Genomic DNA, 55,427 nt, shown 5'->3' with positions numbered 1-55,427 from the left:
GGGTCTGCACAATAGCTGCTTTGTTGGCCAAACACAACATCGGTAGCTGCTTAAGAAGCTGGGGACGGGCATCCCTCGAAATTTATGTAGCGCATACGCTGTTTTCGGCCTGCTGGCGCATTGTTTTAAGCCGCGGCTTAAACATTGAAGCAGCGAGTCTGCATCTCTTGGGCGGCATTGCTATTGGGCTATATGGGCCGTTGACCGTGTGTTACCTGGCTCAGCGTTGGCAAATACCTTACTTATTTACCCTTTCGGCTTTTGGCCAGCGTCAGACCTCTACCTAACGCTCAACTTGGGTATGGGGGGTGTAGCGCAGACTTGCCATTTTGCGGTATTAAAAGCCTATAGACTCCAAAGGCTTTTTCCCATCCATGCAAAAACAGGCCCATGTAATTGGCTTAGGCAAATCAGGCATGGCGGCGGCGCGGCTGCTTCAGCAAGACGGTTGGCAGGTAATCCTTAGCGATCGCAACCAATCTGCCTACCTGCAACAGCAGCAGCAGGCACTTGAGCAGGCAGGCATCACAGTCAAACTAGGGCACGAATTTGTCCCTAGCCGTGAGATCAACTTGCTGGTAGTCAGTCCTGGTGTGCCGTGGGATGCGCCAGTGCTGGCACAGGCCAGAGAACTCGATATTGAAACCATTGGCGAAACAGAACTGGCATGGCGATTTTTGGCCGATCGCCCTTGGCTAGGCATTACTGGAACCAATGGCAAAACCACCACTACCGCTTTAACCGCCGCAATTTTTCAAGCGGCTGGCTTTCACGCCCCGGCCTGCGGCAATATTGGCTACGCGGCTTGTGAATTAGCCCTAGACGAAACGGTGCCCGACTGGGTAATTGCCGAACTCAGTAGCTATCAAATTGAAGCTTCCCCTACTCTGGCTCCTCAAATAGGTATCTGGACGACGTTTACCCCCGATCATCTCAGTCGCCACAAAACGCTAGAAAATTATTACGCCATCAAAGCCACTCTGCTCAGACGCTCAGCTTTGCAAATTCTTAACGGGGATGATCCGTATCTACGCACCCAGTCAGCCGAGGCTTGGCCAGAAGCACACTGGACTAGTACCCAAGGCAGACAGGCGATCGCCCCCTTGCAGCCCACCACCTGGATAGAAGACGGCTGGGTCAAGTTTAAGGGGCAGGCAATGGTTAAACCCGAGGCTCTTCGGATGGTGGGTCAGCACAATTTGCAAAACCTGCTGCTGGCGGTGACGGCGGCTGGCTTGGCTGAGATTGATCCGGCGCAAGTTGCCCAAGCGATCGCTAATTTTGCAGGGGTGCCCCATCGCTTAGAGCAGGTATTGACCTGGCAAGGAGTTGACTTTATCAATGACAGCAAAGCCACTAACTACGACGCTGCTGAAGTGGGGCTACAAGCTGTGACGGCTCCGGTGGTGTTGATTGCTGGCGGAGAGCCGAAAGCAGGCAATGATGAGGCTTGGCTACAGGCAATTCATGCGAAGGCAGTCAAAGTCTTGCTAATTGGGGAGGCGGCTGCAGCGTTTGCCCAACGGTTAGAACAGGTCGATTATAGCCAGTATGAGATTGTTGAAACGCTCGATCGGGCTGTGCAGCGAGGGGCAGAACTGGCTACTAGCCACAGCGCCAAAGCGGTTTTGCTGTCTCCTGCTTGTGCCAGTTTTGATCAATATCAAAGTTTTGAACATCGAGGCGATCATTTTCGTCAACTCTGTCAAGAGCATTTCCAATCTTCTTAAGCGATCGCGTTATCATGAGGCTGGTTAAGTGGGTTGGCTTTCCTCTGGCTGCTAATCTAGACGAGCAGAATTCATGAGCTACGACAGTTCTTCAAAACCTCAGGGCGTTTCTCGGGGCGTTTCGTTTAAGTTTCTCAACAGCTTGCTGTTGACGGTGTCCGGCAGTGTGATGTTGCTGGCGCTGCTAGCGGCAATCGGTATTTGGCGATCGGGTGGGCGTTTTTTTGAAGGGCTAATGATGATGGTGCAGCCGCCACCGCCGACGCAAGAAGTCGATATTCGATCGGTGGTGGTGCGTCAGATTCAAGGGGCTAGTGAGCTGACCACAGCCATTTTTACGATGGAAGCGGTAGTACCTGCCAAAAGCGATCGCACGGTTGCTGGTTATGTGGTGGGCAGCACTAACTTGCTTTACATTGCCTACGGAGAAGTGCGGGCGGGGGTTGACCTTAGCGAACTCACCGCTGAAGACGTGCAGATGATGGCTGATGGCGTCCGCGTCACCTTGCCGCCGCCGCGCCTGTTAGACAGCAAAATTGACGTCGATCGCTCAACCGTCTACGACTACGATCGCGGCTTTTTGGGGTTAGGGCCAGACAATGCCCCCGTTTTGCAAGATTTTGCCCAAGAAGAAGCGCTCGACAAAATTATAAAATCGGCCTGTGCTGAAGGCATTTTGCATGAAGCCAACGCCCGCGCAGAACAAGTGGTTGGCCAGCTACTGGCAACGGCAGGCTATGCCAACTACCGGGTGCTAACCCAGCCCCCGGCGGCGGAAGTTTGCTCAGCGCTTAAAAATGCTGAAACCCCTGCTCTAGAGTAAGCGTAGCGGTTGGTTCGGCTGCAGCCGTTTCTCTCAGTGTTACGGTTGGCTCAGCCACAATCGTTCCGACGATCGCGGCAGATTTCCCTAGTTGCTCTACCAGGTGATGGGCTGACGCTGGCGGCAGGGCGATCACCAGTTCAAAGTCTTCGCCCCCATAGAGGCACCAGTCTAGGGCCTGCGCGGCATTAAGCCAGGGGGTAAAGACGGCAGGAAGGGGCAACTGCGATCGCACCAGATGCGCCCCGGTTTGGCTTTCTTGGCAGATTTGTAAGACGGCATTAGCTAAGCCATCGCTGCTGTCCATCGCTGCAATCGGACGGTTGAGGGTTGCACAAACCTGCCAGAGGGTAGGCAGAACGTCAAAGCGCGGTCGCGGTCGCTGGTGGGCTTTGATTAAGTGTTGGCGATCGCCTGCGGCTAGGGTTTTTCCAGATTCAGGCTTTAGCAGCAGTTCTAACCCTGCCCGCGATGCCCCATGCTCACCTGTAACCACAATGGCATCGCCCGCCTGCGCTGCCGATCGCCGCAGAACTCGCTGAGGCCGTACCTGACCCAAAGCGGTTATCGCCACCGTAATCACCGGGGCGCGGCAGAGGTCGCCGCCCAAAATTACGCCGCCGTAATGGCTGAGGCAAGCGCCCATGCCTTGATAAAACGGTTCAATCCAGTCTAGCGATGTGGTGGGCGGTAGACCCAAGCCCAGCGTAATGCCTAGCGGTTCTGCCCCCATAGCCGCCAGGTCAGATAAGTTGGCGGCAGTGGCTCGCCAGCCGATATCTTGAGCAGAAGTGGTGCGATCGCTAAAGTGTACCTTTTCGACTAAAACGTCGGTGGTGACGACTAGCTGATGGTCGGGGGCAACCGATAACAGGGCAGCATCGTCGGCGATCGCCTCAGTGGGGCAAAACTGGCGCAGGTGTTGCAAAAGGCCAATTTCGCCAAGCTGTTGCACCGTGGGAGAGGTCATGTATGCGACTGGGTGGCGACAAGGGTTGAGAGCCGATTGCCAGCAAATGTGACAGGCCAACTCCAATGCCAAGATAACCTGGATGCGCCTCAAAGCAGCGATCTGATGAGAGCCGACCAATCCAGGTTTTTATATCGCTCAAATCGGGACGACCAGGGCTACCATAGGCAACAGGTCTCCGAACTGCCTCTTTCAGTCGGGGATTAAGGCGTCTGTTGGGTGCGCTTACACCAGCAGATGCGCCAAGGTTTTCGAATTCTGCGAAAGCCAGCCATCGCGCACGATAGCTTAATGAAAGAGCAGAGAGGCTAAAAGCCCTACGGTCAACCGTAGTTTGCGAGGCTGCATGGCTCGTTCCCCAGCGTTACGATGAGCGGCGCTTCGATCGCTGGCGGCGACCCCAATGAATCAGCCGCAACCCGCCAAAATAACCTGCGATCGCACAAAGCATCCCCATTACCGCACAGCCGACAAACAGCGTTAGCGTAATATCAGCTCCCATCTCCATCCAAACCTGCAAAGACTGCTCTTGGGGAATGGCAACTGCTCCACTGCGATCGCCCAATAACCAGCGCCCTACTTGAAAGTTCAGCGCGTAGATGGGCACATAGGTCAGCGGATTGCTCACCCAGGTTCCCGCCGCTGCCATAATTTTGTTGCCGCGAATCAAAGCTGCGATCGCAACGCCTAAAATAGTTTGAAAGCCAAAAAGCGGAAACAGTCCGGCAAAAATACCTGCCGCTAACCCCCGCGCTAGCGCTTTAGGGCTACCTTGCAAGCGCACAAAGCGATAGTAAAAATACTTGAGTCGTCTGGGCCAAACCTTTTTTTTCTTCACAGCCGCTAATAAGTGAGAGCCATCAGCCGTTGTCTTTTTGCCTAGAGCTTTTGGGGTCGATAAATTGGAGGGCTTTGCTGATGGCTGAGAGGAGGTTGCCGAGGGATCTTGGAGAGGCTTAGGTAATCTAGATGACATAGGTGTGCGCTTTTTTATCCCGGCAACTAGTTTTATTATGCTGACCCTGAGGCGGAATCCGCAGCAGTCGTTTGGCAGGAGTTTAGTTTTTGGCAGCAAGCCACTGACCTGTGACGATGTCTCAACCGATGATTCAAGCCGAAACGATTGCCGCGATCGCTACCGCTATTGTTCCCCAGCAGGGCAGCGTCGGCATCGTGCGGCTTTCAGGGGCTAGCGCTCAAGCGATCGCCCAGCAGCTTTTTCATGCCCCCGGCCAGCAACCCTGGGAAAGTCACCGCATTCTTTATGGGTATGTGCGCCACCCCCAGACCCAGCAGGTGATCGACGAAGCTTTGCTGATGCTGATGTTGGCTCCTCGCTCTTATACCCGTGAAGATGTTGTCGAGTTTCACTGTCATGGCGGCATTATGGCCGTCCAGCAGGTCTTGCAGCTTTGCTTAGCGACCGGGGCGCGGCTGGCTCAGCCCGGTGAATTTACCTTACGAGCGTTTCTCAACGGACGGCTGGATCTAACCCAAGCCGAAGGCATTGCCGATTTAGTTGGAGCGCGATCGCCCCAAGCGGCTCAAACGGCGCTGGCTGGCATTCAGGGTAAGCTAGCAAGTGCCATTGGCAGCTTGCGACAAAGCTGCTTGGCGCTTTTGGCTGAGGTAGAAGCCCGGATCGATTTTGCCGATGACCTGCCACCGTTAGCGGAAGCTGCGGTCGCCCAACAGCTTGATCAAGTTTTGGCGCAGGTGCGGCAAATTCTAGCCACGGCAGATCGAGGGGAACTGCTGCGATCGGGGTTGCGGGTTGCCATTGTGGGTCGCCCAAATGTGGGTAAATCTAGCCTGCTCAATGCCTGGAGCCGGAGCGATCGCGCCATTGTGACTAACCTACCTGGCACCACTCGCGATGTGGTTGAGTCACAGCTAGTAGTCGGTGGCATTCCGATTCAAGTGCTTGATACGGCTGGTATTCGCGATGCCCTCGATCAGGTAGAAAAAATCGGCGTCGAGCGATCGCGCCAAGCCGCTCAATCAGCCGATCTGGTCTTGCTGACGCTCGACGCCGAAGCAGGCTGGACGCCGGAAGATGCCCAGCTTTATGAACTCGTCCGCGATCGCCCGCTGATTTGGGTGATCAACAAAATAGATCTCGTCGCTCCTGAAGCGTTGAGTCTGCCTCCCCTAGCCGAACAAAGGGTCTACACGGCTGCCGCCCAGAATCAAGGCATTGAAGCCCTAGAAAATGCCATCCTAGCTGCCGTACAAGCTGGAAAACTGGCTGCTGCCGACTGGGATATCGCAATTAATCAACGCCAAGCCGCAGCGCTGACTCAAGCACAAACGGCCTTGACCCAAGTGCAAGCAACCATTCAAGCTCACCTGCCCCTAGACTTTTGGACAATCGATTTGCGCAGCGCCATCCGCGCCCTAGGCGAAATCACAGGCGATGACCTGACCGAATCTATGCTCGATCAAATTTTTAGCCGTTTTTGTATTGGCAAATAATACCGATGCTTCAACGTAAGGTAAAGATGAGAATGCCGAAACGTCTGCAGAGCAAAGACTGTTCAATTCAAAATCAAAAATCTAGAATCGAGAATTGATATAAAACGTTAGCCAACGGTTTGCTGACAGGGCGGCCTGCCCAACCAACTCAGCCTATCCCGCTTTTGTCAGTCTAGGAAAAATCGACGAATTTACGTCGTTTTGGCCGACGAGAAATAGGTCTGCCCCGATTGGGGAGCAGAGGGCTATAACTGTAGCCATAAGGGTCAAAATATTTCACTGCTGAAAGCCGCTGACAGAAAAGCTTTCCTTCTGCTCTTTTCCTTTTACTCTCTGCCTTTTAAACCGCTACTGCTGCGGCTGTTTGCTGCCGAATTTGGGCAACCAGCGGCTGCAACCCATCTGAATTCAGCCGATAGCTGAGGGGATGGGCAATCAGCCGAGCGGTGCTTTGATACAGCACTTCTAGTTCGATCAAATTGTTTTCTCGCAGCGTTGTTCCGGTTGAAACCAGATCCACAATTGCCTCAGACATGCCCGTAATTGGCCCTAACTCGACTGAGCCATACAGCGGCACAATCTCTACGGGCAAATCAATACTTTGAAAGTACTCTTTAGCACAATTTACAAACTTAGACGCCACCCGGCTGTGAGCGGGTAAATCTAGAGCTGAGCGGTAAGGACTGCTGGCTTTTACCGCGACCGACAAGCGACAGCGACCAAAGCCCAAGTCGGCCAAATGAGCCACGTTGGGGTGCTTTTCTCTCAGCACGTCGTAACCCACAATACCCACTTGAGCCTGACCATATTCCACATAGACAGGCACATCTTGCGCCCTAACTAACAGCGCCTGAGCAGTCCCCGTCGGATCGCTAATCTGTAATTGCCGATTGGCTTTGTCTAAAAAGCCGCTGAAATCTAAGCCAAGCGAACGAAAGAGGGCAATGCTGTCTCCTAGCAAAGCGCCTTTGGGCAGGGCAACGGTAATCATGGGTAGCCGCTAATTACAGAATTTTCCTGCTAATTGTATCAACTAAGCGGCTTGCCGATTTTCGGCTGGTTTGGCGGGTGCTAATTTTTGGGTGCTGAGCAGCAAACTTTCAGCAAAGCGATCGAAGCGCTCAGAAAGTTTGTCATCCACAAGCTGCCCGTTTTCGTCAAACGCCTGCCAAGCTTGCCCAATGCCGATTTGCTCTGGAATCACCCAGCCATGCACCCAGCGCATGATGATTCTGAGGTCGTTGAGGGCATTGCTGTTGGGCTGACCCCCCAAAACACTAATTAAGCCAGTAACCTTGCCCGCTAGCTCATCAAAACTCATTAGATCCAAAGCATTTTTAATCACGCCGCTAACGCTGCCGTGATACTCTGGCGTGGCTAAAATCAAGCCATCTGCTTGACGCACTGTTTCCTGCAGCCGCTTTACGTCTGGGTAGTCAGGATACGCCTTAGAACCATCACAAAAAGGCAATGTCATTTCTCGCAAGTCGAGAATTTCAACGCTGCCCCCCAGTTTTTCAAGCCGCTGCGCTGCAATTCTTAGCGCCTGCTGGCTGTAAGAATTCGGTCGCAAGCTACCGCCAATGCCAACGATTTTGACCATGATTTTAATAACTCCGTTTAGTAGCTTCAGTTAAAGGGTTTGTTTAGGTGTACCAAGTTGTACTCGATATGAGTTTATTTTAGGAGATTTTAGCGAAACCTACAAATCGGGAAAATCAGTTCAGGGATAGTGGCGGCTGTGATTCTCAAGCACTTGCCCACTATGTCTGTATTTGAGAGCTAGGATAGACAAGAAGATTGTGTTTTATAAACTTCATTTGGATTGATAAAAGGCAACTGTAATCATGACGCAACGCTCTGGTAAGTTTTTGTCTCAACCCACCAAAGCCAAGCTGGGTTCAGTCGCAACCGGTTTGATGACGGCAAGCTGGTTACTGCTACAAAGCCTTGGGGGTTTACCCCCTGCTTTGGCTCAGGAAGCTGATCCTCAAGCAGATGAGCTAACGTATAGCGGCTTGCTAGAAAAAATTGACCAGGGCGAAGTCGAGCGCGTTGAAATTGATCCGACCCGCCGAGTGGCGCTAGTGGAGTTGGCCGATCAGCCAGAAGATGCCCCGCCAGAAAAAGTCATGTTGTTTTCAGGCGATCGCAATCCTGAGCTAATTGAGCGCCTACGTGATAATCGTATTGACTTTGAGGTTGTTGAAGCTTCAGACAATGGGGCGTTGGCCTGGTTGGCGACCAATTCTTTATTAGCGCTAATTTTGATTATTGGTTTGCTGATGATTTTGCGGCGATCGGCCAATGCTTCTGGCAACGCCATGAATTTTGGCCGCTCTAAAGCTCGTTTTCAAATGGAAGCTAAAACGGGTGTTTTGTTTGATGACGTTGCTGGCATTGAAGAGGCCAAAGAAGAACTTCAAGAAGTGGTTACTTTTTTGAAGCAGCCGGAACGCTTCACGGCTGTAGGCGCGCGGATTCCTAAAGGTGTTTTGCTGATAGGACAACCGGGTACGGGTAAAACTTTGCTAGCAAAGGCGATCGCTGGTGAAGCAGGTGTACCGTTTTTTAGCATTTCGGGGTCTGAGTTTGTCGAAATGTTTGTTGGGGTTGGCGCTTCTCGCGTTCGCGACTTGTTCAAAAAAGCCAAAGAAAACGCGCCCTGTATTGTTTTTATCGATGAAATTGACGCCGTTGGTCGGCAGCGGGGAGCGGGGATTGGCGGCGGCAACGACGAGCGAGAGCAAACCCTCAATCAGTTGCTCACCGAAATGGATGGGTTTGAAGGCAACAGCGGTGTGATTGTAATTGCTGCCACCAACCGTCCTGATGTTTTAGATTCAGCTTTGCTGCGTCCTGGCCGCTTCGATCGCCAAATCATTGTCGATTTACCTACCTACAAAGGTCGTCTCGGCATTTTAGAAGTTCATGCCCGTAACAAAAAGATTGATCCAGAAGTCTCGCTAGAAGCGATCGCCCGCCGTACCCCTGGCTTTTCGGGTGCGCAACTGGCAAACCTGCTGAACGAGGCTGCTATTCTAACGGCTAGACGTCGCAAAGAAGCCATCACTTCCCTCGAAATTACGGACGCTATCGATCGGGTAACGATTGGTCTGAGCCTCACCCCCCTGCTCGACAGCAAGAAAAAGCGCCTCATTGCCTATCACGAGCTAGGGCATGCCTTGCTAATTACGTTGCTCAAGCATTCTAGCCCCCTCGATAAAGTCACGATTATTCCCCGCTCTGGTGGTGTCGGTGGCTTTGCCAGTTACTTACCCAAAGAAGATCGCGGCGATGATGGCCTCATGTCTTACGCCGAACTGGTTGATATGATTACCGTCACGCTAGGTGGTCGGGCTGCCGAAACGATTGTTTTTGGCGAAGATGAGGTCACCCAAGGAGCTAGCAACGATATTCAGCAGGTCACTAATATTGCCCGTCAAATGGTGACCCGCTTTGGCATGTCTGAGCTAGGTTCCTTCGCTTTAGAAAACTCTAATAGTGAGGTCTTTTTGGGACGGGACTTGATGCCCCGTTCGGAGTTTTCCGAAGAGATGGCTGCCCAAATTGACCGCCAGGTACGCAACCTGGTTAAAGATTGTTATCTCAAAGCCTGTGACTTGCTAGGGCAAAACCGACCGCTCATCGATCGCCTAGTTGATCTGCTACTCGAAAAAGAAACGCTAACCGGAGACGAATTTCGCCAGATCGTCAGCGAGTATACGGGGCTTTCTGAAAAAGAACTGGCGAAGTCAATGGCGGTTGGTTAGAAAGTCTAGGGGGCTAACGCTGCGATCGCACTGCGATATAAGGCCATCATCTCAGTTTCATCGATCCCAGCACTGTGGTTCCAGGTGGCTGCTACGCAGCAACGCTCACCGTCCTGACTCTGGAGCTGAGTTGTCAAGTTGAGTACCCCTGGTTCAGACCCGCCCTTAAAAGCAACGGTGGCCCAGTCTTGCGGATCGGCAATGCCTGGATTGACCTGCATCAGCGGCAAATCGGCAACCGTCGCGATCGCCGCACACAATTCTTCTGCAGATAAAAACCATTCGACATCAAGCGCTAACGGCTCCCCTTCAAACAGGTCAGCCGCAGGCAAGGGCAATATGGCTAAGTGGTCTAACACTTGTTGCTGTATCGCTAAGTTGCCTTGGCGATAGCGCTCTAGCAGTGCCCTGTTTTGCGGGTCTTTCAATATAAAGAACTGGCGCGTGGTCAGAAAAGGCTGGTTGCGTGGCGACAACGTCGTTAAAGCCGCTTGCCCCACTAGGTGGATCAAGGCGTCGGTTGCGGTATTGTCGCTGAGAGAAATCATCAACGTAGCCAGGGTTTGCAACGTTATCGGTGAGTCCGTTGGCCAAGTTTGCAAAATACCGCTCGGCAAACTACGCCATGCAGGTTGTAGGCGCACAACCGTATGCCAACGCTGCTGGCCTGACTCAATCTGCTGTCGGAGCGCTTGCAGCACAATGAGTTTAAAGGCTGAACCAACGGCTAAGGGCTGCTCGGCCTGATAGCTGGTGATGGGTGCGCCATCAGCCAACACTAAAAAACTAACCTCACCCGGCAACTCGGCAAAGCGCTGCTGAATATCCGCTAGCGACAAACCATTTAGCAGCGGTGGCTGAAACAGCAAACCCGTAATTTGGCCACGATTGTTAAGCGTAAGGCGGGCTTCAACCGTACCCCGCTCGAAGGTTATCAAGTAGCCATTGGCCTGGGGTGTCGTATGCTGGTACGCGCCTAAGCGAGCTTGAATACTCTGAACAATCTGCGACACCTGAGCCAGCGACACCTGAGCTAAAAAGCTGGCAGCAAACCAGTCTGCCTGTAGTTCAGAGTGGGTTAAAATGCGCTCTAAAGCCGCTACTGGATCTAGATGGGCCACTTGAGTTAGACGAGGAGTGGCTGGCATAACTTTATCGGGCGATCTGGCTACAGCTAGGGGGAGATTGCCTAAACATAGAATTAGCCAACAGCTAATTACTTTGAGGCAAGTCGCAGTCAGGTTGCTCATGGCTCAGGCGTCCTCAAGATGCACATTGGGCTGGGAGCAAATTACCCCGTCCACATTCTCAAGCAGCCACTGACTAAAATCAACCTTTGCCCCGTCAACTGACGATCGCTTAAAAGCGGGCTGATTGTTTTATCTTAACCGCGCTTAACCGAGCTAGGCGTTCCATCGCCTAGCTAATTGACTAGCAGGTCTAGCTTAAATCCCTCGACCCAAGCGGCTGGGTTCAGCCGTTTCAGAAAGTGTCGGCTGGCTTTGCTGCCGATTGACTAAAATTGTTTCTGATAAAACCGCGATCGCTCTGGCATACTGCGGATCCGAAGGGGTCGCCAATAGATTGGGATTAGCCCGCAGTTGCCGCAGTTGGCCCGCTGTCAAGTCTATTTCAATATCAGGCGTAATCCCTTTACGGCTAATATCTGTACCGTTAGGCGTGTAGTAATGGGCGACTGTGACGGCAATGCCTGAACCGTCTGATAGGCCGTGCAAAGACTGCACCAGGGCTTTACCAAAGGTTGTACTGCCAACGACTGTGGCTCGTCCATTGTCTCGCAGTGCTCCGGTCAAAATTTCGCTAGAGCTAGCTGAACGTCCATCTACTAGCACGGCTAAAGGCAGCGTTGTTAACGCAGTGCGGTTAGCGTTGATTTCGTCATCATTGCCAAAGCGATCAACCGTTCGGACAATAGATCCTCGTTGCAGCCACATGCGGCTAATCTCAATGCTGGAATTGAGCAAGCCACCCGGATTGCCGCGTAAATCTAAAACGAAGGCTTCTACGTCGTCATCCAGCAGTTTGGTGATCGCAGCCTGCATTTGTTCAGTGGCATGGGCGTTAAACTCAGTCAAACGAATGTAGCCGATCCGCGTATCGTTTTCGGCTTTGACTTCGTAATGAACAGTTTCAACTTCGATTAAAGCTCGCGTTAAGATAACTGTCTGGCGTCTGTTTTGACTGTTGCGATCGCCAATGGTTAAGGTTACTTGGCTACCGGCTTCTCCCCGAATTAACTGTGAGACTGCCTCTACCGTCATCAAATCCGTAGAGCGCCCGTCCACCATCAAAAGGTAGTCTCCGGCCTGAATGCCAGCGCTAGCAGCGGGTGAACCTTCTAGCGCTTCCACCACTACGATCTTTCTGGCAGCCTCATCGCGCTGTAGCTTGAGACCCACACCAGACACTTCGCCAGAAGTTTGGTCAGTTAATTCTGAGTACTGCTGAGGATCTAAAAATCGGGTATAGGGATCGTTTAGCTGCCGTAGCGCTTGCCGTAGTGCGGCGTAAGCTTGCTCTGAAGATGAATATTCTTGGCCTAACAGCGTTTGGCGGACGGCTTGCCAGTCTACGTAGTTAAAGTTGCCGTCCACATATTCTCGATTCACAATTTGCCAAGCTTCGTCTAAAACCGCCTTGGGACTATCGTGAAAGCTAGCGTTTGCTGCGTTACTGAGGACAGGTAGAACAGGGGAGAAAACAGCGGTCGTGGCGATCGCGCCACTAATCAGGCAGAGTTGCGACAGGTGGCGAAAATTGAGGGCTGAGTTCATGGACGACTTCGGAGATGACTAGCGGGTTAACGAGGCAACGTAACGTGGCGCAGACTAATCATGACAAGGCGGCTAACTATAAGCTAGCTGCTATGTGCCAGTCTAGCGATCGCACAGCCCCTGAGAAACAGTGATCTACCGGAATTTTACTGAGGCCGCTGACTTGCACTCCTAAGATAGCGATTCTAGGGAACAGATGGCCACAACCGTTAGAAAAATTGCCCTTTAATATAGGAAAAACCTGATAGTCTTAATTTTTGGCGCTGGCTTCTGTGTTCTATCGCTTTTTTGCCTCTACTTGCCTCAGACACCCTATTCAACGAGGGGGGGTGTTGCTTTTAACCCTACTCCTGTGGGGGCTAATCAGTCTAGGGGGCAAACTGCATCATGCCGCCCAAGGTTCGGTAGATGCCTTTTTGGTTTTGGGGGGTAGCGTTCGTCGCGAAATGCATGTCGCTGATCTCCTGCCCCAGTTTCCAGCCGCTCAGGTTTTGATTTCTTCTGGCTCTCAAGACCCCTGCATTCGTCTGCTGTTTGAACAAGCCCAAACCCCCTTAAACCAGGTTTGGCTAGAAAATTGCGCCCGCTCAACTTTTGGCAATTTTTACTTTAGCCTCCCTATTCTCAAACGCTGGCATGTGCAGAAAGTTCGTCTAGTCACTTCATCCACGCATCTGCCAAGGGCAAAGTGGATGGCTCAAATTCTTTTAGGCGCACATGGTATTTGGGTTGAACCTGACATTGTGGATGAAACGGGTGTGCCTGGTAATCAAGAGCAGCCCCTGAAAACGGCTTTAGATTTGTCTCGTACACTGATTTGGGCGATCGCCAGTCAGGTCTATACCCCCTCCTGCTCAGCGGTTTTACCCTTAACCGCTGTAGATTTAGAGGCTTGGCGACAGCGTGGCTTCAAATGCGAACATCAAGCTGATATTGAAGGCTCATAAAAGGTATTCCGCAGAAATAGAGATGCAGATTGAATGGCAAATTTTTACCGTACACAAACGCGTCCCCCTGACCATTAGCCGGGGTACGCACACTGCTTCTAGCAACCTTTGGCTACGCTTAAGCGCAGACAATATTGAAGGCTGGGGAGAAGCAACGCCGTTTTCAATCGGTCATGAAACTCAGACGGCTGAGGCGATTGCAGCCGAACTCAGCCAAATCCAGACCGAACTGGAAAAGCTGCATCCTTTGCAGCATCAAGCCATTGCCGATCTTATGCAAGCCGCTCAGCTTCATTCGGCCACTCGCGCAGCTGTAGATGTTGCTTTGTATGACTGGTTAGGCAAGCGTGTTCATTTACCGCTGTGGCAGCTTTGGGGACTCGAGCGCGATCGCATTGGGCCAACGGCTGTCACCATCGGCATTAGCTCCCCCGCCGCCGCAGTCGAACGTTTGCAAAGCTGGCTAGCGCTATTTTCAGCGCGTTCTGTCAAGGTCAAATTGGGTAATCCGGCGGGCATCGAAGCCGATCAGGCTATGATGATGGCTTTGTTAGACGTCATTCCCCCTCAGGCAAAAGTGAGTGTCGATGCCAACGGTGGCTGGACTTTACCTGTAGCTATTAAAATGGCGGACTGGCTGGCCGAACGAGGGGTGACGTATCTAGAGCAGCCGTTGCCCGTTGATCACTTGAGTGAATTTACTGCCCTCTATCAGCGATCGCCACTACCCATTTTTGCCGATGAAAGCTGCTTTACCAGCCAGGATATTCCTTCACTGGCGGACTGTGTTCATGGCATTAACATCAAACTAATGAAAGCTGGCGGCTTAAGCGAAGCCAAGCGAATGATTAACGTCGCTCGTGCCTGTAAACTGCAAGTCATGTTTGGCTGCTACTCAGATAGTGCTTTGTCTAACACGGCACTTGCCCAGCTTTCACCTTTAGCCGATCATCTCGATCTTGATAGCCACCTCAACCTTAAAAATGATCCGTTTGTAGGGGCTAGCTTAGATAATTCATGCCTTTACCCCAACCATCAACCAGGACTAGGAGTTGCCCATGCAATTAACCGCTGAACACCGCATTGCCATTTTGCTTCATGGCGGCACTCAGGGTACAAAAGGTAAAACTGGCTTAGCAATGCTGCGCTACAGTCCGTTACCTATTGTGGCGGTTATTGATCAAGATTGTGCCGGAGAGTCTTTAGCAGCGCTAACCGGAATTCAACGACAGGTGCCTATTGTGGCCTCAGTAACTGCCGCGCTGGCCTATCAACCTACCGTCTTGGCTATTGGAATTGCGCCATCGGGAGGGGCGCTACCAACCGCTTGGTACCAGGAAGTCAAACAAGCAGCAGCAGCAGGCTTGTCTATCGTGAACGGTCTGCACACCCCTATGGCAGCCGATCCTGACCTTACGGCTATGATGCAACCTAACCAGTGGATTTGGGATGTCAGGCAAGAACCCGCTGGCCTGAGCGTAGGTTCAGGCAAAGCTAAAGACCTCAATTGCCTGAGAGTTCTAACGGTAGGTACTGACATGGCTGTTGGTAAGATGTCTACCAATCTTGAACTCTACAAAGCCTGTAAACAGCGCGGTATCCGAGCCAAAATCATCGCAACGGGGCAAACTAATCTCATGCTAGGAGATGACGGGGTAGCCCTAGATGCTGTTCGCGTTGACTTTGCTGCTGGTGCCATTGAGCAGCTAGTGCTTAAGTATGGATCTGATTATGAGATTTTATTTGTCGAAGGCCAGGGTTCTTTAATGAATCCAGCTTCGACGGCTACTTTGCCGCTGTTAAGGGGCGCTCAACCCACCCATTTGCTACTGGTTCATCGAGCTGGACAGACTCACATCCAAAACTTTGCTGAGTTTCAGATACCGCCTTTGCCTGAAGTTGTTCGGGTTTACGAGACAGTGGCTAGCGCTGGAGGTACTTTTTTAGCTCCACCTGTGGTTGGTATTGCTCTCAACACCTCACATTTGCCAGAAGCAGCCGCCAAAACTGCGATCGCTCAAACTCACCTAGACACCGGGTTACCCTGCACTGACGTAGTGAGATTTGGTGCTGAACCGCTGCTAGATGCGATTTTGAACTGTTCTTAGCTTTATTTTTTCCGCAATCGATAAGTGATTCGGCCTTTGCTCAAGTCGTAAGGCGTCAACTCTACCTTGACGCGATCGCCCGGCAAAATTTTAATATAGTTGCGTCGAATCTTGCCCGAAATATGAGCAAGCACGTTAAACCCGTTATCCAAATCCACCCGAAACATTGCGTTTGGCAATGACTCGGTAACGGTTCCTTCCATTTCGATCAAATCTTGCTTAGACAACTAGCATTCCCTCAATTCAACAAAGCCTGCAGCTAGCAGTAAAAGGCTCAACGGCCAAAAATACTGTCAGCTAGCCACAGAAAGCCACCTACTTTATAAAGCTCTTTGATTGCTCAACTAACTTTCCATTCAAAAGTAGCAAATATTAGACCCAACTCGTACCAGACTTGAGAAAGACTTCGCTCAAGCCACAAAACCCATCAAACGCTAACGATCTTTCGCAGTTCCTCAGTGACGACTTCCATCGGTTGGTTGCCATCTACTGAAACAAGCTGCTGACGATTGCGGTAAAAATCAATGAGTGGCGCTGTCTGCTGGCGATAAACCTGAAGCCGATTGCGAATGACTTCTTCGGTATCGTCTTGGCGACCTCGCTTCAAAAGTCGAGCAATAATCACCTCGTCTGGTACATCCAAGTTCACCACAAAGTCGCAGGGCTGCTGAATAGCTTCAAGCAGTTCGTCTAAAAAGGTGGCCTGCGGTACATTTCGGGGAAAGCCATCTAGAACCCAGCCACTGGTGACATCAGTCTGAGACAACCGTTCGCGGATGAGATCAAGAATCAAGTTATCTGGAACCAGTTCCCCCGCCGTCATGTAGAATTCTGCTTTCTTACCCAGGTCGGTTTGCTGAGTAACGGCTGAACGCAAAATGTCGCCAGTAGAGATATGAGGAACCGTGCAAATTTCCGAAAGAGCGATCGCTTGCGTTCCCTTTCCAGCACCGGGTGGCCCTAAAAAAATTAATCGAGTCACTACTGCTTTACCATCCCTTCGTATCGCTGCGAAATAACGTACGTTTGAATTTGCTTGGCTGTGTCAATCGCAACCCCTACCAGGATAAGCAAAGAAGTTGCACCCAATCCTCTAAATGTTTGAACTCGCGTTGCGCTCTCAACAGCACTGGGAATGACTGCAACCAACCCTAGAAAAATGGCACCCAAAAACGTTAGTCGGTTCAGCACTTTGCCAATATATTCAGTCGTCGCCTTGCCGGGGCGAATACCAGGAATACTCGCTCCCATCTTTTTCAAGTTGCGAGACATATCTTCAGGATTGACAATCAACGAAGCGTAAAAGTAGCTGAAGAAAAGAATTAGCAGCAAGTAAAGACCTACATACAGCCATGATGTGGGACTGAAGTAAGTGTTAACAAACTGAGCAAACCCCGGACTGGAAATATATTGAGTCAGTGAAATTGGAATAACCAGTACAGCCGAAGCAAAGATAATCGGCATAACCCCGCCCTGATTCAACCGTAGGGGCAAGTAGTTGCTCTTCTCTAAATACAGCTTTCTGCCTACCTGACGTCGGGCGGAAATGATTGGAATTCGTCGGGTTCCTTCTTGAACAAAAATAATACCCACAATCATGGCTAGAAACACCAGCATGAGGATAATAATGCCGCCCACAATGCTGCGATCGCCACTTTGGGCTAGGTCAATTGTTTGCCCTAAAGAACGCGGTAGCGAAGAAACGATGTTGACAAAAATAAGCAACGAAGCACCATTGCCAACACCCCTTTCGGTAATAAGTTCGCCAACCCACATGACAAACATAGAGCCTGCTGTCAGCGCTAAAACTGTCTCTATAACGAAGGGAATACCTGGGGTTCGAGCAAACTGCATCAACAAAAAGGACGACAGCAGCGTACTCTGCAAAATTGCCCAACCCAGCGCTACATAGCGAGTAATTTGAGACAGCTTGCGTCTGCCCGCTTCTCCTTCGTTTTTTTGCAGGTCTTCTAAAGCAGGAATAGCAGCAGTCAAAAGCTGCAAAATAATGGAGGCATTAATGTAAGGCAAAATACCTAGTGCAAAAATGCCGAGTGCCGATAAGCCACCCCCTACGAAGATGTCAACAAACCCCAAAACACCGCCCACACTGTTGCTTTGGAGGTATTGGTTAAAAGCGACACGGTCAATGCCAGGGACAGGGATAAAAACCCCTAGACGAACCAGAACCAGAAGCCCTAGCGTCACCAGCAGACGGCTTCTCAAGCCAGCAGCCTGAGCCATCTGCATAAATGTTTCCTGTGCGTTGGGCGATTTGCCGCGACTAACGACCATGTTGGAATACCTCTACCTGTGCTTGCGATCACCTTCAACGTCTTTATACTAACGATAATTGGCTACTGAATAAATCAGCGATCGCTCTATCGTTGGCCTGACATCAGAGAAATAGGGGTAGTTTCTAAATTACTTCAGCACTACCGCCTGCTGCCTCAATTTTTTCTCGGGCAGACTGGGTAAAGGCAGCTGCTTTTACAGTTAAAGACTGGGTAAGTTCACCATCTCCCAAAATCTTCAGCGGCCCCTTTTCGGCTGTTAAAATACCAGCTTCTAGTAGCGATTCTAGAGTGACTTCAGTTCCTGCCGCCAACGTTTCCAGAGCGCCTACATTGAGAATGGTATAGCGTTTCTGATTGACGATGGGAAAGTGCTTGAGTTTGGGCAAGCGTCGATAGAGCGGTAGTTGGCCCCCCTCAAACCCAGGACGAGTGCTGCGTCCAGAGCGCGACTTTTGTCCCCGCATCCCAAAACCACCACTAGCGCCTTGGCCAGCAGAAATACCTCGACCTATTCGCCGCCGCCGCCGTTTAGAGCCTTGCTTAGGCTGAGCGTCTTGCAGTCTCATGAATCAACCCCCTATGAAGCAAACAATTCTTTAGCTATAAAGCTTTTCAATAGAAACGCCGCGCTCTTCGGCCACATCCGCAAGCGTACGCAAAGCCGACAACGCGCTCACAGCAGCTCTAGCATTGCTCAAAGGATTATCCGAACCTAACTGCTTCGCTAGAATGTTGCGAACACCTGCTAGCTCTAACACAGTTCGAACGGCTCCTCCCGCAATTACACCTGTTCCAGGTGCTGCAGGACGCATCATCACTTTAGCACCCGTACCAACCCCATACGTGGGATGAGGAATAGAGTTGGCCTTAGTCAAAGGAACCTCAACGATGTGTTTTTTCCCATCAGCGACGCCCTTGCGAACGGCACCAATGACATCGCTGGCTTTACCCACACCGACGCCAACTTGACCACGCTCGTTTCCGACAACAACAATGGCTCTGAAGCTGAGCTTCTTGCCCCCCTTAACAACCTTGGTAACTCGGCGAATCTGAACGACTCGCTCTTGCCAATCTGTCTCTTTCTCTTTGCTACGATTGCTTTTGCGACGATTCGCCATAGTCCCTAAACCTAAAATCTATATCTTTGCTTGGAGTGTAATCTCAAAAGATTTGCCTAAAAGTCTAGGCCCGCTTCTCGAGCCGCATCGGCTAAAGCAGCAACTCGACCATGATAGAGATTGCCACCGCGATCGAAGACAACCTGCTTAATACCTTTTTGAATAGCCCGTTCAGCAATCAGCTTACCAACCTGAGCAGATGCATCCTTGGTAGCACTTTTTTCTAAAGCAGCTTTTAAGTCTGTATCTACGGTCGAGGCGGCCACTAACGTGTGGTGTTGAGTATCGTCAACAATCTGAGCGTAGATGTGAAGATTAGAGCGAAACACAGAAAGGCGAGGCCGCTCAGGTGTCCCTTCGAGCTTTCGCCGAATCCGCGAATGACGTCTTCGTGTTTGTTCTTTCCGAGAGATCTTCATAGTCTATTTCTTCCCTGCCTTGCCAGCCTTGCGTCTAACTACTTCACCCGCATAGCGAACACCTTTGCCCTTGTACGGCTCAGGTGGGCGAGTAGCTCGAATCTTGGCAGCTATATTGCCAACGATTTCCTTGTCGATACCGCTAACCATGACGTTCGTGTTGCCATCAACTGCAAACTGAATGCCTTCAGGCGGATCAAATTGAACAGGATGACTGTAGCCTAAGCTTAAGGTCAGTGTTCGGCCTTGAACCTGAGCACGATAGCCAACGCCCTGAATTTCCAAACGTTTTTGAAATCCTTGAGAAACCCCTTCTACCATATTGGCTAACAAGGTTCGACAAAGACCATGGCGCTGACGGCAGGTGCGAGAGTCATTGTTGCGGACGACGACCAGCGTATCGCCCTCTTGAGTGACGCTAACACCCGTTGGCAATGTTCTACTGAGTTCCCCTTTGGGCCCCTTGACAACAACATGCTGACCGTCGATAGCAGCAGTGACCTTATTAGGCAAAGGAATGGGGCGTTTACCAATCCGAGACATAATGAATAAATACTCCTCCTAAACGGCGATCGCCTGCAGCGATAAAGTGCTGACATTGAGGAATGGCAATACCCTACCAGACATAGCAAAGAACCTCTCCACCAATACCCTGACGACGAGCATCTCGATCCGTCATGATGCCACTAGAAGTCGAAATGATAGCAATGCCGATACCTCCTAAAACCCTAGGAAGTTCTTTGCGGTTGGAATAGACCCGCAAACCAGGTTTGCTCACCCGAGTCAGATTTTTAATAATAGGCTCACGGGTTTTGCCCCTATACTTTAAGGACACAACTAGAGAACGCTTCACCCCTTCTCCCGCTTCATCAAAGTCAGCAATGAAGCCTTCTTCCTTTAGTACATGAGCAATACTGCGAGTCATCTTGGTGGATGGAATTTCTACTCGCTGATGCCGCGCTAGGGTCGCGTTTCGAATGCGCGTTAGCATGTCCGCAATGGTATCGTTAGCCGCCATAATCCTCTCTATCTGTAAAGTTTGCCTAGTTCTCCCGGAATGGCATTCCCATTTCCTTCAGCAAGGCGCGTCCCTCTTCGTCGGTGTGAGCGGTTGTCACAATAGAGATGTCCATGCCTCGCACCTGATCGATGCTGTCGTAATCAATTTCAGGAAAAATGAGTTGTTCCCGCAGACCTAACGTGTAGTTACCGCGACCATCAAAACTTTTAGAGCTTACACCACGAAAATCTCGAATTCGGGGAAGCGTTAGATTGATCAGGCGATTGAGAAACGCGTACATCCGCTCAGAACGAAGGGTTACCATCACGCCTACGGGCATACCTTGACGTAACTTGAAGCCTGCAATTGCCTTTTTAGCCCGAGTTACTACAGGCCGCTGACCTGTAATCTTTGCCAATTCGTTGACAGAAGACTCTAGCGCTTTGGCATTTTGAGAAGCTTCGCCCAGTCCCCGATTGACCGTCACCTTGATCAGCTTAGGAACTTGGTGAATGTTGCTGTATTGGAATTCTTCCATCAGCTTGGGAACTATCTTTTCGTAATATAGGGTTTTGAGCTGATCAGTCATGCTGGTTTCTACCTTTCCCTGGGCTTGGTCAGGGGTTTTCTATCAGTTACTTTGCTATTTCTGAGGCTAGTCAATAATTTCGCCTGTCTTTTTGAGCATGCGTACCTTACGCCCTTCTGCCGTAAAGGTATAGCAAACCCGGCTAACTATTTTTTCCTTTTCGGAATACAGCATTACATTGGAGCTGTGAATCGGAAATTCAGAGGTGACTATTTGCCCCGACTCACCTTCTTGGCGAGGTTTGACATGCTTAGTCCGTATATTGACGCCTTCTACAATAATCTGGCTTTGTTTGGGCAAGACAGATATAATTTCGCCTACCTTGCCTTTGTCACGACCTGAGATAACCTGTACGGTATCTCCTTTTTTGACATGCATTTTTTGCCGAGTAGACGGTTTTTGCTTAGGTTTCATAACGATTACAGTACCTCCGGAGCCAAGGACACGATTTTCGTAAAGCTCTTATCGCGCAGCTCCCGCGCTACTGGCCCAAACACACGCGTACCTCGAGGATTACCTTCGGGATTAATAATCACTGCGGCATTGTCATCAAAGCGGATACTCATGCCACTGCTCCGGCGTAACCCTTTGCGGGTTCGCACCACGACAGCTCGAACAATATCTGACTTTTTGACGGCCATATTGGGAATGGCATCTTTGACAACAGCAATGATGACGTCTCCTACATTGGCGTAACGACGATTGCCACCAAGAACCCGAATGCACATCAGCTTTCGTGCCCCGCTGTTGTCAGCTACATTGAGAATAGACTCTTGTTGAATCACGGTTTGCCTCCTTCCTTAGCTATACCTCAGAGAGCTATGCCTCAGAGGCCCGATCAAGAATATCTGCCACAATCCAGCGCTTAGTCCGGCTGAGCGGACGAGTTTCGCGAATACGAACGCGATCGCCCGAACGACATTCGTTTTCTTGGTCATGTACCTTGTAGCGCTTAGTGCGAACCATAACCTTTTTGTACTTAGGGTGAGGAACACGGTTCTCAACTATCACCACAACGGTTTTGTCCATTTTGTCGCTGACTACGAGGCCAACTCTTTCCTTAACTGCCATCTGCTTGACTCCTATTCCTCACTTGTGGCAGACCCAGGTTCTTGGTCTGAAACGCTTGTCGCTGTCAGCTGTCGCTGTCGCTGTATGGTCATCATCTGAGACAACCGATGATTCGCATGTTTGAAACGATGAACCTCAGTTTCTAACTGGCGAGTTGCTTTTTGAAAGCGTAGTTGAAAAAGCTCTCGCTTTACGGCAACAATTTCATCGGCTAATTCTTGGTCACTGAGCTTTCTCGCATCTTCAATCTTGGGAAGTGGCATCCGCTTAAGTCTCCTTTACATCTCGCGTGACAAACTTAGTTTTAAAAGGAAGCTTGAAAGAGGCAAGACGCATAGCTTCTCTTGCTGTCTCTTCAGGTACGCCAGCAATTTCAAAAATAATGCGTCCGGGTTTAACCACCGCTACCCAAAACTCAGGATTTCCCTTACCAGAACCCATACGGGTTTCAGCTGGTCGCATAGTGACAGGCTTATCTGGAAAAACTCGAATCCAGATTTTGCCGCCCCGGCGAATATAGCGAGTCATGGCTCGACGACCGGCTTCGATTTGACGAGAAGTTAACCAGGAAGGCTCAATAGCTTGAAGGGCGAAATCACCAAAATTTAGTTCACTACCCCGCTGAGCCATACCTCGCATACGGCCGCGGTGTTGCTTACGAAACTTTGTTCTCCTTGGACTTAACATGATTTACCACTACATAGATTTCAATGCTGGACAGCCAAAGCTAGCTGCAGACTTGAGGTTGTTTCTAACTCAACCTTCGTTGGAGCGATCCTCAAACTGCTGGCGTCGCCGTTGCTGACGTCGCCGCGGTTGAGCATTATTGTTGGTAGGTTGTTCTTCCTGGCCTGGAATAACTTCGCCTTTGAAGATCCAGACTTTAATTCCCAGAACACCGTAAATTGTCTGAGCAGTACAGTAGGAATAATCTACGTTTGCCCGTAGGGTATGTAGCGGCACCCGACCTTCACGCGTCCATTCAGTTCGGGCAATTTCAGCGCCGTTAAGACGACCACTTACCTGAATCTTAATGCCTTCAACCCCGGCTCTTTGAGCACGCTGAATCGCCTGACGGACTACGCGACGAAAGGAAACTCGTCGCTCTAACTGCTGGACGATATACTCTCCCACCAAAGCCGCGTCTGCATCAACTCGAGCGACTTCGACGACATTGATGCGAATTTGACGGTTGTTGTCGCGCAGAACTTTTTGCAAACCTGCTCTCAAAGATTCAATGCCTGTTCCCCCTCGACCGACTACAACACCTGGTCGAGCAGTCTTGATCTCTAAATCAATCTGGTCGGCTTTCCGCTCAACTCGAACTTCGGAGATACCAGCGTTGTTTAGATTTTTTTCAATATATTGACGAATTTTATGGTCTTCTTGGAGTAGATCTGGATAGCGCGTACTGTCGGCATACCAACGAGAACGATGGTCTTGAACGACTCCTAAACGGAACCCAGTTGGATGGATCTTCTGTCCCACAGGTATATCCTCTAATCAGCTGAAAGCATAAACACAAATACAAAGCTTTTTAATCTGGATCAGCTGTAGGTGCTACAGCGATCGTAATGTGACAAGTTGGCTTACGGATTTGATAAGCCCGCCCTTGGGCACGGGGGCGAAACCGACGCAAAGTCGGCCCTTGGTCAGCATAGGCCTCACTAATCACTAGGCTTGCAGGGCTGAACCCCTGATTGTGCTCAGCATTAGCAACCGCAGAGCGCAACACTTTAAGAATTGGCTGACAAGACCGATAAGGCATGAACTCTAAAATAATTAGAGCCTCCCGATAAGAAAGACCTCGAATCTGATCTAGTACCCGCCGCACTTTATGCGGCGACATTCGAATGTATCGGGCAACGGCCTTTACCTGTGCAGACGTATCAACAGCCATTTCTTTTTCTACTCCACTCAATGCTTCTATCGACGAGCTTTCTTATCGCTTTTGGCATGGCCCCGAAAGGTTCGAGTTGGGGCGAATTCGCCTAGCTTATGGCCAACCATCTGCTCACTCACATAAACGGGCACATGCTGCCGACCGTTGTGAACCGCAATCGTATGGCCAATCATTTGAGGCAGAATTGTTGACGCTCTAGACCAAGTCTTGATAACTTGCTTTTCGCCTTTAGCGTTCAAGGTTTCAACTTTTTCCAAAAGATGATCGGCAACGAAAGGACCTTTTTTTAGAGAGCGAGACATAAATTCACCAATTCAGCAGGGTTGCGTTTAGTAAGGTTTGATGGGCGAGACAGCCAGATAGTGAACCAACGCTTATGCGTTGCGCCCACCTCGGCCTCGCTTAGAGGCTCGACGACGGCGACGAACGATCAGCGCATTACTTGCTTTCTTCTTCTTGCGAGTTTTAAGACCTAATGCTGGCTTACCCCAAGGCGTGACTGGCCCGCTGCGACCAATTGGGGCACGACCTTCACCACCGCCGTGGGGGTGGTCAACGGGGTTCATCACGCTACCCCGAACCTCTGGCCGTCGCCCACTCCAGCGCTTGCGTCCAGCTTTACCCAGTGTGACGTTGCGGATATCGGCGTTGCCGACTTGTCCGATTGTGGCATAGCACTCTCGTCTAATCATGCGCACTTCGCTAGAAGGTAGCTTGAGAGTAACGTAGTTCCCTTCTTTCGCCACAAGCTGCGCAGAAGTCCCTGCTGCTCTTACAATCTGGCCGCCTCGCCCCGGAATTAACTCAACGTTATGAACTTGAGTTCCTAACGGGATGTTGGATAGTGGCAAAGCATTGCCGATCTCTAAGTCTGCATCCGGCCCTGAGATTACGGTTGAACCTACTGCTAGGTTGGCAGGGTGAAGAATATATCTTTTTTCACCATCTTGGTAATGCAGCAACGCAATCCGAGCATTCCGATTGGGATCGTACTCAATCGAAGCCACTTTGGCTGGAATGTTGTGCTTGTTCCGTTGAAAATCGATAACCCGATAGAGCCGCTTGTGCCCTCCACCCCGATGACGACAGGTGATGACGCCGCGATTGTTACGGCCTTTAGCACGATGGACAGAACGGGTTAAAGATTTTTCCGGCTCATTGCGAGTAATTTCCGTGAAATCCGAAACAGTCCGCTCTCGGGTTCCGGGCGTGTATGGCCGATATGAACGGATTCCCATGACTCAAACCCTCGTTTGCACTACCTAACTTCAGCTAACTAAAATCGTAAAAATATTATTGATAGCAACACCGCTATACGTCAGGGAATAGCGTGATTGTGTCACCACTCGCCAACGTCACGACGGCTCGTTTGTAGGTAGGCTTGTACCCGGTAAAACGACCAAAGCGACGTTGCTTGCGAGGAGGATTAATCGTACTAACGCCTGTTACTTTGACATCAAACAGCATTTCAATTGCTGCTTTGATTTCTGGCTTAGTCGCTTTGGGAGCAACTTCAAACGTATATTGATTATCTTCTAGAAGCAGAGTCGCTTTTTCAGTCACAATTGGCCGACGGACGATATCTGCTAGAGTTCCAGGATCGAAAGACTTAGTCACTGTAAACCTCCTGAATTTTCTCAAGGGCGGATGCCGTTACCACCAAGCTATCTGCTAACAGCAGATCATAAACGTTGAGACTTGTCGCCGAGATCAGCTTTAAGTTGGGTACGTTGCGAGCAGATAGATAGACGCTCTCTTGCAGATCGGAGACAATTAGCAAAATCTTGCTATTTGGATCAATATCCCAACGGGCGATCGCTTGCATCAGTTCCTTTGTCTTGGGCCGAGATAGCTGATCGACAAACTCTTCGACAACCACGATATCTTCAGCTCGACTTTGAAAAGCTGTCCGTAAAGCTAAGCGCCGCTCTTTGCGATTCATCTTAACTTCGTAGCTACGGGGTTTGGGGCCAAAGATAACGCCACCCCCTCTCCATAGGGGAGAGCGACTAGATCCGGCTCGCGCCCGCCCTGTCCCTTTTTGCCGCCAAGGTTTACGTCCTCCACCTCGCACTTCAGCGCGAGTTTTGGTTGAAGCAGTCCCCTGACGAGCATTGTTCATTTGTCGAACCAGCGCTCGGTGCACAATGTGGGAAGCATTTTCTTCTTTGGCAACTTTGAGTTCAAAAGCTGCTGTCCCAACTTCCTGACCTTGCCAGTCACGTATTACACAATCAACCATGATTCTTTCTATCCATCTCTCAAGTGGCACTGACGCTACTGGCCAGACTCAGAAAATCTAAAAACCAAACTCTACTTGCGCCCTACGCGATTGGTAGGCGCGATGCTCAGCAACGCCCCTGGCTTTCCAGGTACTGCGCCTTTGATCAGAATTAGGTTACGCTCAGCATCTACTTGAACCACCGTTAACTTGCGAATAGTTACTTTTGCAGATCCCATTTGCCCAGCCATGCGCTTACCTGGATAGATCCGGCCTGGTGTGGTTCCAGCACCTGTCGAACCTGGTAGTCGATGGTTCTTGGAACCATGAGACATCGGCCCGCGCTTGAAGTTATGACGTTTTTGGTATCCGGCGAAGCCGCGACCAATACTTGTGCCTGCAATATCTACAAGCTGACCCGCTTCAAAGCGATCTGCTGTTAGCTGTTGCCCTAGCTGAAATTCGTCTGAGTCTGTTATGGGGTACTCCTGCAAATGACGAAGGGGCGGAGCCTCAACTTTTGCCAGATGACCCAATTCAGGTTTGTTCAGTGCTTTAGCAGCCACCTCTTTATAGCCAATTTGCACGGCAGCGTAACCGTCAGTTTGCTTGGTTTTGATCTGAGTAACAATGCAGGGTCCGGCTTGAATCACCGTGATTGGAATTGCATTACCCGCCTCATCAAAGATTTGGGTCATGCCAAGTTTTGTACCAAGAATACCAACAGACACGATGAACTCTCTCCGTTTTTACACAGTTAGAGGTTGCAGCCTACTTGACATAGTCCGCAAACCAAAACAGGACACTTTTATAGGAACCTACATCAACTGTTTAAACAGAGCATATAGGCTTAGTCACTACAGTCACTCAAACCTGACCAGACTTACCTGCTCAAGAATAAAGAAGTCGCTCAAACAGCAAATATGCGGTCAAAAATGGTAAGTAGTCACCTGGACTTGGACAGATGCACCGCCCAGTATCCGTTTTTGGCGACAATTAAATAGCTTACTTGCTAGAAAGCGCTTTGTCTAGGGGGGTGGCTTTTTTTCTGGAGTTTTTTCTTTAAGCGTGAGTTTTAAGCCTAACAGCAAAGTGAGTAATTGGCAGCATCTCTACAGCCAGCTAGATGAGATTCTCCAAGGACTGCGCCAAGGTAGGTGATATATGTAAGATTGTGTAACTACAAAACTTGATAAGCTACTCGCTTGCAGCTACTTATGTCATTACTGATCACAGGTAAGAAGTTTATTCGGCAGCTAGAGCAGTCGGGTGCATTAGCTGTCAAAGTTCCTTTAGAAGGGGGCTTTGAGGGGCGTTATCAGCGTCGTCTAAGAGCCGCAGGGTATGAGACGTTTAGCGTCACGGCTCGAGGGCTGGGAGATCTCTCTGCTTACTTAACTGGCATTCACGGTGTCAGACCGCCTCACTTGGGCAAAAAGACGACAGGCCAGTCTGCGGCGGTTGGATATATCTATTATGTACCCCCGATTCTTGGCTATCGGATGGATACTTTGCCACCCCAAGCTAAGGGATTACTGGTTTGGATTTTAGAAGGGCATATCCTTTCTACCCAAGAAGTTCAGTATCTAGCTAGCCTGCCAAAAATTGCTCCACAAGTGAAAGTTGTTGTTGAGATGGGAGGCGATCGCGCTTTTAGCTGGATGCCGCTGGAGCAAGCGCTTTAAGGCGATTTAGTGCCGAGTAAAAAGCCGATGGTGCCGAGCAGTAAATATTTCTTAACTTTAGGAGAAGCTGAGGGCTGCATTTTTAGAAATAGCTGCTCGGTCTAGATGTAGTGATAAAACGGCTGTTCACGCTTTTTTGACGCTGTAGCTAGATCTGAGCGATCGCTTCCTAGCTTTTCAAAGCTGCGATTTAATCCAAATAAACTGCTGCGATCGCCTCATTTTCGCTGTAACCCACTAGCATAGAAGGGTGAGCAAACTGTATTCTCCTTTGACTGCCCTTAAGGAAGGTCACTGGTTTAAGCTTATTTGCGGCGCCAGCTATCAGCACCTTCCTGCTGTAAGAAGTTTAACGTTGGCCTATGCGTTGGCTGGTGCTGACTGCATTGATGTCGCGGCAGATCCGGCTGTCGTTGCCACTGCTAGAGAGGCTCTCAACGTTGCCGAGAAGCTTTCAGCAAAAGTTAATAGCTCAGCTCATCATTTATGGGTGCCCCCAGCGCGACCCTGGCTGATGGTCAGCCTGAACGATGGCGAAGATCCCCACTTTCGCAAGGCTGTTTTTGAGTTTAGTGAGTGCCCTACAAGCTGCGATCGCCCCTGTGCAACGCTCTGTCCTGCCCAAGCCATCACATTTGCTGGTGAAGCGAGTGGCTTTTCGGGTGTGGTTTCAGAGCTTTGCTATGGCTGTGGCCGTTGCCTGCCTGTTTGTCCTAGCCAGCAGATTTCTACCCAAGCTTATGTATCCACACCTGCTGCTGTAACCGCTTCGATTTTGGCAGGTGTGGATGCAATCGAGATTCACACTCAGGTAGGGCACGAAGCTGACTTTGAGCGGCTGTGGCAGGCCATTCGGCCTCAATTATCTCAGCTTCAACTGGTAGCTGTGAGTTGCCCCCAAGGGGCGGGGCTGCTAGATTACCTGCGGCATCTTTGGCAGATTATGCAGCCCTTAGATATTCCATTAATCTGGCAAGCAGACGGTAGACCTATGAGCGGGGACATCGGTAAAGGGACTACCCAGGCCGCCATCAAGCTGGGTCAAAAGCTGTTAATGGCTGATCTGCCCGGATACATTCAGCTAGCAGGGGGAACCAATCAACACACGGTACCCAAACTGCGATCGCTTGGTCTTTTACCATCCCCTCGCCGCGCTCGGTCTGAACCTGCGATCGCTGGTGTTGCCTATGGTAGCTATGCACGTTCGCTACTGCTGCCTGTTCTTACTCGCTTAGATTGGCTCCTATCTGCTGAGATAACTTCAGCAGATAGGAAGCGCATGGCTCACCTAGAAGACGTACCAGCCCTGCTCACACAAGCCATAGACCTGGCTACTGCTTTAGTCAGCCCGCTCAAATCCCAAGTCTCCCTTAGTTGTCCTCCTTTTGCTCAGTCAGATGCGACTTAATCTGCTTTCCCCAAACGTTTTGGTCTTCAGCCCTCATTTCACTAATTTATAGACTACAGACTTATGGTCAGTCCGAACGGTGATACTGCTTCCGAAATGAACTCCATCGAGACTCCTCCAGAACAAGCTTTCGCTTCGGTTCCTGCCGAAATGATTACGGATGACCTAGATCGCTTGATTGAAATTCTCCCTCTGGATCTTCGACAGGTTGTAGAACACCATCCTCAACGTAACCAGCTAGTTGAAATCGTTATGGATCTAGGGCGACGGCCTGAAGCCCGTTTTCCTGAAGGTGCTGAATACTTATCGGCAGCCGTCGTTTCAAAAGCTGACTTGACTTATTGCATTGATCACATTAGTCATTTCAGCGGCGACAACCGGGCTGGAATCGAGCAAACGCTTCATCGCATTAGCGCCATGCGCAACCGTTCTGGAGAAGTCATTGGCCTTACCTGCCGCGTTGGTCGCGCTGTCTTTGGCACGATTGGCTTAATTCGAGATTTGGTTGAAACTGGTAAGTCGATTTTGATGTTGGGGCGTCCAGGCGTTGGTAAAACGACAGCACTCAGAGAAATTGCTCGAGTCTTAGCCGATGACTTGCTCAAGCGAGTGGTGATTATCGACACATCTAATGAAATTGCTGGGGACGGTGATATTCCGCATCCTGCTATTGGCCGCGCTCGTCGTATGCAGGTAGCCCAACCAGAGTTACAGCATCGGGTCATGATTGAAGCGGTAGAAAACCACATGCCCGAAGTAATTGTTATTGACGAAATTGGCACCGAGTTAGAAGCATTAGCTGCTAGAACGATCGCTGAAAGAGGCGTACAGCTAGTCGGGACGGCTCATGGCAATCGCATTGAAAACCTAATCAAAAACCCTACGCTTTCTGATCTAGTCGGCGGTATTCAGTCAGTTACGCTTGGGGATGATGAAGCGCGTCGCCGGGGAAGCCAAAAAAGCGTTTTAGAGCGTAAAGCCCCTCCCACGTTTGAAATCGCGGTGGAAATGATGGAGCGCCAACGCTGGATCATTCATGAAAACGTTTCAGAGACGGTGGATATACTGCTGCGGGGAAGACAGCCCAATCCTCAAGTTCGAACTTTGGGTGAGAATGGCAAAGTCAAAATCACTCACGAACTGCCTAGTGGTTTGAATGAATCATTAATTCAGCCGCGATCGCGTGCTAACGGCCATCGGGGTTGGCGAGCTTCTGGACGAATGACCCCAGTGGCAACTAGCTCAACCTTATCAAGCACTGCATATCCCAAGCTAGATCGAGGTAGTCAGCCAACCACGCCCGATCAGCAAGCCTTCGAGCAATCTATTAATGAATCTATTCCAGAAGACAACTTTACTCAGATCCAAGACATTTTGTCCTCACCTGAGGAGGTATCACCGAGGTTTGGCCCCCCAGGAGAAGACATTGTCCAAGTTTATCCTTACGGCATCAGCCGCCATCAGCTAGATCAAGTCATTCGTACCTTACATCTGCCTATTGAACTCACCAAAGATCTAGACAGCTCGGATGCGGTTTTGGCTTTGCGCTCTCATGTTAAAAACCACTCCAAGCTACGTCATGTGGCCAAATCACGGCAAATTCCAATTCAAACTGTCAAGTCCAACAGTGTGCCGCAAATTATTCGGGCTTTGCAACGCTTGTTAGATATTGAGGAACCTAACGGACTGGCAACAGCCACCAATCTTGAACTGTTCTCGCGCAATGGTTCTGACGATGAACTAGAAGCTTTAGAAGAAGCTCGATTAGCCGTTGAACAAATCGTAATTCCCAAGGGGCAGCCTGTAGAATTGCTCCCTCGCTCGGCTAAAGTACGCAAGATGCAGCATGAGTTAGCTGAACACTATCGGCTAAAGTCTTCTAGCTTTGGCGATGAACCGAACCGCAGATTGCGTATTTATCCAGCTTAAGGTTTTGCAACACTAACCAAAATTTTTGGGTAAGGCCGCAGGCTAAGATCAGCAAAGTATGCAATTACAGAAACAGCGCTTGGGCTAAGCTAAAGCCTATCCACCTTGTTTTCGTTGAGGTTTTATGAGAAAACTTTTGTCTTATCTATTTGCACTTGTTTTAGTCTTTTCAATTGGTCTGACAGGTTGCAGCTCAAACACTGCTAGCTCGGCCAATGGTCTAACGGGCAACTACCAGCAAGATACGTTAGCCCTGATCAGCAGCTTAAGGGAAGCCATCAATTTACCGAGCGATGCCCCTGAAAAGAGCGCTTCAGAAGCCGAAGCTAAGCAAATCATTAACAAATTTGCCTCACGCTATCGTCGGGATAATTCAGTTGCTACCCTCAGCTCCTTTACCACCATTCGTACTGCGCTTAATGCGCTAGCAGGGCACTATAGCTCTTATCCCAATCGACCTATTCCTCAAAAGCTAAAAACTCGATTAGAGCAAGAGTTCAAGCAGGCAGAAGCAGCCCTCAGGCGGGAATCTTGACAACCTAGCCATATAACTGAAGCTCGCTGCCAAGACGTAGCGAGCTTTTTAATGGCTTAATGACCGTTAAATTTTAAATTGGTTTGACGAATCTGTAATCAATTTAGTAGGATAGTCATTCTGTAGTAAAGTGCAAAGAAGAATCTGGACATGAAAGTCCGTCCCTCTGTTCGAAGGATGTGCGAAAAATGCCGCGTCATTCGTCGTCGTGGTCGCGTCATGGTTATTTGTTCTAACCCAAAACACAAGCAGCGTCAGGGTTAGTCACTTTTCGTTTTGGCTACGAGTCAAGTCTGAAAAGTTTCGCTTTCAATTTCAAGAGGTTGCTGAACCTCGTTTAGGGTAACGATTTAAGTTTTTGGAGATGAACCTGTGGCACGGATAGCTGGCGTTGACCTTCCACGGGACAAACGCATAGAAATTGGGTTGACGTATATTTACGGAATTGGGCTGAGTCGATCTCACGAAGTTTTGGCCAAAACAGGTGTAAATCCTGACACCCGGGTCAAAGAACTCAGCGACGAAGATGTCGCCAAACTGAGAGAAGCTGTCGAGAACGACTACCAAATTGAGGGTGACCTCAGACGCTGGGAAAACATGAACATCAAGCGTCTGATGGATATTGGTTCTTATCGAGGCCGTCGCCACCGTGCTGGATTGCCCGTTCGAGGGCAGCGGACTCGTACCAATGCCCGAACTCGGCGAGGGGCTCGTCGCACCGTAGCAGGTAAGAAGAAGGCCAAATAAGGCTGGGTTTGGAGTTTGCTGGCAACAAAAGCGAGGTATTGCTGCCTGATCAGCAAGCCTAACCTGTAAAAATTTCTGGTGAACGATTAGGGGCAATACCTTTCAGTCACTTTTACGTTTTTGACTCAAGTTTGCTTTAGTTCACTCGTATTGATTAGGCTTGCCCAGCACTTAAACCGTTCAACTTAGATTCACTGAATTCTATCTAGAAGTTATGGCGAAACCAACTAAAAAGTCAGGCGCTCGTAAGCAAAAAAAGAACGTTCCCAGTGGCGTTGCCCATATTCAATCTACATTTAACAACACGATTGTGACGATCACCGATACCAACGGTGAAACAATATCTTGGGCCTCCGCTGGATCGAGTGGCTTCAAGGGCGCTAAGAAAGGAACCCCATTTGCGGCTCAAACGGCAGCTGATGGTGCTGCACGTCGGGCGATGGATCAGGGTATGAGACAGATCGAGGTAATGGTGAGTGGACCAGGGGCGGGTCGTGAAACCGCTATTCGAGCGTTACAAGGAGCGGGGTTAGAGATTACTTTAATTCGCGATGTTACTCCAATTCCCCATAATGGCTGTCGCCCACCTAAGCGTCGTCGCGTCTAAGTGAAGCTTTTGCTCAAGAAGTGCAAGGGCGTCAACGAATACAGGTTTGCACCGAGTGCCTGGATTCCTAAAGTTACCAAAAAGCTAGAGTCGAACTTCTAACAAGTCGTAAGTTAGAACTGCAAGGAAAAGGGAGGCCGCGCCGTGGCACAGTTTCAGGTTGAATGCGTAGAATCAGTTATTGAAGACGATAACGGACAATATAGTCAGTTCGTCATTGAGCCTTTAGAGCGGAGTCAAGGAACGACAGTAGGAAATGCGCTGCGTCGAGTGCTACTGTCTAATTTGGAAGGTGCCGCAATTACCGCCGTTCGCATTGCTGGAGCAACCCACGAGTTTTCAACTATTCCGGGGGTTCGTGAGGACGTCTTGGATATTCTGCTGAATATGAAGGAAGTTGTCCTGCGTAGCTATTCAAGCCAACCCCTGATTGGTCGAGCTGTGGTTCATGGACCTGCTACGGTGACTTCGGGGGATTTTGATTTGCCTGCGGATGCTGAGCTGATTAACCCTAATCACTATATTGCTACGGTTGCCGAAGGTCACACTTTGGAAATGGAGTTTAAGGTAGAGAAAGGCCGGGGCTACCGAGCGATTGATCGTTCGCGGGATGATGCTGCTGCCCTAGACTTCATGCAAATAGATGCGATCTTTATGCCTGTCCGTAAGGTTAACTATACGGTTCAGGACGCTATGGTTGCTGGGTCACTAGAAAAAGATCGGCTCGTAATTGATATTTGGACAAATGGTAGTTTGACGCCTCAAGAGGCGATGAGTCAGGCGGCGGCTATCTTGGTTGATCTGTTCAATCCTTTGAAAGACGTTACCCTTGAACCTTCTCCAGAAGAAGAAAAGGAAAGCGAAGATCCGACCAATCAAATTCCAATCGAAGAGCTACAGCTTTCAGTGCGGGCATATAATTGCCTAAAACGAGCTCAGATCAACTCTGTTTCAGATTTGTTGGATTATAGCCAAGAAGACTTGCTGGAAATCAAGAACTTTGGTCAAAAATCAGCAGAAGAAGTGATTGAAGCTCTGCAGGTGCGCTTAGGGATTACGTTGCCGCTAGAAAAACCTGCTAAGTCTTCTTAGTTTTGTGCTTTGTCCCTTCAGGCAAGTTGGTCTGAAGGGATTTTTCCCGAAGCAACTGGAGCTTCGGTTTTTTTATGAGTTGTTGATCTGTTTCTGAAGTGAATTATTATGCGTCATCGTCGTCGTATCCCAAAGCTTGGTAAACCTGCCGATCAGCGTAAAGCGCTTTTGCGATCGCTAACGACAGAACTTATTCGCCATGGTCGTATTACAACTACCAAGGCTCGGGCTAAGGCTGTTCGTTCTGAAGCAGAGCGAATGATTACTCTGGCCAAAGAAGGATCTCTGGCCGCGCGTCGGCAAGCGATGGGCTATCTCTATGACAAGCAGCTAGTTCATGCGTTGTTTGATCAGGTACCTGATCGCTACAGCGATCGCAGTGGTGGCTACACTCGCATCTCCCGCATGGTTCGCCGTCGAGGTGACAATGCTGAGATGGCCGTCATTGAACTAACTTAAGCGTAGTTGAGTCAGCTGGGATGTCGCCGACTTTGGATAACATTGCTAAGCAAATTCGAGCCGAGCGCAGTGGCTGCTGGGACCAGTCACAGCGGATTGCTTTGGTTATCCAGTATGTTGGTACGCATTTTCACGGTTGGCAGCGGCAGCTCAATCAGAGAACTGTTCAAGGCGATATTGAGCAAGTCCTGCAAGTTGTTTTGGGCTATCCGGTTACCTTACATGGTGCGGGCCGAACGGATGCAGGGGTTCATGCCGCTGCTCAAGTGGCCCACTTCGATGCGCCTAAAATTATTCCAGCCAATCGGTGGGCGGCGATTTTGAATCATCGTTTGCCATCAGATATTGTTGTGCGGGCATCGGCTGGTGTTGAAAGTGACTGGCATGCGCAATTCTCGGCTCAGTGGCGGCGATATCGCTATACGTTCTACACCGATTCTCGGCCCAACTTATTTGTTAGCCCTTATGCTTGGCATTATTACTATCAGCCCCTAGACGAAACCGCCATGCGGGCGGCTCTAACCCCTTTGATAGGGCATCACGAACTTACAGCTTTTCATCGAGCTGGTTCTGGTAGAGCCCATTCTTGGGTAGACATTCAGGCTACAGAATGTTATCGCCGTAATAGTTTTCTGTATATTGAACTGCAAGCAAGCGGTTTTCTCTATGGGATGGTACGGCTGATGATGGGGCTACTGGTTCAAGTGGGCCAAGGGCTATGCTCTCCAGCCGAGTTTACGAAGCTGTGGCAAAGTAAACGGCGTGATTTGGTGAAATACTCGGCTCCAGCCCAGGGCTTGTGCCTTTTGAGAGTGGGGTATCCTAAATTTCCGTTTCCGGCCGAAATCTGGTTTGATACACAGCCTCAATTTTGTCTGGCACCTATCCCTACAGCTGTCTGACCTTTGACCTCTAAGTTTGATTATTAGCGAGATACCGATGTCTATTAAAACCTACGTTCCATCCCAAGAGTCTATCGAGCGCAACTGGTACGTTGTGGATGCCGCTGACCAACGGCTAGGCCGTCTAGCCACCGAAATTGCAGCGATTCTCCGGGGTAAAAACAAGCCCACGTTTACGCCGCATATGGATACTGGCGACTTTGTGATTGTTGTTAACGCTGAGAAAGTTGACATCACTGGCAAAAAGCGGGATGAAAAGCTTTATCGACGCCATTCCGGTCGTCCGGGTGGAATGAAAACCGAAACGTTTGCGCAGCTACAAAGCCGCATTCCTGAGCGCATTATTGAAAAAGCAGTTAAAGGGATGCTGCCGAAGAATAGTTTGGGTCGCAAGCTTTTTACCAAACTAAAAGTTTACACCGGGCCGGAACATCCCCATCAAGCCCAAAAACCTGAAACCCTTGAGATCAACACCATTCCAGGAGGAGATAGATAATGCAAGCCACCGATCAATCAGAACGTGCTGTGTATTGGGGTACCGGACGACGTAAATCAGCGATCGCTCGGGTGCGGTTGGTGCCCGGTAGTGGCCAGATGGTCATTAACGGTAAGCCCGGTGAAACTCACCTACAGGGTAATCCAGCTTATTTATCAGCTGCTAAAGCGCCGTTAGAAACCCTGGGTCTGGAAAATGACTATGACATTTTGGTTAATGTGCATGGCGGGGGGCTGACGGGACATGCTGATGCTATTCGCCTAGGCGTAGCCCGCGCTTTGTGTGAGCTAGATCCCGACAATCGCAAGCCGTTGAAAATCGAAGGATATTTAACCCGCGATCCCCGCTCTAAAGAGCGCAAAAAGTATGGTTTGCGTAAGGCTAGAAAAGCACCGCAATACTCCAAGCGCTAAGTTTTCCTTGGCCCAGCTAGCGCTGAAGCGGTGTCGCTACAATAGGGGCAAGGGCTATGAAAGCTATTGTTGTTCAACTTTGATGACGGTTTAAAAATGCCCAAATCTGACATTCACCCTACCTGGTATCCGGATGCCAAGGTTTACTGTAACGGTAAGCTGGTAATGACTGTAGGTTCAACCCAACCTGAACTAAGCGTTGATGTTTGGTCAGGCAACCATCCTTTTTATACAGGGACTCAAAAGATTATTGACACTGAGGGACGGGTTGAGCGCTTCTTACGCAAGTACGGCATGATGGATAGCAGCCAAGAGCAAAAGGGCGACGCAGCAGAGCAATAGCTTTTGCGATCGCAGTTTTGACGTCCGAGTGGTTGATCAATCACTCGGAGATTTTTCGTATCTGACGTTTTGTTGTCTGAGTGTGGGCAGTGCCATGGCTGAAACTTATCTACTTGAAAAGCTCAATTCGGTTGAACAGACTTTTACTGAGCTAACGCGACGTTTAGCCGATCCGGATGTGGCTAAGGATCCCGATGAGTTTCAGCGCATTGCCAAAGCTCGGGCTTCACTCGAAGAAACGGTGACAACCTACCACACCTGGCAGCAAGCTCAAGCAGAACTCAAAGGGGCTCGTGAGGTCTACAAAGAGTCAGCTAGCGACCCGGAGCTAAGAGAAATGGCTGCTTTAGAGGTTGAAACGCTTGAGCATCAGAGTGAGACACTTGAAAATCAGCTCAAAATATTGCTACTGCCCCAAGATCCCAATGACGATAAAAACATTATGTTGGAAATTCGGGCAGGGGCTGGAGGCGACGAGGCCAGTATTTGGGCGGGCGACTTGGTGAGGATGTACTCGCGCTATGCAGAAGGGCAAGGCTGGCGAGTGAAGATGCTAAGCGAATCTTTGGCGGATATGGGTGGCTTCAAAGAAGCAATTTTAGAGATTCAAGGCGATCGAGTCTATAGCAAGCTCAAGTTTGAAGCAGGTGTTCATCGGGTACAGCGAGTGCCAGTGACAGAAGCTGGTGGGCGAGTTCATACGTCAACGGCGACGGTAGCCATTATGCCTGAAGTAGATGATGTCGAAATTGACATTGATCCGGGTGAGGTTGAGATTTCGACGGCTCGTTCAGGCGGGGCGGGTGGTCAAAACGTCAACAAGGTTGAAACGGCAGTTGATCTTTTCCACAAACCTACAGGCATTCGCATTTTCTGTACAGAAGAGCGATCGCAGTTACAAAACCGAGAACGCGCGATGCAGATTCTTCGAGCTAAGCTCTACGAAATGAAGCTGAGGGAGCAGCAAGCAGAAGTGACCTCCATGCGGCGATCGCAGGTAGGAACAGGCGCTCGTTCTGAGAAAATTCGTACCTACAACTACAAAGACAATCGCATTACTGACCACCGCCTCAACCAAAATTTTTCGTTAGCCCCCGTTTTAGAAGGGGATGTCGAAACCTTGATTCAATCATGCATTTCCCAAGACCAGCAAGAGCGGCTAGAGGAGCTAGCAGCCTCAAATTCGGCGGTCGTTTAAGCCGTTTCTGTTAAATATCTGGCGGGAAGGTACAGTATATCTGTACTCTTCGCTGCTTGAGAGCGACATTAAGTATGGCTCGGTTTCTGCACTTAGCTGACATTCATCTGGGCTTCGATCGCTATGGTACTCCAGAGCGAACTAAAGATTTTTTCAGAGCCTTTAACGATGTGATTGAACGTTATGCAATTGGCGAGTCGGTAGACTTTGTCTTGATTGCGGGCGATTTGTTTGAGCATCGTAGCATTCAGCCTGCAATTTTGAATCAAGCCCAAATTAGCCTGAAAAAGCTACAGACCGCTAACATTCCGGTTTTAGCGATTGAAGGTAACCACGACAACCGCCCCTACGGTACAGCTACTAGCTGGCTGAAGTATCTCTCTGACTGGGGATTGCTCAAGCTGCTCGATCCAGGGGTACTGGCTGAAGCAGAAGGTTTTTATCAACCTTGGAGCGATCGCACCCGGCGGGGGGGCTATATTGACTTAGACTGTGGCGTACGAGTTCTAGGATCAAGCTGGTACGGGGCGGCGGCTCCCCAAGCAATCCAGCAAATTGCTGCTGCTGTCAAGCAGCTCCCCGCTGGGCCACCTCATACGGTGTTAATGTTTCACCACGGTTTGGAAAATCAGGTTGCTCGCTATGCGGGCGCACTGCGTTATGAAGAAATTCGACCGCTAAAAGCCGCTGGCGTCGATTATCTGGCACTGGGGCATATTCACAAAAACTATAGCGAAGACGGCTGGGTTTTTAATCCAGGTTCTTTAGAAGCCAACAATATTGAAGAAAGCACTTATCAGCGGGGGGCTTATTTAGTCGAAATCAACGCCCAAGGCATTCAAGCTACGCTCAAGCAAGCTTACTACCAGCGACCGATTACACGTTTACAGATAAAAGCGCGAGGTCAGGAAACGTTAGAAGAGATTGAAAAAATGGCGCTTGCCGCTGTTGAAGCTGCCGTTCAGTCTCAGCAGATAGTCACTGAGAAACAACCCATTGTGGAGCTACGAATTGAAGGCCAAGTAGGCTTTGAGCGCTTAGAACTTGATGTGCGCAAGCTACAAAATCAGCTAAAGCAGTGTAGCAATGCGCTAATTTTTCTATTGAAGTATGAAGCCGATCAGGTTGCCTATGCTTCACCGCTAAGTGATGACAGCGATCGCCTGCAAGTTGAGCAAGAAGTTTTTAATGATTTGCTGAGTGCTAATAGCGTTTACAAAAAGCGGGCTACCCTTTTGGCTCAGGGTTTGGTCGATCTAAAAGATATGAGTTTAGAAGAAACGGACGAAATTGCTCAGTATGCGTTTCTGCAAAAGTTACTTAACGGTACTGAATAAGCTTTGAAATGATTCAAATCTTTAGGTTTTGCGTACCCTGGATTTACTGCTTTTGTCTGACGCCCTATGGCTCTTGGTTCAAATTCTGCTGATTCGTCGTCGCCTCTGTCGCTTGAACAGCAAGAAGCTCTATTTTCAGAGGCGATCGCTGCGCTCAAACAAAAACAATATAGGGCGGCCTGCGCGACCTTGCAGCGACTTTTGCAAGGGGCTAGCAGTCGTCGCTATCAGCTCAAAGCCCGCATGGGTTTAGTCAAAGCGCTGGCTGGAGCGGGTGATTTTACCGCAGCGATCGCCCAATGCCAAAAGCTACAGCAAAGTCCTGATTCCCAAGCTCAAGCTTGGGCCAAACGCACGCTGCCAGATTTAGTTCAATCCCAGGCTGCCAGCTTTGCCCCTTCCGGGGTTGAAGACCTCAGCGGTTTTGTTCCCCTCCAGCCGGACACGGCCAATCCGTCTGCAAAGGCTGGTTTACCCAGCTTACAAAAACCGCCAAGGCTAAGGCACTCATCGCCACAAAAACCAATTTCTACGCCCCCTCCCCCCTCTGACCCGTCTCCTACCCACCAGGCTGACTCATCTGCCGATGCCGACACTGTTACCGCTAGAGGATCGCTTTTTCAATACCAGCAGCTCAATGCAGCCACTGGCTTATCTCCTAGTACACCCACAGCGTCTCCCCCTTCTCCCCCAAAAACGCCTCAGTCTACACCTGAGGCGTCTGTTGCGGCAACCGATCCACCCCCTGCTCCCGCAGCGCCCTTACCTTTGCCAGAGCGGCTGCGATCGCCCCAAGCCCTGCCAGTCACCAAACCCGTTGGCCTGTGGTTGCTGAGCGCTGCAACCGCGATCGCTTGGGTTTGGCTTTTGACTGCCCTATTGCATCGCTTTACCCTGACGATTAATGGCGGATTAATGTGGATTCGCTGGCCCGTGAACCCTCGCCCCTTACTCATTTTTTACCGTAGCCATCCGCTGGCGGTGGCCTTGGTCTGTGCTGGCTTGGTAGTAGCTTCTCCTTGGCTTTTTGATCGCTTGCTCCAGCATTTACATGGCCTCAGACCTTTTTCTACCAAGGAGCTAGCTAACTACAGTCATGAGTCGGTGTTGTTGCTGCGGCGGGTTTGTCGCCAGCGAGATTGGCTCATGCCGAGCTTGAAGTTACTGCCAACGACCGCTCCTCTCAGCTTTTCCTATGGTTTTATTCCTCGCTATGGTCGTCTTGTGATTAGTCAAGGAGCGCTTGAGCAGTTCAGCGAAGCAGAACTAGCCGTGTTGTATGCGCGTGAGTTAGCCCGAATGGGGCGTTGGGACTGGCCGATTCTTTCAGGGCTGACGCTGACCTTACAGGGATTTCATATGGGCTATGAGTGGTTAGCCCAACGGGGCGATCGCCAAACAGTACCCGCCTACCGCCATCTCATAGGGATAGCGGCCACAATTTGCTATGGTCTCTATTGGCTGGTGCGCAAACTGGGCTTGGGATTGGCGCGACTGGGTACCGATAAAAGCGATCGAGCCGCAACTGCCCTAACGGGTAACCCCAATAGCTTAGTGAGCTTACTACTTAAAACTGCCCAAATCACAGCTACCCATATTGAAGAGCAGCAGCAAGTGCCGCCGCTACTGGAACGATTGGATCTACTTACACCCCTGAGCTATCAGTTTGCCATCAGTCAAGGCAGCTTTGCTGCGGTTTTACCTTGGGCTGAAATCTTGAGTTGGGATGTCCACAACATCTATCGCCACTGGCTGACCTTCAATCAATCTCAGCCCCTTTTAGGCGAACGTATTCAGAAATTAACGCAAATAGCTGAACAGTGGGGTTTACAGACAACGCCTATCGACAGGCTCCATGAGCCAGCCGCTTCTCTCAAAATTAGAAACTTTTCTGATTTTTGGCGCTACTGGCATCCTTTAGTAAGGCAGGGTAGCCCCCTTGCTGGATTGTTAGTGGCAGCGGTGATTGCTCTGAGCTTGTGGTTTGTTGGCGGTATTGCCAGTGCTTTTAATATCTGGCAACTAGATTGGCTTTATCAAGATCAGTCTCTGTTGCAAGGAAGTTTGCTGATGGGGCTAGGGATAGGAACCCTACTGCGGATTAATCCCCTTTTCCCAGATATCAAAACTGCCCTCAGACAACAAAATTTGGATCTACCCGCTCTCTATAAGCAAACTCAACTCTTACCCATTGACAGCGTTGGCATGACGCTCAAAGGCCAGTTACTCGGTCGTCCAGGTTTGCTTAACGCAATAGGGCAAAATCTTATCCTCAAAACTGAGTTGGGTTTAGTGCAACTGCACTTTTCAACCGCTTTTGGGCCATTGGGCTATCTTTTTGTGCCATCTCAGCGTCATCCAGCCAGTTTTGTTCAGCGTCCTGTTCAAGTGATGGGTTGGTTTCGCCGGGGTGGGCTGATTTGGTGTGATGTTGAGCATATACAAATCCAAACTGGCAAAGCTATTTCGGGACAGGCTCCTGTCTTTGCGACTTGGCTGAGTTTGGTGGCGACTTTAGCAGGTATTTACATCATCTTTAGCGGCGGATAAAGGTTACGAAATGTTGCGGCTTCTCGGCAAAAATGTTACATTTTGTATAGGACTCCAGTACGCCTAGTGTGGCTAAGCCGCATTTGCCCTTTTGGGTATAGGTATCAGGTTCTCCTACTCTCAACACAGCAAGATTAACCAGCCCAATAGCGGCTGGTTTTTTCTAGAAGAAGAATAGCCAAGGGCAAAAGGTAGAGGACAAGACTTTTGCAGAAAGTCTGATATCAATTTAAGTGTCTCACCTCTAGTGTTACGGCGATCGCTAAAGACAGAAGGGTGAGGGCAGAAGAAAAGCTTTTCTGTCAGGAGCTTACAGCTATTTGAGCGTCTCAACCCTTATGATTACAGCTATATATAGCTATGTATTGATGGCGTCAAAGGCCGCTAAGTGCTCTTGTTTTTGGGCTGAAGAGCAGAAAAAATATCTTGTTTTTCGGCGACTGAAGTTTATTTTCCTTAAAATAAGGAATAAGCACCTGGCAGAACGGGCTTGCCAGTATTGAGAGGTTAGGGTGCTAATTTTGAAATTATTGGTCTATTGAGTAGTGCTTGCTTCTTTGTTTTGAATCTGCTTGAATTGAAGTTCTGTGGCGCTTTAAACCTGCCTTCCAATAACTACACTGGGTCGTGGTACCTTAGTGAATGGCGCGGTAGACTGGCAAGCTTTCTAGGGACGTTAAAATTGCCCGAATTACTTTACGCGGATAATTCATTATTAGCCACTCAAGTTTGCCTGAGGTTTGATCAGCTATGGAATAGATTGGCTGCTCAGGTCAATAAATGCAACAATCCGTCCCAGCGCTTAGCGTGCTTGTCTGCAAGCTTAATGAAAATAAGTTTTCTCAATATACAAATAGCGACTCATAGGGTACCTCAGTGTTTTAGTTGAGTGTTCCACAGTGGCGCTATTTTAATAGAGTGTTGTGTCCTATACAGGTTAGAGGTATCTTTTATGTCAGTCCGTTTGTACGTTGGCAACTTGCCGAAAGACTTGGAGCGCGAAGAGCTAGAGGCTGTTTTTGCCGATCATACTGAAGACATTGTTTCGATTAAACTCATTTCGGATCGAAAGACGGGTAAGTGCCGTGGGTTTGGCTTTGTAACGGTCAAAACTGATGAGCAAGCGGATGCCCTAGTTGAAAAGTTCAATGGCTCTCAGCTACAAGACAGTTCTTTGAAAGTTGAGAAGGCTCTACCCCGGAATAAAGGCAGCAAGCCTGAAGGTGATTCGGCTGAAAACACGAATGCTCCCTCTACTCGGCGGGGCAAAGGTAAGAGCAAGGGACGCAGCAGTAACCCAGTTTCGACTTCTACGTCTACAGATGCTGTACAGCCCGATCCGCGTTGGGCCGGTGAACTGGAGAAGCTGAAGCAGCTTCTAGCGGCACAGACAACTTCTTCATAGCGGGTCTTTCTATCTTTAGCGTTTTAACAATGAGTTTTTTCTCCATTAACAAGCGCTGTTAACAACTGGCTCAGACAGCTTTTCTTTAAAAAGTAATGGGTGCATCTTCGTGATGCACCCATTTTGTTTGCCAGGTTATGCTGTTAGGCTTACTGCCTTAAACGATTAGCCGCCGTACTGCCAGCCTGTGTTTTCGAGTAACAGTGGTTCACCCTCTTGATGTAGATTGGCACCGATTACTTCAGCGACAAAAACAGTATGGTCGCCTTTTTCTACAGCACCCACAACGCTGCACGCTATATAGCCTAAAGAGTCTTTGATCACTGGACAGCCCGTTTCTGGACTTAAATAAAATTCAATATCTTCAAACTTGTTACCAACGCGACGCAAGGGTTTGAAAAAGTTTTGGGCAATTTCTTTTTGGCCTGCTTCTAAGAAGCTGAGCGTAAATACGCCGCTAGATTTAATCATTGCATGGGAAGTCGAGTCATTTTTGACGCAATTGACCACCAGTGGCGGTTGAAAGGAAGCTTGCATCACCCAACTGGCGGTAAAGCCGTTGACGTCGTCACCAGACTTTACACCGCAGATATATAGCCCATGCGGAATTTTGCGGAGTAGAGTTTTTTTAGCCTGTTCATCCAACAAAGCGTTTACATTCCTTTGCTTGCTACATGGCCTAAGTGTATTACAGATGATTTTCACCCAGCTATCTCTCGGTTGGCAGAAGTCAAGCCAATAGAGCAACAGTTGAGGCGATAGTTTTTATTTGGGGACTGAGAGCCTTGAAAGCTCTCAGTCGGTTGGTCAATGCCGAGCTACTCCTGAATTTCTAGCAGCTTGTTGGACGGCTGAAGCTACTGCAGGGGCAACGCGGGGGTCGAAAACGGAAGGAATAATATGCTCTGGGCTGAGATCATTAGGAGAAACTAAAGATGCGATTGCATTGGCGGCTTCTAAGTACATGGTGGTGGTAATGGCCTGTGCCCGACAGTCTAAGGCTCCCCGTAAAATGCCAGGAAAGGCTAGGACATTGTTGATTTGGTTGGGATAGTCGCTGCGTCCGGTTGCCATGACGGCTACTAAACCCGCTACCTGTTCTGGCTGAATTTCGGGAATGGGATTGGCCATTGCAAATACGATTGGATCAACGGCCATTGTCTTTATCATTTCGGGGGTAACGACACCGGGGACACTCACGCCTAAAAACACGTCGGCTCCTTGCATGGCATCCGCCAGAGATCCGCCTGTTTCAACGGCAAAGGCTTGTTTTTCGGGGGTCAGATTGGTGCGATCGCTAGAAATAATTCCTTTTGAATCGCACATGACAATAGTGTTTGCGCCTGCTTTTTTGAGCAAACGAGCGATCGCCACGCCAGCAGCGCCCGCGCCGTTGATGACCAGTTTGATACTGTCTAAGGGCTTTTTGACCAGCTTCAGGGCATTAAACAACGCTGCTAAAGACACAATAGCGGTGCCGTGCTGATCGTCATGAAACACTGGAATATCGAGTTCTCGTGCGAGTCGCGCTTCGATTTCAAAGCAGCGCGGGGCGCTAATATCTTCTAAGTTGACACCGCCAAAAACAGGCGCAATCCGTTTGACGGTTTCTACAATTTCATCGGTGTCTTGGGTATTGAGGCAAATGGGAAAAGCGTCTAACCCGGCAAATGCTTTAAAGAGCATCGCTTTGCCTTCCATCACGGGTAAGGCACCTTCAGGCCCCAAGTTACCTAAGCCCAACACCGCACTGCCATCTGTAACAATTGCCACCGTGTTGCCTTTAATCGTTAGGCTGTATACACGGTCTGGTTTTTCCGCGATCGCGTTGCAGATGCGCCCTACCCCAGGGGTATAGGCCATAGCTAGTTCTTCTTGATTGCGTAACGGAATTTTGCCCTCGACGTGAATTTTGCCACCCTGATGCAGGTTGAAAGTGCGATCGCGAACATCCAAGACCTCAATGTTGTGGTCTTTGAGTTGGCGTATAGCATTGGCAATTTCTTCTGCGTGTTCTGTACTGGCCGCATCAACGCTAATGTCTCGAATGACAGACTGGCGAGAGCGCTCAATCAAATCAAGCTGACCCAGATTTCCTCCCGCCTCTGCAATCGCTTGGGTGACTTTGGCTAACATGCCTGCCTGATTTGGAATCCGCAATCGAAGCGTTAAACTAAAGCTGGAATTTGGAGTAAGTTGAACCATAAAATTGCGCCAAACGAGTCAGTTACCTTTAAGTCAGGCTACCAGCTTAAAGCAAGATAAAGCTGTGGGCTAAGCAGTCAGTATCCAGACATCAGAAAACACCTGCTTCTAACCTGGATTCCTGAGTTCCCCAACAGGTATGCTGGGTTTTAGCAAGTGCCCTTAAGCCAAACAAGAGTAGTACCGATTGAGTGGTCTACCCATAAAGCTTAAGCAAATGTTAAGTCCAATAGAAAATTGCTATTGAACTCCTTATTAGTCTGGCTAACTCTCTCTCATAGCACTGTTCTTCATGGACGAATCTGGATTGCTTGACGCTGCTTGCCACTTTAATCATGCCTAGCTTGTACACTGAAATCGAAATTGAAGCTTCCCGCGAACAGGTATGGCAAGCCTTGATCCACAAAGAAAACTGGTATTGGTGGAATACTTTTTTATTTGACTGCGATCCCCATCAACCTTTTCGAGAAGGACAAACCGTGCTGCTTGCTCTGCAACGGCTTGAAGGAGAAGAAGAAACCGAGTTTCAAACGACCATCCTTCGACTTCAGCCCAGCTTTTATTTGCGGTGGATTTCTACTGCACCGGGTTTCAAAAGCGAACATGTTTTTGAGTTGCAAGATATCGGCGTCGATCGAACCAAATATATTCACCGCGAAAGACTATCAGGGCTACTGGCAGGGCTTTTTTTTACCTTCATTCGTCAGGACGAAAAGCGTGGTCTGAAGCGAATGGCAAGACAGCTTAAAAGCTATGTAGAGCGGGGGTCACAGCCATTACAAAGAAGTGATCGAAATCGTAAGGTCTGGTAGGTGACAAAAAGCAAAAGGCAGCGGGCACAAGAAAGGTGCTGTCAACGATTTTCAGTCATTCAAGTATCTTAGTGCTTATGGCTATAGCTGTAGTTGAGCCTTCGGTCGTGAGCTATTAGCAAACAAACGGGGAAACTCCTAGCGATCGCTATTGGCATGAACAAGAGAACCCTCCGAAGGCTTAAATTTACGTTTGGCGATCGCTTTTAAGGTACTGTTTTTAGCGACCTAGCAAATCGTTAGCTCGACTGGAATAGAGCGTTAAGCCGTAGCTTTTAGATGACGAGCAAAAAATTCGGTTGTTTTCGTCCAAGCATCGGCAGCGGCTTCGGGAACGTAGCGCTCACCGGAAGGATTGGCAAAAGCATGGCCAGCTTCTTCGTAAATGTAGATTTCGGCAGGCTTGTCAAGAGATTGCAGCGCCGACTCAAACGCCCGCACTTGATCCACCGGAATGGCCTGATCTTGAGCGCCAAAAAAGCCAATTATTGGCATTTGCAAAGCGGCTAGCTGGTCAGCGTCGGTGACTAAACGGCCATAGTAAATGGCTAAAGCATCAAGCTGTTCTGGCAAGAGCAAGCCTGTTTGCAGTGACCATCCGCCCCCAAAACACCAGCCAATGGCTCCTACCGCAGCAGCCGACTGGTCATTGATCAGGTAATTGTAAGCTTGGGTCAAATTGGCTGCGGCTGACTCAGGATTGTTCATGACTGACTGCATCAGTTCTCTGGCGGCAGTAGCGGTTTCTGCCAGCCAATTGTTATACAGATCGACGGCTAGCACCGTATAGCCTTCACCCGCTAGCCGTTCAGTGACGGCGCGAATATTGTCATTGAGTCCCCACCATTCATGGATGGCAATCAAGGCCGGCAGACCAGACTCAGCATTTTCAGGTTTGGCTAGATAACCTGTGATGGCGGCTCCATCAACGGTGGCGTAGGTGACGGTTTCAGTCGTGATTGGAACGGCGGGGTCTAGCATTGTGATGTCAGTTGCAACAGGGGTTTCGTCTCGATGTTCTGCTGCCATGCGATCGCTTAGATTCGGTTCACGGCTGGTCGAATCAGCGGCGCTACACGCCTGAAAGAACAAGGTGGCACAGAGGGTCAAGCTAAAGAGAACGGTAAAGAGCGATCGCAGCCTCATAAGCTTATGCAGGTTTGAACGACAACTGAACTGCCCCAATGTACTACGCCCAAAAGGGCGGTGACCTCTATAAAAGGTATGTACTGTTAGACAGCTATTGAGCCAAAGTCTGCCTCGTCTGGGGTTGCTAGCCAGCCGCAGTAGGTTGTCTACAATACTGGGATCAGCAGGGTAGGCGGCTAAGACTGCGCAAATTTGCGGAGTGAATAAGTACAATCGCGCTGATGCGGAGGGACACGATAGGGTAAGATGTTGTGCCTAAGACGGGATCGGGATCGCCTTGGTCAATCAGGTGGGAGTTCTAGCAGATGCCTCATATCATTGCGACTGCCAATATGAAAGGCGGGGTTGGTAAAACAACGCTGACCGTTAATCTGGCAGCTTGTTTAGCCAAAAACCATCAGCAGCGCGTCTTAGTCGTTGATCTCGATACACAAATTAGCGCTACCCTCAGTTTGATGTCGCCTGCCGACTTTGCCAAACGACGTAAGGAAAAGCGCACCCTGCGCCATTTGGTGAATCAGGTGCTTTATCCAGATAAATACTTGATGCGATCGCCGTCTGAGGTAATTCGCCCTAGCAATCCGGATGCGCCTGCTACTGCCAATGCGATCGCCAGCTATTTGGGTAATGTTAAAGGCTTAGATCTGCTGCCGGGTGATATTGAACTCTACGACGAGTTTATGGTTTCTAAGATGCTGCACGAGCAGACAAACGCCCAAGGGGAAGAAGGGCGCTTTGAGAAAACCTGGAACCATTTTGAGCAGCGCTTAATTTACTCTATTTTGGAACCTGTCTTTAACGACTACGACTTCATTTTGCTAGATTGCGCCCCAGGCTACAGCTTGCTGACCCGCAGTGGTCTTTTAGCCAGCGACTTTTATGTTTTACCTGCCCGCCCAGAACCGCTTTCAGTCATTGGCATTCAACTGCTGCAACGTCGGATTGAGCGGCTAAGAAGCAATCACGAAGCCGACAAAATTCGGCAAATGCAGCTTTTAGGCATTGTTTTTACCATGTCTGGCAACTTAATTACCGGGCGTTACTATCGTCGCGTGGTTGATCGGGTACGGCAAGACTTTAGCGGCCAGCAGTTGTTTGGCGTTCAAATTCCCAGCGATGTCCGTGTGGCTAAAGCGGTTGACCGCTATCTGCCGGTGGTGCTGAGCGATCCGGAGGCAACAGCCGCAAAAGCCTTTGCCAAACTGACCCAAGAGCTTTTGCTCAAGCTCAAAACAGCCCGAGGTTCAAAAGCTCAAGAATCTAAGCTAAGCCTGACCGAGTTGGAATAACCGCCGCTACCTAATAACGATAGCGATAGGGATTGAGCGGATCAACATCTATACGCTGTACATTGCGAATGTTGTCTAAACCCCGATGGGGGCGGTTAATCACGCGAGTTTGGTAGCGGGTTACGCCCGATCGACCTGTCCGAATCACCGGGTTGATCAAGGTGGAGTTGTTAATTTCAGAGTTAATGATCACAGGGCGATTGAGGGTGGCATTGTTGAGGGTGCCGCCGTTAATCACGGTTGAGCCTGAGTAGGCAGGATAGTTGTAATAGCCAGGAGGGGTACCGATTGAAAGGCCAAAGCTTGACGTTCTCAGGCTGAAGCCGCCGTTAGAAATAACAATTGTGTCAGCCGCCGCCGATTTAGGCATAGCAACCGATAACGTCCCTGCGATCGCTGCTAAAACCACCCAACTCCAGCGCGATCGCTGTCTAGATAGGGGATTGATGGACATCAGCATAGTTCCTCTTCCCAAATAAGTAACAATGAGCCGTGAAGGCAGCGACCCCGACCTTTGAACTGGCGCTAAACCCCTATAGGGCAGCAGAGTTTCTTAGAATCCATATATACATGATGTCTGCTGAATCGCAAAAATTTCAAACAATGGGGTCCGAAAATACTAAGTTTGCCAAAGTTGAGTTTGCTTCAGGGCTACAGCTTTTTGAACGGGGTGACTATCGGCGAGCGATCGCCCACTTTGAAAAAGCGCTGGCGCTGGCCAACCGGACGACGCTTTTAGGCGGCGAAATTCAAACCTGGCTGGTGAATGCCTATGCGGCGGTTGATCGCTCTCAAGATGCGATCGCGCTGTGCGAAAAATTAGTCTTGCATCCAGACTTAGAAACCCGTAAACAAGCTAAACGACTGCTCTACATCCTCAAAGCCCCTAAGCTCAAAGCCCGTCCAGAGTGGTTAAGCCAGATTCCTGATTTAGGCGGGCTGGATGAAAAAGATCGAGATATGACTCCCAATCTGAACCGCTATGCCCAAACCGAGCGTCAGCCCCGAAAGCCAAAAGCTAAATCCAAACCAGAAACAGAACCGATTGATTTGAGTCAGGTCAATACTCAAGACAATTTGTTTCTTTGGGTTGCTTTAGCAGCGGCAGCGCTGGTGATAGGAGGATTAATTGGTTGGGGATAGCCTTTCTACCAGCGGGGAGGTGTACAAGCCTTGCAAAAATCCGTTGAGCCAAGGCTGAGACAGGTGGAAAGTTTGCCCTTGTGCGGATAGATTCTGGCTTTCCATCGCCTCAAGTAGAAGCCCATGACCGATAATGATTTTGCCAGATGAGAGGATAAGCATGAGTTGGCGGCGGTTAGGATTGGCGAGTTGCCTGGTGCTAGCAGCATTGCTGCTATCGGGTTGTTTTCAATCGGCAATTGACATTCGTTTTGATAGCCAAACGCATGGGTTGGTGAGGCAGCAAATCCAGCTAGCCGATCGCTTTACCCAGCTCAGTGCTAGGCAAGTGCAGCCGTGGTTTGATCAAGTTGCTCACCAGGTTCGTACCCTAGGTGGTTCAGTTCGGCAGCCAACCCCGCAAACCTGGCAGCTTGAAGTGCCCTTTAACAACGGTGCAGAACTGGTCGAAAAGTTTAACCATCTGATGACGGTGGAGACAACCGGGCTGCTCTCAGAAATGCTGGGTACAACTCAGGTGCGATCGCAGCTTAGCCTAAAACAAAACAACTGGATTTTGGCTTTGCGCAACCAGCTAACTTGGGATCTAGACCTGCGCTCGGTCAAAGCAGGTCAGCCGACTGGAGGTGTCTTTGCTAACCTGCAGCCTCTTAGCCTTCAGTTTAGTTTGACTACCCCCTGGGGCATTCGGCAGATTGTCACCTCCCCGGCTACCTCCTGGCAAAACGGCCAAACGTTGCAACTGGGTCAGCTCAATCATCTAGAAGCCATTTTTTGGGTGCCTAGCCCCATCGGTATAGGCGCTGTTGCGATCGCAGCGTTGGTAAGTTTGGGGTGGCTGGTTCGCGATCGCCTGAGTCAGTTTCCTTAGTTTTTTATCGCTGGGTGGCGCTTTACCCCACGGTTATGGATGAACCAGGCGTCGATCGAGAATGTGCAAAATGGCGATCGCCCCTCCGACACTCAGCGCGGCTGCTAGCCAGAATCCATCGGCGATCGCCCTTGGTTGATCCAGCGCCCACCCCCCCAGCGGCGGGCCAATGAGGTAGCCCAACGCCCAACACATAGAGTTGACCGAAAGATAGACGCCCCGCAAATCGTCTCGTGCCATATAAACAATAATGGCGGAAGAAATTGGCGTGTAGGCTACTGTGGCGATCGCCATTGTGCTGAGTGCCAGCACTGCCCAAAGCAGCGGCAGAGTCGTAAGCGTACCTGCTAAATAGATAAAAACGAAACCAACACCCCAGGCACAAGCCGAGAACATTAAAGCTCTCGGTAGCCGCAGTCCCTTTAATCGTCGAGCCATCGGTAACTGACACAGGGCGGTTAGAACCACATATCCTGTAAACAGCACACTTAGCGTGGCTTCGGAAAGGCCCTTGCCTGAATCGCCTACTGAGACAAACTGGTTAAAGTAAACTGGCAGCGTACTTTGCATTTGCGCCAGATAGCTGGTGAAAAAGATATTGACGGTGACATAGGTGAGCAAATTAAGATCGCGCAGCGCCACGCCCCAGCCTTCAAAGAAAGGGCTATCTGTTGGCTGGTCTGGCAAAGTTTCGGCGATCGCCCAATAAATCACCCCAAAAAACAGCAGAAACGTTACCCCATCAATGGCAAAAAGGGCACGATACAGGCCAGTAAGTGAGATCAAAGCGCCTCCCATAACCACCCCTAGCCCCAGGCCAATGCTATCGGCTAGGCGCACAATGGCAAAGGCTTCGTTGCGTTGCTCGGCAACCGTGATATCAGCTACGACAGCTTCAGTAGCAGGCCAGTAAAGCCCGACGCCAAAGTCCATCACCACGTTACCCAGCGTAAACAAAGGAAAATTGTCTGCCGTAAACAAAATCGCGTCAGCAATTGCCGAAATTGCTGCTGATAAAAGCAATGTTTTGCGCCGTCCCCATTGCGGTGAGTCAGCCATAGACCCGCCCCAGAAGCGGCCAATTAGCCCTGCGATCGCGCCTATGCCAATCCCTAAACCTACCTGAGTGGCTGAAAGTCCTACCTGATCGACGAAAAAAATAGGCGCATAGAACAGCGTAAAGCCAATGCCAATTTGAGAGAGTAGTCGTCCGCCTGCCAAAAGCCAAACTCTCGCATCCAGCGCTGGCAGCCAGCGTTGAACTTTCTCGAATGCACCCCAAACCCTATTTGCCATGTTGCGTGCTAACGTCACTGCTGCCAGTGTAGGCAGGTTTCCGAGCCAATGCCTAAGCTGGCATAAGGAAAACTCGAATATCGCCAATTGCTGACACACTAAAATCAGTTAGGCGGATCTCCTCATGGCATCTGAAAAGTTTCGTCAAGAACTGGCACAAGCCTTGCCACAATGGCAGCAAGAAGGGCTGATTAACGATGAACAGCGACACCAACTGGCCAGTCGCTACCAGCTCGATCAGATCGAAAGTAATGCCCAGAATCGCTTCACCGCCATTTTGATTGGCTTAGGTGCTATTTTGCTGGGGATTGGGGCTATCACCTTTGTGGCGGCCAACTGGCAGGCGATTCCCCGCAACCTCAAATTACTTTTACTGCTCACCGCCTTTGTGGGTGTTAATGCTGCTGGCTTTGAACTGTGGCAGCACGCTCAGCCAGAGACGGGGCGGCGGCGCTTGGGGCAAGGGTTGCTGTTGCTAGGCGCATTGCTCCTCGGTGCCAATTTGGCCTTAGGCGGGCAGCTTTTTCATCGTAGCGGTAGCTTCTATGACCTGTGTTTGGCTTGGAGTTTGGGTACCTGGCTGATGGCTTACAGCCTGCGGCTAACACCGTTAGGTATTTTAGCGGTGGTGTTGCTGAGCTTTGGCTATTGGTCGGGATTGTGGCAAACGGTTTGGGGAGAGGCTGTTCAGTGGCGCTGGACGTTGGAGGCAATGCCGTTGCTGGCGGCAGGATTATTTATTTCTCTGGCCTATCGCTGCCATTCAAAAGCCATTTTTGGCCTGGGGGCGATCGCAGTTTCAGCTTCTTACTGGATTGTTTTGGCGCAGCTAGCCAGTGGTCTGCCTTTGGGACTGACGCTGTGGCTGATTTTGGTTCCTTACGCGTTGTTTTGGGCTTACCGCGATCGCTGGGGAGCAATTGAACTATCTGAGGCGCAACGCTTTCAACCCATCGCTCAGCGGTTGGCTATTGGGGGATTAGGATTACTCTATTACGTTGGTTCGTTTTACGCCATCTGGTCAGAACCAACCCAATCCAATCCTCAGGCTGTTAACTGGGATGTTTTGGAGACTTATTGGCTAGGCAGCGGCTCAGTTGTTATCCTTTCAGTGGTTATGCTTTGGGCCTGGATAACGCTGGGCTGGCGCGATCGCCCTCGCCAGGGTTGGCGCTGGTCAGGGCTGGATGCAACCATTGCTTTCTTTTTGCTGATAACGGCAGGTGTGGCCTATTGGCACTGGGTGGTTACCCCTGTGGGAGCGATCGCTACGCTAATCTTTAATCTTTTGCTGTTTTTAACTGCGGTTGGCTGTATTCAGCAGGGGCTAAACCGAGTTCATCGGGGTGCCTTTTGGTTTGGGATTGTGCTGCTAACTTTGCAGGTTCTCAGCCGGGTTTTTGAATACGAAACCGGATTGCTCCTTAAGTCGGGAACTTTCGTTCTCTGCGGCGTGCTGGTGATTATTGCTGGCATAGGGTTTGAGCGCCATCGCCATCGGCTAGCTGCGAGGAGCGTTCCCACTCATGAATAACTCAAATTTCCAGTCTCAAACGGCTCGCTGGCGGTTCTGGTTGCCTCTGGTGTTGCAGCTAGGCTTGATTTTGCTCATTCCCGCTCAGGCTAGCTGGACACGCGCCTTTGGCACATCGGTGATTTTACAAACGGCTCCTGTCGATCCCTATGATCTTTTTCGCGGCTATTACGTCACCCTCAATTACAACATTTCTCAGCAGCAAACCCTGTCAACCCTTGACGGTTGGGAAAACTGGATAGCTGAGCAAGCAACACCAACGGACCTATCAGGCCCATTGCCGCAGCAGGTGACGTTTTACCTGACGCTACAAGCCCCTGCTGAAACCAACACTCAGCCCCCTCAACCCTGGCAACCGATTGCTATTTCAGGCGATCGCCCAACCCAGCTTCGCGCTAACCAGGTCGTTCTCAAAGGAATTGCTACCCCACCGCCTAGTGCAGGGCCGCGTAGCCGCTGGCTTTATGGGTTAGAGCGCTATTACATCCCTGAAGATCAGCGCCAAGACATTAACGATCGCATCCAAACGGCACAAGCCGAGCAGCCAGAGCAGTTTTTAGTGGAAGTGAGTGTCAATCGCCAGGGCGAAGCTGTCCCGACCCAAATATGGATTCAGGGACAGGCTTATCGATTTTAGCGAGTGGGTTAGGCTAGTTCTAATTGCGATCGCTAACACCAACTTCTTGGCTGACGCCATCTCGCTGGTTGAGGGCATAGTGGTCGTTGTATTTTTCTTGGTTGAAAAAATAAACAGTGCGAATAGGATACGGAATATTGATATCGGCTTGATCGCAAGCTTTCTTTAAGGCAATCACCACCTGGGTTTGAATCCGGCGGACGTTGGCTTGTTGAGGTGCTGTCCAGTAACGTACCACCAGGTTAATTGAGCTATCGCCAAATTCCACGATATCTACCTCGGCGGGCGGTTTGTCCAACACGTCTTCAACGCTATTGGCTGCTTTCAGCAAAGTCTCAACCGCCATATCCAGAGGGGTATTGTAATCTACACCGATGGCTAAATCGGTACGACGATACTTTTGCGCCGTTCTGACCTGCACTGAATTGGTAAAGACAATTGAGTTGGGAATAACAATAACTTCGCCCTGGTAGGTGCGGATTTGAGTTGAGCGCAACGCAATTTCTTCGACCGTGCCCTCGTAGTCATTGACAATAATTTGGTCGCCCAGCCGAAAGGGCTGTTGCAGCAGCAAAAGTATTCCGGCCAAGAAATTCTTGAAAATATCCTGAAAGGCAAAACCAATCGCCACCGAACCTAGCCCTAACAGCGCCACGACATCGCCTAAGGCCAACCCCGGAAAAGCAACAATAGCCGCGATTAGAATGCCGACAATCCAGGCGGTGATGTAGCCAATTTGAGTCAGCAACGACTGTAGCGAACGGTTGTTCAAAAGCCGATCTGCTAAAGAAGCCGTCACCCGTCGGGCTAAGTTTGCTCCATAACCCGTTAACGCTAAAATAATCAGCGCTCCCAAAATGCCTGGAATGGCAGCAACACCGCTCCCTACCAGATCAACTAGGGTTTGCTGAATTTCTTGAATCAGGCTTTGCATAGGCTTTTGGAAAAGAATCTATAAAACTGACTTTGCTACCCTCGTCAGCATTTACGATCTCGTCGCTAGAGACATCCTTCTGATAGGGGATTTTCAACAACTGACTACCAGCGCTGCCAGACGCCCTTCTCCCTAATTGGCCTGTTGCTTGCGCTGAGTGTTATAGCTATAGACAGAGCTGTTAGGACACAGCCTCTTTCAGCACTGACTCCA

At 49.9% G+C, this 55,427-nt stretch carries 64 protein-coding genes (1 of these 64 running past the window's edge); 31 read left to right on the top strand and 33 right to left on the bottom strand.

Annotation, left to right across the window (positions count from 1 at the left end):
- The 3 genes from ACTS3T_RS00395 to ACTS3T_RS00385 all read left to right on the top strand — a co-directional run.
- Positions 1-287, top strand: the 3' portion of a protein-coding gene (locus ACTS3T_RS00395; protein WP_462934567.1) for an acyltransferase family protein. The gene continues 754 nt to the left of window position 1, outside the view; 287 of the gene's 1,041 nt are visible here — the last part of the coding sequence; its start codon lies off the left edge, out of view; its stop codon occupies positions 285-287.
- Positions 288-374: 87 nt separating this feature from the next.
- Positions 375-1,730 carry a UDP-N-acetylmuramoyl-L-alanine--D-glutamate ligase gene (gene murD, locus ACTS3T_RS00390; protein ID WP_462934566.1) on the top strand — a complete coding sequence of 452 codons (1,356 nt, stop codon included), beginning with the start codon at positions 375-377 and terminating at the stop codon, positions 1,728-1,730.
- Between the two features lie 73 nt (positions 1,731-1,803).
- Complete coding sequence (locus ACTS3T_RS00385) at positions 1,804-2,553, top strand: DUF4230 domain-containing protein (protein ID WP_377965585.1); 750 nt, start codon at positions 1,804-1,806, stop codon at positions 2,551-2,553.
- Here the strand turns inward: ACTS3T_RS00385 and thiL are convergent.
- Positions 2,522-3,523, bottom strand: a complete 1,002-nt coding sequence (thiL, locus tag ACTS3T_RS00380) for a thiamine-phosphate kinase (RefSeq protein WP_462934565.1) — start codon at positions 3,521-3,523, stop codon at positions 2,522-2,524. The genes ACTS3T_RS00385 and thiL overlap by 32 nt on opposite strands.
- A gap of 364 nt (positions 3,524-3,887) precedes the next feature.
- Positions 3,888-4,499, bottom strand: a complete 612-nt coding sequence (locus tag ACTS3T_RS00375) for a DUF2062 domain-containing protein (RefSeq protein ID WP_377965581.1) — start codon at positions 4,497-4,499, stop codon at positions 3,888-3,890.
- A 116-nt stretch (positions 4,500-4,615) separates the two neighbouring features.
- On the opposite strand from ACTS3T_RS00375, the gene mnmE reads away from it, so the two are divergent.
- Entirely contained in the window at positions 4,616-5,998 is a 1,383-nt protein-coding gene (mnmE, locus tag ACTS3T_RS00370) for a tRNA uridine-5-carboxymethylaminomethyl(34) synthesis GTPase MnmE (RefSeq protein ID WP_377965579.1), read from the top strand.
- A 340-nt stretch (positions 5,999-6,338) separates the two neighbouring features.
- Here mnmE and hisG read toward each other — a convergent pair whose 3' ends face one another.
- Both hisG and ACTS3T_RS00360 read right to left on the bottom strand, forming a co-directional pair.
- The gene (gene hisG / locus ACTS3T_RS00365) at positions 6,339-6,989 is read right to left on the bottom strand and encodes an ATP phosphoribosyltransferase (protein WP_377965577.1); all 651 of its coding nucleotides are present in this window, start codon (positions 6,987-6,989) and stop codon (positions 6,339-6,341) included.
- Between the two features lie 42 nt (positions 6,990-7,031).
- On the bottom strand, positions 7,032-7,601 hold the full coding sequence (locus ACTS3T_RS00360; RefSeq protein ID WP_462934564.1) for an NADPH-dependent FMN reductase: 570 nt from the start codon (positions 7,599-7,601) through the stop codon (positions 7,032-7,034).
- Between the two features lie 244 nt (positions 7,602-7,845).
- Between ACTS3T_RS00360 and ftsH the strand changes: the two genes are divergently transcribed.
- Positions 7,846-9,771: an ATP-dependent zinc metalloprotease FtsH gene (gene ftsH / locus ACTS3T_RS00355; protein WP_377965573.1), complete on the top strand. Its 1,926-nt coding sequence runs from the start codon at positions 7,846-7,848 to the stop codon at positions 9,769-9,771.
- Positions 9,772-9,776: 5 nt separating this feature from the next.
- Here ftsH and ACTS3T_RS00350 read toward each other — a convergent pair whose 3' ends face one another.
- Together ACTS3T_RS00350 and ctpB are read right to left on the bottom strand one after the other, a co-directional pair.
- On the bottom strand, positions 9,777-10,919 hold the full coding sequence (locus tag ACTS3T_RS00350) for a serine hydrolase (RefSeq protein ID WP_377965571.1): 1,143 nt from the start codon (positions 10,917-10,919) through the stop codon (positions 9,777-9,779).
- Positions 10,920-11,216: 297 nt separating this feature from the next.
- Positions 11,217-12,566: a carboxyl-terminal processing protease CtpB gene (gene ctpB / locus ACTS3T_RS00345; RefSeq protein WP_377965569.1), complete on the bottom strand. Its 1,350-nt coding sequence runs from the start codon at positions 12,564-12,566 to the stop codon at positions 11,217-11,219.
- 257 nt (positions 12,567-12,823) lie between these two features.
- On the opposite strand from ctpB, the gene ACTS3T_RS00340 reads away from it, so the two are divergent.
- Genes ACTS3T_RS00340 through ACTS3T_RS00330 form a run of 3 tightly spaced genes read left to right on the top strand, consistent with a single transcriptional unit; the run spans position 12,824 to position 15,621 of the window.
- Positions 12,824-13,513, top strand: coding sequence for a YdcF family protein (locus ACTS3T_RS00340; RefSeq protein WP_377965567.1), 690 nt, complete (start codon positions 12,824-12,826; stop codon positions 13,511-13,513).
- A gap of 22 nt (positions 13,514-13,535) precedes the next feature.
- Positions 13,536-14,588, top strand: coding sequence for a dipeptide epimerase (locus ACTS3T_RS00335; protein ID WP_377965565.1), 1,053 nt, complete (start codon positions 13,536-13,538; stop codon positions 14,586-14,588).
- On the top strand, positions 14,572-15,621 hold the full coding sequence (locus ACTS3T_RS00330; protein ID WP_377965563.1) for a DUF1611 domain-containing protein: 1,050 nt from the start codon (positions 14,572-14,574) through the stop codon (positions 15,619-15,621). The genes ACTS3T_RS00335 and ACTS3T_RS00330 overlap by 17 nt, the downstream gene beginning before the upstream one ends.
- 2 nt (positions 15,622-15,623) lie before the next feature.
- Here the strand turns inward: ACTS3T_RS00330 and infA are convergent, their stop codons facing one another.
- The 21 genes from infA to rplC all read right to left on the bottom strand — a co-directional run bounded on the left by infA (position 15,624) and on the right by rplC (position 26,970).
- Complete coding sequence (infA, locus tag ACTS3T_RS00325; RefSeq protein WP_006196724.1) at positions 15,624-15,848, bottom strand: translation initiation factor IF-1; 225 nt, start codon at positions 15,846-15,848, stop codon at positions 15,624-15,626.
- 200 nt (positions 15,849-16,048) lie between these two features.
- The gene (locus ACTS3T_RS00320) at positions 16,049-16,603 is read right to left on the bottom strand and encodes an adenylate kinase (RefSeq protein ID WP_377965560.1); all 555 of its coding nucleotides are present in this window, start codon (positions 16,601-16,603) and stop codon (positions 16,049-16,051) included.
- On the bottom strand, positions 16,603-17,916 hold the full coding sequence (gene secY / locus ACTS3T_RS00315; RefSeq protein ID WP_377965558.1) for a preprotein translocase subunit SecY: 1,314 nt from the start codon (positions 17,914-17,916) through the stop codon (positions 16,603-16,605). Before secY ends, ACTS3T_RS00320 begins: the two co-directional genes overlap by 1 nt.
- A 124-nt stretch (positions 17,917-18,040) precedes the next feature.
- Positions 18,041-18,484 (bottom strand): 50S ribosomal protein L15, encoded by a 444-nt coding sequence (gene rplO / locus ACTS3T_RS00310; protein WP_377965556.1) that lies wholly within the window; start codon positions 18,482-18,484, stop codon positions 18,041-18,043.
- A 30-nt stretch (positions 18,485-18,514) separates the two neighbouring features.
- The gene (gene rpsE, locus ACTS3T_RS00305; RefSeq protein ID WP_377965554.1) at positions 18,515-19,036 is read right to left on the bottom strand and encodes a 30S ribosomal protein S5; all 522 of its coding nucleotides are present in this window, start codon (positions 19,034-19,036) and stop codon (positions 18,515-18,517) included.
- A 56-nt stretch (positions 19,037-19,092) separates the two neighbouring features.
- Entirely contained in the window at positions 19,093-19,455 is a 363-nt protein-coding gene (gene rplR, locus ACTS3T_RS00300; RefSeq protein ID WP_377965553.1) for a 50S ribosomal protein L18, read from the bottom strand.
- A 3-nt stretch (positions 19,456-19,458) separates the two neighbouring features.
- Complete coding sequence (rplF, locus tag ACTS3T_RS00295; protein WP_377965551.1) at positions 19,459-19,998, bottom strand: 50S ribosomal protein L6; 540 nt, start codon at positions 19,996-19,998, stop codon at positions 19,459-19,461.
- Between the two features lie 73 nt (positions 19,999-20,071).
- Positions 20,072-20,473 (bottom strand): 30S ribosomal protein S8, encoded by a 402-nt coding sequence (gene rpsH, locus ACTS3T_RS00290; RefSeq protein ID WP_377965549.1) that lies wholly within the window; start codon positions 20,471-20,473, stop codon positions 20,072-20,074.
- 25 nt (positions 20,474-20,498) lie between these two features.
- Positions 20,499-21,044, bottom strand: a complete 546-nt coding sequence (gene rplE / locus ACTS3T_RS00285; protein ID WP_377965547.1) for a 50S ribosomal protein L5 — start codon at positions 21,042-21,044, stop codon at positions 20,499-20,501.
- A gap of 66 nt (positions 21,045-21,110) precedes the next feature.
- On the bottom strand, positions 21,111-21,458 hold the full coding sequence (gene rplX / locus ACTS3T_RS00280) for a 50S ribosomal protein L24 (protein ID WP_377965545.1): 348 nt from the start codon (positions 21,456-21,458) through the stop codon (positions 21,111-21,113).
- 5 nt (positions 21,459-21,463) lie between these two features.
- Positions 21,464-21,829, bottom strand: a complete 366-nt coding sequence (gene rplN, locus ACTS3T_RS00275) for a 50S ribosomal protein L14 (RefSeq protein WP_346291816.1) — start codon at positions 21,827-21,829, stop codon at positions 21,464-21,466.
- A gap of 34 nt (positions 21,830-21,863) precedes the next feature.
- Entirely contained in the window at positions 21,864-22,115 is a 252-nt protein-coding gene (gene rpsQ, locus ACTS3T_RS00270) for a 30S ribosomal protein S17 (RefSeq protein ID WP_377965542.1), read from the bottom strand.
- 11 nt (positions 22,116-22,126) lie between these two features.
- Positions 22,127-22,378, bottom strand: coding sequence for a 50S ribosomal protein L29 (gene rpmC / locus ACTS3T_RS00265; protein WP_377965540.1), 252 nt, complete (start codon positions 22,376-22,378; stop codon positions 22,127-22,129).
- Between the two features lie 4 nt (positions 22,379-22,382).
- Positions 22,383-22,802, bottom strand: coding sequence for a 50S ribosomal protein L16 (gene rplP / locus ACTS3T_RS00260; RefSeq protein ID WP_377965538.1), 420 nt, complete (start codon positions 22,800-22,802; stop codon positions 22,383-22,385).
- 69 nt (positions 22,803-22,871) lie between these two features.
- Positions 22,872-23,603, bottom strand: a complete 732-nt coding sequence (rpsC, locus tag ACTS3T_RS00255; protein ID WP_377965536.1) for a 30S ribosomal protein S3 — start codon at positions 23,601-23,603, stop codon at positions 22,872-22,874.
- A gap of 49 nt (positions 23,604-23,652) precedes the next feature.
- Positions 23,653-24,015 (bottom strand): 50S ribosomal protein L22, encoded by a 363-nt coding sequence (gene rplV / locus ACTS3T_RS00250; protein ID WP_377965534.1) that lies wholly within the window; start codon positions 24,013-24,015, stop codon positions 23,653-23,655.
- 26 nt (positions 24,016-24,041) lie between these two features.
- Entirely contained in the window at positions 24,042-24,320 is a 279-nt protein-coding gene (rpsS, locus tag ACTS3T_RS00245; RefSeq protein ID WP_377965532.1) for a 30S ribosomal protein S19, read from the bottom strand.
- A gap of 72 nt (positions 24,321-24,392) precedes the next feature.
- A complete protein-coding gene (gene rplB, locus ACTS3T_RS00240) occupies positions 24,393-25,256 on the bottom strand; it encodes a 50S ribosomal protein L2 (RefSeq protein ID WP_377965530.1) in 864 nt (287 codons plus the stop codon).
- A gap of 73 nt (positions 25,257-25,329) precedes the next feature.
- Positions 25,330-25,635 carry a 50S ribosomal protein L23 gene (locus tag ACTS3T_RS00235; protein WP_377965528.1) on the bottom strand — a complete coding sequence of 102 codons (306 nt, stop codon included), beginning with the start codon at positions 25,633-25,635 and terminating at the stop codon, positions 25,330-25,332.
- Positions 25,628-26,260 (bottom strand): 50S ribosomal protein L4, encoded by a 633-nt coding sequence (rplD, locus tag ACTS3T_RS00230; protein ID WP_377965526.1) that lies wholly within the window; start codon positions 26,258-26,260, stop codon positions 25,628-25,630. Before rplD ends, ACTS3T_RS00235 begins: the two co-directional genes overlap by 8 nt.
- Positions 26,261-26,331: 71 nt before the next feature.
- Positions 26,332-26,970: a 50S ribosomal protein L3 gene (rplC, locus tag ACTS3T_RS00225; protein WP_377965524.1), complete on the bottom strand. Its 639-nt coding sequence runs from the start codon at positions 26,968-26,970 to the stop codon at positions 26,332-26,334.
- 486 nt (positions 26,971-27,456) lie between these two features.
- Between rplC and ndhN the strand changes: the two genes are divergently transcribed.
- The 17 genes from ndhN (at position 27,457) to ACTS3T_RS00140 (ending at position 43,344) form a co-directional block, all read left to right on the top strand.
- Entirely contained in the window at positions 27,457-27,924 is a 468-nt protein-coding gene (gene ndhN, locus ACTS3T_RS00220; protein ID WP_377965522.1) for an NAD(P)H-quinone oxidoreductase subunit N, read from the top strand.
- A 250-nt stretch (positions 27,925-28,174) separates the two neighbouring features.
- Positions 28,175-29,332, top strand: coding sequence for a circadian clock protein LdpA (gene ldpA, locus ACTS3T_RS00215; protein WP_377965520.1), 1,158 nt, complete (start codon positions 28,175-28,177; stop codon positions 29,330-29,332).
- A gap of 96 nt (positions 29,333-29,428) precedes the next feature.
- The gene (locus ACTS3T_RS00210; RefSeq protein ID WP_377965601.1) at positions 29,429-31,261 is read left to right on the top strand and encodes a R3H domain-containing nucleic acid-binding protein; all 1,833 of its coding nucleotides are present in this window, start codon (positions 29,429-29,431) and stop codon (positions 31,259-31,261) included.
- A 124-nt stretch (positions 31,262-31,385) separates the two neighbouring features.
- On the top strand, positions 31,386-31,796 hold the full coding sequence (gene psb27 / locus ACTS3T_RS00205; protein ID WP_377965518.1) for a photosystem II protein Psb27: 411 nt from the start codon (positions 31,386-31,388) through the stop codon (positions 31,794-31,796).
- 150 nt (positions 31,797-31,946) lie between these two features.
- On the top strand, positions 31,947-32,060 hold the full coding sequence (rpmJ, locus tag ACTS3T_RS00200; protein WP_346291802.1) for a 50S ribosomal protein L36: 114 nt from the start codon (positions 31,947-31,949) through the stop codon (positions 32,058-32,060).
- Positions 32,061-32,168: 108 nt separating this feature from the next.
- The gene (gene rpsM / locus ACTS3T_RS00195; RefSeq protein WP_377965515.1) at positions 32,169-32,543 is read left to right on the top strand and encodes a 30S ribosomal protein S13; all 375 of its coding nucleotides are present in this window, start codon (positions 32,169-32,171) and stop codon (positions 32,541-32,543) included.
- Between the two features lie 214 nt (positions 32,544-32,757).
- Positions 32,758-33,150 (top strand): 30S ribosomal protein S11, encoded by a 393-nt coding sequence (gene rpsK, locus ACTS3T_RS00190; protein WP_377965513.1) that lies wholly within the window; start codon positions 32,758-32,760, stop codon positions 33,148-33,150.
- Between the two features lie 144 nt (positions 33,151-33,294).
- A complete protein-coding gene (locus ACTS3T_RS00185; RefSeq protein ID WP_377965511.1) occupies positions 33,295-34,242 on the top strand; it encodes a DNA-directed RNA polymerase subunit alpha in 948 nt (315 codons plus the stop codon).
- Positions 34,243-34,350: 108 nt separating this feature from the next.
- Complete coding sequence (gene rplQ, locus ACTS3T_RS00180; RefSeq protein WP_377965509.1) at positions 34,351-34,701, top strand: 50S ribosomal protein L17; 351 nt, start codon at positions 34,351-34,353, stop codon at positions 34,699-34,701.
- 20 nt (positions 34,702-34,721) lie between these two features.
- Positions 34,722-35,603 (top strand): tRNA pseudouridine(38-40) synthase TruA, encoded by an 882-nt coding sequence (truA, locus tag ACTS3T_RS00175; protein WP_377965507.1) that lies wholly within the window; start codon positions 34,722-34,724, stop codon positions 35,601-35,603.
- 37 nt (positions 35,604-35,640) lie between these two features.
- Complete coding sequence (gene rplM, locus ACTS3T_RS00170) at positions 35,641-36,099, top strand: 50S ribosomal protein L13 (protein ID WP_377965506.1); 459 nt, start codon at positions 35,641-35,643, stop codon at positions 36,097-36,099.
- The gene (gene rpsI, locus ACTS3T_RS00165; protein ID WP_377965504.1) at positions 36,099-36,512 is read left to right on the top strand and encodes a 30S ribosomal protein S9; all 414 of its coding nucleotides are present in this window, start codon (positions 36,099-36,101) and stop codon (positions 36,510-36,512) included. The genes rplM and rpsI overlap by 1 nt, the downstream gene beginning before the upstream one ends.
- A 96-nt stretch (positions 36,513-36,608) precedes the next feature.
- Positions 36,609-36,854 (top strand): 50S ribosomal protein L31, encoded by a 246-nt coding sequence (gene rpmE, locus ACTS3T_RS00160; RefSeq protein WP_377965502.1) that lies wholly within the window; start codon positions 36,609-36,611, stop codon positions 36,852-36,854.
- Positions 36,855-36,948: 94 nt separating this feature from the next.
- A complete protein-coding gene (prfA, locus tag ACTS3T_RS00155) occupies positions 36,949-38,052 on the top strand; it encodes a peptide chain release factor 1 (RefSeq protein WP_377965500.1) in 1,104 nt (367 codons plus the stop codon).
- A gap of 74 nt (positions 38,053-38,126) precedes the next feature.
- A complete protein-coding gene (locus ACTS3T_RS00150; RefSeq protein WP_377965498.1) occupies positions 38,127-39,389 on the top strand; it encodes a metallophosphoesterase family protein in 1,263 nt (420 codons plus the stop codon).
- A gap of 66 nt (positions 39,390-39,455) precedes the next feature.
- Positions 39,456-41,939 carry a hypothetical protein gene (locus tag ACTS3T_RS00145; RefSeq protein ID WP_377965496.1) on the top strand — a complete coding sequence of 828 codons (2,484 nt, stop codon included), beginning with the start codon at positions 39,456-39,458 and terminating at the stop codon, positions 41,937-41,939.
- Positions 41,940-42,891: 952 nt separating this feature from the next.
- On the top strand, positions 42,892-43,344 hold the full coding sequence (locus ACTS3T_RS00140) for an RNA recognition motif domain-containing protein (RefSeq protein WP_377965494.1): 453 nt from the start codon (positions 42,892-42,894) through the stop codon (positions 43,342-43,344).
- A gap of 165 nt (positions 43,345-43,509) precedes the next feature.
- Here the strand turns inward: ACTS3T_RS00140 and ACTS3T_RS00135 are convergent, their stop codons facing one another.
- Both ACTS3T_RS00135 and ACTS3T_RS00130 read right to left on the bottom strand, forming a co-directional pair.
- On the bottom strand, positions 43,510-43,992 hold the full coding sequence (locus ACTS3T_RS00135; RefSeq protein WP_377965492.1) for a flavin reductase family protein: 483 nt from the start codon (positions 43,990-43,992) through the stop codon (positions 43,510-43,512).
- 159 nt (positions 43,993-44,151) lie between these two features.
- Complete coding sequence (locus ACTS3T_RS00130) at positions 44,152-45,549, bottom strand: NAD-dependent malic enzyme (RefSeq protein WP_377965490.1); 1,398 nt, start codon at positions 45,547-45,549, stop codon at positions 44,152-44,154.
- A gap of 335 nt (positions 45,550-45,884) precedes the next feature.
- On the opposite strand from ACTS3T_RS00130, the gene ACTS3T_RS00125 reads away from it, so the two are divergent.
- Positions 45,885-46,361, top strand: coding sequence for an SRPBCC domain-containing protein (locus ACTS3T_RS00125; RefSeq protein ID WP_377965488.1), 477 nt, complete (start codon positions 45,885-45,887; stop codon positions 46,359-46,361).
- Positions 46,362-46,622: 261 nt separating this feature from the next.
- On the opposite strand, the gene ACTS3T_RS00120 is transcribed toward ACTS3T_RS00125, so the two are convergent.
- Positions 46,623-47,507 carry a dienelactone hydrolase family protein gene (locus tag ACTS3T_RS00120; RefSeq protein ID WP_377965487.1) on the bottom strand — a complete coding sequence of 295 codons (885 nt, stop codon included), beginning with the start codon at positions 47,505-47,507 and terminating at the stop codon, positions 46,623-46,625.
- 308 nt (positions 47,508-47,815) lie between these two features.
- Between ACTS3T_RS00120 and ACTS3T_RS00115 the strand changes: the two genes are divergently transcribed.
- Complete coding sequence (locus ACTS3T_RS00115; RefSeq protein ID WP_377965485.1) at positions 47,816-48,799, top strand: ParA family protein; 984 nt, start codon at positions 47,816-47,818, stop codon at positions 48,797-48,799.
- A 10-nt stretch (positions 48,800-48,809) separates the two neighbouring features.
- Here the strand turns inward: ACTS3T_RS00115 and ACTS3T_RS00110 are convergent, their stop codons facing one another.
- Positions 48,810-49,259, bottom strand: a complete 450-nt coding sequence (locus ACTS3T_RS00110; RefSeq protein ID WP_377965483.1) for a hypothetical protein — start codon at positions 49,257-49,259, stop codon at positions 48,810-48,812.
- Positions 49,260-49,402: 143 nt separating this feature from the next.
- On the opposite strand from ACTS3T_RS00110, the gene ACTS3T_RS00105 reads away from it, so the two are divergent.
- Positions 49,403-49,942, top strand: coding sequence for a hypothetical protein (locus tag ACTS3T_RS00105; protein ID WP_377965481.1), 540 nt, complete (start codon positions 49,403-49,405; stop codon positions 49,940-49,942).
- A 160-nt stretch (positions 49,943-50,102) separates the two neighbouring features.
- The gene (locus ACTS3T_RS00100; protein ID WP_377965479.1) at positions 50,103-50,813 is read left to right on the top strand and encodes a DUF3153 domain-containing protein; all 711 of its coding nucleotides are present in this window, start codon (positions 50,103-50,105) and stop codon (positions 50,811-50,813) included.
- Between the two features lie 33 nt (positions 50,814-50,846).
- Here the strand turns inward: ACTS3T_RS00100 and ACTS3T_RS00095 are convergent, their stop codons facing one another.
- Positions 50,847-52,109, bottom strand: coding sequence for an MFS transporter (locus ACTS3T_RS00095; RefSeq protein WP_377965477.1), 1,263 nt, complete (start codon positions 52,107-52,109; stop codon positions 50,847-50,849).
- 124 nt (positions 52,110-52,233) lie between these two features.
- Between ACTS3T_RS00095 and ACTS3T_RS00090 the strand changes: the two genes are divergently transcribed.
- Both ACTS3T_RS00090 and ACTS3T_RS00085 read left to right on the top strand, forming a co-directional pair.
- Positions 52,234-53,643, top strand: a complete 1,410-nt coding sequence (locus tag ACTS3T_RS00090; RefSeq protein WP_377965475.1) for a DUF2157 domain-containing protein — start codon at positions 52,234-52,236, stop codon at positions 53,641-53,643.
- Positions 53,636-54,280 (top strand): GDYXXLXY domain-containing protein, encoded by a 645-nt coding sequence (locus ACTS3T_RS00085; protein ID WP_377965473.1) that lies wholly within the window; start codon positions 53,636-53,638, stop codon positions 54,278-54,280. The genes ACTS3T_RS00090 and ACTS3T_RS00085 overlap by 8 nt, the downstream gene beginning before the upstream one ends.
- 19 nt (positions 54,281-54,299) lie before the next feature.
- Here the strand turns inward: ACTS3T_RS00085 and ACTS3T_RS00080 are convergent, their stop codons facing one another.
- Positions 54,300-55,214: a mechanosensitive ion channel family protein gene (locus ACTS3T_RS00080; RefSeq protein ID WP_462934563.1), complete on the bottom strand. Its 915-nt coding sequence runs from the start codon at positions 55,212-55,214 to the stop codon at positions 54,300-54,302.
- Positions 55,215-55,427 lie beyond the last annotated feature (213 nt).

Origin of the sequence: Almyronema sp. (genome assembly GCF_052168255.1) — a bacterium.
GTDB lineage: Bacteria > Cyanobacteriota > Cyanobacteriia > Phormidesmidales > Phormidesmidaceae > Sphaerothrix > Sphaerothrix epifaneia.
The sequence above is the reverse complement of the archived record's forward strand: the minus strand, read 5'-3'. Positions and strand labels throughout refer to the sequence as shown.

Coding starts and splice junctions, on each gene's coding strand:
- murD (WP_462934566.1), top strand. CDS start 375: ATGCAAAAACAGGCCCATGTAATTGGCTTAGGCAAATCAGGCATGGCG.
- ACTS3T_RS00385 (WP_377965585.1), top strand. CDS start 1,804: ATGAGCTACGACAGTTCTTCAAAACCTCAGGGCGTTTCTCGGGGCGTT.
- thiL (WP_462934565.1), bottom strand. CDS start 3,523: ATGACCTCTCCCACGGTGCAACAGCTTGGCGAAATTGGCCTTTTGCAA.
- ACTS3T_RS00375 (WP_377965581.1), bottom strand. CDS start 4,499: ATGTCATCTAGATTACCTAAGCCTCTCCAAGATCCCTCGGCAACCTCC.
- mnmE (WP_377965579.1), top strand. CDS start 4,616: ATGTCTCAACCGATGATTCAAGCCGAAACGATTGCCGCGATCGCTACC.
- hisG (WP_377965577.1), bottom strand. CDS start 6,989: ATGATTACCGTTGCCCTGCCCAAAGGCGCTTTGCTAGGAGACAGCATT.
- ACTS3T_RS00360 (WP_462934564.1), bottom strand. CDS start 7,601: ATGGTCAAAATCGTTGGCATTGGCGGTAGCTTGCGACCGAATTCTTAC.
- ftsH (WP_377965573.1), top strand. CDS start 7,846: ATGACGCAACGCTCTGGTAAGTTTTTGTCTCAACCCACCAAAGCCAAG.
- ACTS3T_RS00350 (WP_377965571.1), bottom strand. CDS start 10,919: ATGCCAGCCACTCCTCGTCTAACTCAAGTGGCCCATCTAGATCCAGTA.
- ctpB (WP_377965569.1), bottom strand. CDS start 12,566: ATGAACTCAGCCCTCAATTTTCGCCACCTGTCGCAACTCTGCCTGATT.
- ACTS3T_RS00335 (WP_377965565.1), top strand. CDS start 13,536: ATGCAGATTGAATGGCAAATTTTTACCGTACACAAACGCGTCCCCCTG.
- ACTS3T_RS00330 (WP_377965563.1), top strand. CDS start 14,572: ATGCAATTAACCGCTGAACACCGCATTGCCATTTTGCTTCATGGCGGC.
- secY (WP_377965558.1), bottom strand. CDS start 17,916: ATGGTCGTTAGTCGCGGCAAATCGCCCAACGCACAGGAAACATTTATG.
- rplO (WP_377965556.1), bottom strand. CDS start 18,484: ATGAGACTGCAAGACGCTCAGCCTAAGCAAGGCTCTAAACGGCGGCGG.
- rpsE (WP_377965554.1), bottom strand. CDS start 19,036: ATGGCGAATCGTCGCAAAAGCAATCGTAGCAAAGAGAAAGAGACAGAT.
- rplR (WP_377965553.1), bottom strand. CDS start 19,455: ATGAAGATCTCTCGGAAAGAACAAACACGAAGACGTCATTCGCGGATT.
- rplF (WP_377965551.1), bottom strand. CDS start 19,998: ATGTCTCGGATTGGTAAACGCCCCATTCCTTTGCCTAATAAGGTCACT.
- rpsH (WP_377965549.1), bottom strand. CDS start 20,473: ATGGCGGCTAACGATACCATTGCGGACATGCTAACGCGCATTCGAAAC.
- rplE (WP_377965547.1), bottom strand. CDS start 21,044: ATGACTGATCAGCTCAAAACCCTATATTACGAAAAGATAGTTCCCAAG.
- rplX (WP_377965545.1), bottom strand. CDS start 21,458: ATGAAACCTAAGCAAAAACCGTCTACTCGGCAAAAAATGCATGTCAAA.
- rpsQ (WP_377965542.1), bottom strand. CDS start 22,115: ATGGCAGTTAAGGAAAGAGTTGGCCTCGTAGTCAGCGACAAAATGGAC.
- rpmC (WP_377965540.1), bottom strand. CDS start 22,378: ATGCCACTTCCCAAGATTGAAGATGCGAGAAAGCTCAGTGACCAAGAA.
- rplP (WP_377965538.1), bottom strand. CDS start 22,802: ATGTTAAGTCCAAGGAGAACAAAGTTTCGTAAGCAACACCGCGGCCGT.
- rplV (WP_377965534.1), bottom strand. CDS start 24,015: ATGGCTGTTGATACGTCTGCACAGGTAAAGGCCGTTGCCCGATACATT.
- rpsS (WP_377965532.1), bottom strand. CDS start 24,320: ATGTCTCGCTCTCTAAAAAAAGGTCCTTTCGTTGCCGATCATCTTTTG.
- rplB (WP_377965530.1), bottom strand. CDS start 25,256: ATGGGAATCCGTTCATATCGGCCATACACGCCCGGAACCCGAGAGCGG.
- rplD (WP_377965526.1), bottom strand. CDS start 26,260: ATGGTTGATTGTGTAATACGTGACTGGCAAGGTCAGGAAGTTGGGACA.
- ndhN (WP_377965522.1), top strand. CDS start 27,457: ATGTCATTACTGATCACAGGTAAGAAGTTTATTCGGCAGCTAGAGCAG.
- ACTS3T_RS00210 (WP_377965601.1), top strand. CDS start 29,429: ATGAACTCCATCGAGACTCCTCCAGAACAAGCTTTCGCTTCGGTTCCT.
- psb27 (WP_377965518.1), top strand. CDS start 31,386: ATGAGAAAACTTTTGTCTTATCTATTTGCACTTGTTTTAGTCTTTTCA.
- rpmJ (WP_346291802.1), top strand. CDS start 31,947: ATGAAAGTCCGTCCCTCTGTTCGAAGGATGTGCGAAAAATGCCGCGTC.
- rpsK (WP_377965513.1), top strand. CDS start 32,758: ATGGCGAAACCAACTAAAAAGTCAGGCGCTCGTAAGCAAAAAAAGAAC.
- rplQ (WP_377965509.1), top strand. CDS start 34,351: ATGCGTCATCGTCGTCGTATCCCAAAGCTTGGTAAACCTGCCGATCAG.
- truA (WP_377965507.1), top strand. CDS start 34,722: ATGTCGCCGACTTTGGATAACATTGCTAAGCAAATTCGAGCCGAGCGC.
- rplM (WP_377965506.1), top strand. CDS start 35,641: ATGTCTATTAAAACCTACGTTCCATCCCAAGAGTCTATCGAGCGCAAC.
- rpsI (WP_377965504.1), top strand. CDS start 36,099: ATGCAAGCCACCGATCAATCAGAACGTGCTGTGTATTGGGGTACCGGA.
- rpmE (WP_377965502.1), top strand. CDS start 36,609: ATGCCCAAATCTGACATTCACCCTACCTGGTATCCGGATGCCAAGGTT.
- prfA (WP_377965500.1), top strand. CDS start 36,949: ATGGCTGAAACTTATCTACTTGAAAAGCTCAATTCGGTTGAACAGACT.
- ACTS3T_RS00150 (WP_377965498.1), top strand. CDS start 38,127: ATGGCTCGGTTTCTGCACTTAGCTGACATTCATCTGGGCTTCGATCGC.
- ACTS3T_RS00145 (WP_377965496.1), top strand. CDS start 39,456: ATGGCTCTTGGTTCAAATTCTGCTGATTCGTCGTCGCCTCTGTCGCTT.
- ACTS3T_RS00140 (WP_377965494.1), top strand. CDS start 42,892: ATGTCAGTCCGTTTGTACGTTGGCAACTTGCCGAAAGACTTGGAGCGC.
- ACTS3T_RS00130 (WP_377965490.1), bottom strand. CDS start 45,549: ATGGTTCAACTTACTCCAAATTCCAGCTTTAGTTTAACGCTTCGATTG.
- ACTS3T_RS00125 (WP_377965488.1), top strand. CDS start 45,885: ATGCCTAGCTTGTACACTGAAATCGAAATTGAAGCTTCCCGCGAACAG.
- ACTS3T_RS00120 (WP_377965487.1), bottom strand. CDS start 47,507: ATGAGGCTGCGATCGCTCTTTACCGTTCTCTTTAGCTTGACCCTCTGT.
- ACTS3T_RS00115 (WP_377965485.1), top strand. CDS start 47,816: ATGCCTCATATCATTGCGACTGCCAATATGAAAGGCGGGGTTGGTAAA.
- ACTS3T_RS00110 (WP_377965483.1), bottom strand. CDS start 49,259: ATGCTGATGTCCATCAATCCCCTATCTAGACAGCGATCGCGCTGGAGT.
- ACTS3T_RS00105 (WP_377965481.1), top strand. CDS start 49,403: ATGGGGTCCGAAAATACTAAGTTTGCCAAAGTTGAGTTTGCTTCAGGG.
- ACTS3T_RS00100 (WP_377965479.1), top strand. CDS start 50,103: ATGAGTTGGCGGCGGTTAGGATTGGCGAGTTGCCTGGTGCTAGCAGCA.
- ACTS3T_RS00095 (WP_377965477.1), bottom strand. CDS start 52,109: ATGGCAAATAGGGTTTGGGGTGCATTCGAGAAAGTTCAACGCTGGCTG.
- ACTS3T_RS00090 (WP_377965475.1), top strand. CDS start 52,234: ATGGCATCTGAAAAGTTTCGTCAAGAACTGGCACAAGCCTTGCCACAA.
- ACTS3T_RS00085 (WP_377965473.1), top strand. CDS start 53,636: ATGAATAACTCAAATTTCCAGTCTCAAACGGCTCGCTGGCGGTTCTGG.
- ACTS3T_RS00080 (WP_462934563.1), bottom strand. CDS start 55,214: ATGCAAAGCCTGATTCAAGAAATTCAGCAAACCCTAGTTGATCTGGTA.